The 56,593-nt window shown below is 68.6% G+C and carries 59 protein-coding genes (2 of these 59 only partly in view); 11 read left to right on the top strand and 48 right to left on the bottom strand.

Going from position 1 to position 56,593, the window contains the following annotated elements; translation table 11 throughout:
- The 4 genes from AC07AZ_RS07085 to AC07AZ_RS07070 all read left to right on the top strand — a co-directional run.
- On the top strand, positions 1-3,876 hold the 3' portion of the coding sequence (locus AC07AZ_RS07085) for an RICIN domain-containing protein (RefSeq protein ID WP_478844856.1). The gene continues 456 nt to the left of window position 1, outside the view; 3,876 of the gene's 4,332 nt are visible here — the last part of the coding sequence; its start codon lies beyond the left edge, outside the window; the stop codon is at positions 3,874-3,876.
- 161 nt (positions 3,877-4,037) lie between these two features.
- Entirely contained in the window at positions 4,038-4,490 is a 453-nt protein-coding gene (locus tag AC07AZ_RS07080; RefSeq protein WP_478844603.1) for a hypothetical protein, read from the top strand.
- Between the two features lie 181 nt (positions 4,491-4,671).
- Positions 4,672-5,640 (top strand): type I pantothenate kinase, encoded by a 969-nt coding sequence (coaA, locus tag AC07AZ_RS07075; protein WP_478844601.1) that lies wholly within the window; start codon positions 4,672-4,674, stop codon positions 5,638-5,640.
- A 46-nt stretch (positions 5,641-5,686) separates the two neighbouring features.
- Complete coding sequence (locus AC07AZ_RS07070) at positions 5,687-6,670, top strand: DUF389 domain-containing protein (RefSeq protein WP_478844599.1); 984 nt, start codon at positions 5,687-5,689, stop codon at positions 6,668-6,670.
- Positions 6,671-6,723: 53 nt separating this feature from the next.
- On the opposite strand, the gene glmM is transcribed toward AC07AZ_RS07070, so the two are convergent.
- The 3 genes from glmM to rplM form a co-directional block, all read right to left on the bottom strand.
- Positions 6,724-8,082 carry a phosphoglucosamine mutase gene (glmM, locus tag AC07AZ_RS07065; protein ID WP_478844597.1) on the bottom strand — a complete coding sequence of 453 codons (1,359 nt, stop codon included), beginning with the start codon at positions 8,080-8,082 and terminating at the stop codon, positions 6,724-6,726.
- A gap of 204 nt (positions 8,083-8,286) precedes the next feature.
- Entirely contained in the window at positions 8,287-8,817 is a 531-nt protein-coding gene (gene rpsI, locus AC07AZ_RS07060) for a 30S ribosomal protein S9 (protein WP_478844595.1), read from the bottom strand.
- Positions 8,818-8,859: 42 nt separating this feature from the next.
- Positions 8,860-9,303 carry a 50S ribosomal protein L13 gene (gene rplM / locus AC07AZ_RS07055; protein WP_055614906.1) on the bottom strand — a complete coding sequence of 148 codons (444 nt, stop codon included), beginning with the start codon at positions 9,301-9,303 and terminating at the stop codon, positions 8,860-8,862.
- A gap of 406 nt (positions 9,304-9,709) precedes the next feature.
- Between rplM and AC07AZ_RS07050 the strand changes: the two genes are divergently transcribed.
- On the top strand, positions 9,710-10,594 hold the full coding sequence (locus AC07AZ_RS07050) for a hypothetical protein (protein WP_478844592.1): 885 nt from the start codon (positions 9,710-9,712) through the stop codon (positions 10,592-10,594).
- Positions 10,595-10,619: 25 nt separating this feature from the next.
- Here the strand turns inward: AC07AZ_RS07050 and truA are convergent, their stop codons facing one another.
- The 36 genes from truA to rpsL form a co-directional block, all read right to left on the bottom strand.
- Positions 10,620-11,477 (bottom strand): tRNA pseudouridine(38-40) synthase TruA, encoded by an 858-nt coding sequence (truA, locus tag AC07AZ_RS07045; RefSeq protein WP_478844590.1) that lies wholly within the window; start codon positions 11,475-11,477, stop codon positions 10,620-10,622.
- 72 nt (positions 11,478-11,549) lie between these two features.
- Complete coding sequence (gene rplQ, locus AC07AZ_RS07040; protein WP_371669679.1) at positions 11,550-12,050, bottom strand: 50S ribosomal protein L17; 501 nt, start codon at positions 12,048-12,050, stop codon at positions 11,550-11,552.
- Between the two features lie 190 nt (positions 12,051-12,240).
- Positions 12,241-13,263: a DNA-directed RNA polymerase subunit alpha gene (locus tag AC07AZ_RS07035; protein WP_053661878.1), complete on the bottom strand. Its 1,023-nt coding sequence runs from the start codon at positions 13,261-13,263 to the stop codon at positions 12,241-12,243.
- 158 nt (positions 13,264-13,421) lie between these two features.
- A complete protein-coding gene (rpsK, locus tag AC07AZ_RS07030) occupies positions 13,422-13,826 on the bottom strand; it encodes a 30S ribosomal protein S11 (RefSeq protein WP_003956432.1) in 405 nt (134 codons plus the stop codon).
- 64 nt (positions 13,827-13,890) lie between these two features.
- Positions 13,891-14,271 (bottom strand): 30S ribosomal protein S13, encoded by a 381-nt coding sequence (gene rpsM, locus AC07AZ_RS07025; RefSeq protein ID WP_328749708.1) that lies wholly within the window; start codon positions 14,269-14,271, stop codon positions 13,891-13,893.
- A 193-nt stretch (positions 14,272-14,464) separates the two neighbouring features.
- On the bottom strand, positions 14,465-14,578 hold the full coding sequence (gene rpmJ, locus AC07AZ_RS07020; RefSeq protein ID WP_003998809.1) for a 50S ribosomal protein L36: 114 nt from the start codon (positions 14,576-14,578) through the stop codon (positions 14,465-14,467).
- Positions 14,579-14,639: 61 nt separating this feature from the next.
- A complete protein-coding gene (infA, locus tag AC07AZ_RS07015) occupies positions 14,640-14,861 on the bottom strand; it encodes a translation initiation factor IF-1 (protein WP_003948620.1) in 222 nt (73 codons plus the stop codon).
- A gap of 141 nt (positions 14,862-15,002) precedes the next feature.
- Positions 15,003-15,839 (bottom strand): type I methionyl aminopeptidase, encoded by an 837-nt coding sequence (gene map, locus AC07AZ_RS07010; protein WP_356033193.1) that lies wholly within the window; start codon positions 15,837-15,839, stop codon positions 15,003-15,005.
- Positions 15,840-15,983: 144 nt separating this feature from the next.
- Positions 15,984-16,646, bottom strand: coding sequence for an adenylate kinase (locus AC07AZ_RS07005; protein ID WP_478844587.1), 663 nt, complete (start codon positions 16,644-16,646; stop codon positions 15,984-15,986).
- A complete protein-coding gene (gene secY / locus AC07AZ_RS07000) occupies positions 16,646-17,959 on the bottom strand; it encodes a preprotein translocase subunit SecY (RefSeq protein WP_356033198.1) in 1,314 nt (437 codons plus the stop codon). The genes AC07AZ_RS07005 and secY overlap by 1 nt, the downstream gene beginning before the upstream one ends.
- A gap of 248 nt (positions 17,960-18,207) precedes the next feature.
- Positions 18,208-18,663, bottom strand: a complete 456-nt coding sequence (rplO, locus tag AC07AZ_RS06995) for a 50S ribosomal protein L15 (protein WP_053746341.1) — start codon at positions 18,661-18,663, stop codon at positions 18,208-18,210.
- Between the two features lie 2 nt (positions 18,664-18,665).
- A complete protein-coding gene (rpmD, locus tag AC07AZ_RS06990) occupies positions 18,666-18,848 on the bottom strand; it encodes a 50S ribosomal protein L30 (protein WP_046263519.1) in 183 nt (60 codons plus the stop codon).
- Positions 18,848-19,456: a 30S ribosomal protein S5 gene (gene rpsE / locus AC07AZ_RS06985; RefSeq protein ID WP_356033202.1), complete on the bottom strand. Its 609-nt coding sequence runs from the start codon at positions 19,454-19,456 to the stop codon at positions 18,848-18,850. Before rpsE ends, rpmD begins: the two co-directional genes overlap by 1 nt.
- 64 nt (positions 19,457-19,520) lie before the next feature.
- The gene (gene rplR, locus AC07AZ_RS06980; RefSeq protein WP_020132625.1) at positions 19,521-19,904 is read right to left on the bottom strand and encodes a 50S ribosomal protein L18; all 384 of its coding nucleotides are present in this window, start codon (positions 19,902-19,904) and stop codon (positions 19,521-19,523) included.
- 3 nt (positions 19,905-19,907) lie between these two features.
- Positions 19,908-20,447 (bottom strand): 50S ribosomal protein L6, encoded by a 540-nt coding sequence (rplF, locus tag AC07AZ_RS06975; protein WP_478844583.1) that lies wholly within the window; start codon positions 20,445-20,447, stop codon positions 19,908-19,910.
- Between the two features lie 24 nt (positions 20,448-20,471).
- Complete coding sequence (gene rpsH, locus AC07AZ_RS06970) at positions 20,472-20,870, bottom strand: 30S ribosomal protein S8 (protein ID WP_030380853.1); 399 nt, start codon at positions 20,868-20,870, stop codon at positions 20,472-20,474.
- Between the two features lie 214 nt (positions 20,871-21,084).
- Positions 21,085-21,270 (bottom strand): type Z 30S ribosomal protein S14, encoded by a 186-nt coding sequence (locus AC07AZ_RS06965; protein WP_003948630.1) that lies wholly within the window; start codon positions 21,268-21,270, stop codon positions 21,085-21,087.
- A gap of 5 nt (positions 21,271-21,275) precedes the next feature.
- Positions 21,276-21,833 (bottom strand): 50S ribosomal protein L5, encoded by a 558-nt coding sequence (gene rplE / locus AC07AZ_RS06960; RefSeq protein ID WP_003974255.1) that lies wholly within the window; start codon positions 21,831-21,833, stop codon positions 21,276-21,278.
- Positions 21,833-22,156, bottom strand: coding sequence for a 50S ribosomal protein L24 (rplX, locus tag AC07AZ_RS06955; RefSeq protein WP_266519679.1), 324 nt, complete (start codon positions 22,154-22,156; stop codon positions 21,833-21,835). The genes rplE and rplX overlap by 1 nt, the downstream gene beginning before the upstream one ends.
- A 2-nt stretch (positions 22,157-22,158) precedes the next feature.
- A complete protein-coding gene (rplN, locus tag AC07AZ_RS06950) occupies positions 22,159-22,527 on the bottom strand; it encodes a 50S ribosomal protein L14 (RefSeq protein WP_003998823.1) in 369 nt (122 codons plus the stop codon).
- Positions 22,528-22,628: 101 nt separating this feature from the next.
- Positions 22,629-22,916, bottom strand: a complete 288-nt coding sequence (gene rpsQ / locus AC07AZ_RS06945) for a 30S ribosomal protein S17 (protein ID WP_057602880.1) — start codon at positions 22,914-22,916, stop codon at positions 22,629-22,631.
- Positions 22,916-23,140: a 50S ribosomal protein L29 gene (gene rpmC / locus AC07AZ_RS06940; protein WP_003998824.1), complete on the bottom strand. Its 225-nt coding sequence runs from the start codon at positions 23,138-23,140 to the stop codon at positions 22,916-22,918. Before rpmC ends, rpsQ begins: the two co-directional genes overlap by 1 nt.
- Positions 23,140-23,559 carry a 50S ribosomal protein L16 gene (gene rplP / locus AC07AZ_RS06935; RefSeq protein WP_010986348.1) on the bottom strand — a complete coding sequence of 140 codons (420 nt, stop codon included), beginning with the start codon at positions 23,557-23,559 and terminating at the stop codon, positions 23,140-23,142. Before rplP ends, rpmC begins: the two co-directional genes overlap by 1 nt.
- Before the next feature lie 5 nt (positions 23,560-23,564).
- A complete protein-coding gene (rpsC, locus tag AC07AZ_RS06930) occupies positions 23,565-24,416 on the bottom strand; it encodes a 30S ribosomal protein S3 (RefSeq protein ID WP_478844579.1) in 852 nt (283 codons plus the stop codon).
- Positions 24,416-24,763 (bottom strand): 50S ribosomal protein L22, encoded by a 348-nt coding sequence (gene rplV / locus AC07AZ_RS06925; RefSeq protein WP_030619142.1) that lies wholly within the window; start codon positions 24,761-24,763, stop codon positions 24,416-24,418. The genes rpsC and rplV overlap by 1 nt, the downstream gene beginning before the upstream one ends.
- A gap of 42 nt (positions 24,764-24,805) precedes the next feature.
- Positions 24,806-25,087 (bottom strand): 30S ribosomal protein S19, encoded by a 282-nt coding sequence (gene rpsS / locus AC07AZ_RS06920; RefSeq protein ID WP_007384069.1) that lies wholly within the window; start codon positions 25,085-25,087, stop codon positions 24,806-24,808.
- Positions 25,088-25,099: 12 nt separating this feature from the next.
- The gene (rplB, locus tag AC07AZ_RS06915) at positions 25,100-25,936 is read right to left on the bottom strand and encodes a 50S ribosomal protein L2 (protein ID WP_097285858.1); all 837 of its coding nucleotides are present in this window, start codon (positions 25,934-25,936) and stop codon (positions 25,100-25,102) included.
- A 40-nt stretch (positions 25,937-25,976) separates the two neighbouring features.
- Entirely contained in the window at positions 25,977-26,396 is a 420-nt protein-coding gene (rplW, locus tag AC07AZ_RS06910; RefSeq protein WP_478844576.1) for a 50S ribosomal protein L23, read from the bottom strand.
- Complete coding sequence (gene rplD / locus AC07AZ_RS06905; protein ID WP_478844574.1) at positions 26,396-27,052, bottom strand: 50S ribosomal protein L4; 657 nt, start codon at positions 27,050-27,052, stop codon at positions 26,396-26,398. Before rplD ends, rplW begins: the two co-directional genes overlap by 1 nt.
- Positions 27,053-27,060: 8 nt before the next feature.
- On the bottom strand, positions 27,061-27,705 hold the full coding sequence (gene rplC / locus AC07AZ_RS06900; protein ID WP_356033220.1) for a 50S ribosomal protein L3: 645 nt from the start codon (positions 27,703-27,705) through the stop codon (positions 27,061-27,063).
- A gap of 17 nt (positions 27,706-27,722) precedes the next feature.
- Entirely contained in the window at positions 27,723-28,031 is a 309-nt protein-coding gene (gene rpsJ / locus AC07AZ_RS06895) for a 30S ribosomal protein S10 (RefSeq protein WP_003948644.1), read from the bottom strand.
- A 470-nt stretch (positions 28,032-28,501) separates the two neighbouring features.
- On the bottom strand, positions 28,502-29,635 hold the full coding sequence (locus tag AC07AZ_RS06890) for an acyltransferase family protein (RefSeq protein ID WP_478844854.1): 1,134 nt from the start codon (positions 29,633-29,635) through the stop codon (positions 28,502-28,504).
- Positions 29,636-30,044: 409 nt separating this feature from the next.
- Entirely contained in the window at positions 30,045-31,238 is a 1,194-nt protein-coding gene (tuf, locus tag AC07AZ_RS06885; RefSeq protein ID WP_147995149.1) for an elongation factor Tu, read from the bottom strand.
- Between the two features lie 155 nt (positions 31,239-31,393).
- Positions 31,394-33,523, bottom strand: a complete 2,130-nt coding sequence (gene fusA / locus AC07AZ_RS06880; RefSeq protein ID WP_478844571.1) for an elongation factor G — start codon at positions 33,521-33,523, stop codon at positions 31,394-31,396.
- 39 nt (positions 33,524-33,562) lie between these two features.
- Entirely contained in the window at positions 33,563-34,033 is a 471-nt protein-coding gene (gene rpsG, locus AC07AZ_RS06875; RefSeq protein ID WP_005481264.1) for a 30S ribosomal protein S7, read from the bottom strand.
- Positions 34,034-34,035: 2 nt separating this feature from the next.
- Positions 34,036-34,407, bottom strand: coding sequence for a 30S ribosomal protein S12 (rpsL, locus tag AC07AZ_RS06870; RefSeq protein ID WP_003948652.1), 372 nt, complete (start codon positions 34,405-34,407; stop codon positions 34,036-34,038).
- Positions 34,408-34,908: 501 nt separating this feature from the next.
- Between rpsL and AC07AZ_RS06865 the strand changes: the two genes are divergently transcribed.
- From AC07AZ_RS06865 to AC07AZ_RS06840, 6 genes are all read left to right on the top strand, one after another.
- A complete protein-coding gene (locus AC07AZ_RS06865) occupies positions 34,909-35,619 on the top strand; it encodes a Crp/Fnr family transcriptional regulator (protein WP_478844569.1) in 711 nt (236 codons plus the stop codon).
- Positions 35,620-35,764: 145 nt separating this feature from the next.
- Positions 35,765-36,706, top strand: coding sequence for an SPOR domain-containing protein (locus AC07AZ_RS06860; RefSeq protein WP_478844567.1), 942 nt, complete (start codon positions 35,765-35,767; stop codon positions 36,704-36,706).
- Positions 36,703-38,856, top strand: coding sequence for a hypothetical protein (locus tag AC07AZ_RS06855; protein ID WP_478844565.1), 2,154 nt, complete (start codon positions 36,703-36,705; stop codon positions 38,854-38,856). Before AC07AZ_RS06860 ends, AC07AZ_RS06855 begins: the two co-directional genes overlap by 4 nt.
- A gap of 38 nt (positions 38,857-38,894) precedes the next feature.
- Positions 38,895-40,265, top strand: coding sequence for a PE-PGRS family protein (locus tag AC07AZ_RS06850; protein ID WP_478844563.1), 1,371 nt, complete (start codon positions 38,895-38,897; stop codon positions 40,263-40,265).
- A complete protein-coding gene (locus tag AC07AZ_RS06845) occupies positions 40,262-40,789 on the top strand; it encodes a Pycsar system effector family protein (protein WP_478844561.1) in 528 nt (175 codons plus the stop codon). The genes AC07AZ_RS06850 and AC07AZ_RS06845 overlap by 4 nt, the downstream gene beginning before the upstream one ends.
- A gap of 1,455 nt (positions 40,790-42,244) precedes the next feature.
- Positions 42,245-43,087: a M48 family metalloprotease gene (locus AC07AZ_RS06840; RefSeq protein WP_478844558.1), complete on the top strand. Its 843-nt coding sequence runs from the start codon at positions 42,245-42,247 to the stop codon at positions 43,085-43,087.
- Between the two features lie 82 nt (positions 43,088-43,169).
- On the opposite strand, the gene AC07AZ_RS06835 is transcribed toward AC07AZ_RS06840, so the two are convergent.
- The 9 genes from AC07AZ_RS06835 to nusG form a co-directional block, all read right to left on the bottom strand.
- Positions 43,170-47,069 (bottom strand): DNA-directed RNA polymerase subunit beta', encoded by a 3,900-nt coding sequence (locus AC07AZ_RS06835; protein ID WP_478844556.1) that lies wholly within the window; start codon positions 47,067-47,069, stop codon positions 43,170-43,172.
- A 94-nt stretch (positions 47,070-47,163) separates the two neighbouring features.
- Complete coding sequence (gene rpoB / locus AC07AZ_RS06830) at positions 47,164-50,649, bottom strand: DNA-directed RNA polymerase subunit beta (RefSeq protein ID WP_478844554.1); 3,486 nt, start codon at positions 50,647-50,649, stop codon at positions 47,164-47,166.
- Positions 50,650-51,275: 626 nt separating this feature from the next.
- Positions 51,276-51,662, bottom strand: a complete 387-nt coding sequence (gene rplL / locus AC07AZ_RS06825; protein ID WP_478844552.1) for a 50S ribosomal protein L7/L12 — start codon at positions 51,660-51,662, stop codon at positions 51,276-51,278.
- A gap of 109 nt (positions 51,663-51,771) precedes the next feature.
- Complete coding sequence (gene rplJ / locus AC07AZ_RS06820; RefSeq protein WP_478844550.1) at positions 51,772-52,302, bottom strand: 50S ribosomal protein L10; 531 nt, start codon at positions 52,300-52,302, stop codon at positions 51,772-51,774.
- A gap of 283 nt (positions 52,303-52,585) precedes the next feature.
- Positions 52,586-53,443, bottom strand: coding sequence for an SCO4651 family lipoprotein (locus AC07AZ_RS06815; RefSeq protein ID WP_478844548.1), 858 nt, complete (start codon positions 53,441-53,443; stop codon positions 52,586-52,588).
- Between the two features lie 153 nt (positions 53,444-53,596).
- Positions 53,597-54,526: an SCO4651 family lipoprotein gene (locus AC07AZ_RS06810; RefSeq protein ID WP_478844546.1), complete on the bottom strand. Its 930-nt coding sequence runs from the start codon at positions 54,524-54,526 to the stop codon at positions 53,597-53,599.
- A gap of 132 nt (positions 54,527-54,658) precedes the next feature.
- Positions 54,659-55,384, bottom strand: coding sequence for a 50S ribosomal protein L1 (rplA, locus tag AC07AZ_RS06805; RefSeq protein WP_356033262.1), 726 nt, complete (start codon positions 55,382-55,384; stop codon positions 54,659-54,661).
- A gap of 85 nt (positions 55,385-55,469) precedes the next feature.
- On the bottom strand, positions 55,470-55,904 hold the full coding sequence (gene rplK / locus AC07AZ_RS06800; protein ID WP_019072313.1) for a 50S ribosomal protein L11: 435 nt from the start codon (positions 55,902-55,904) through the stop codon (positions 55,470-55,472).
- A 193-nt stretch (positions 55,905-56,097) separates the two neighbouring features.
- Positions 56,098-56,593, bottom strand: the 3' portion of a protein-coding gene (nusG, locus tag AC07AZ_RS06795; RefSeq protein WP_478844543.1) for a transcription termination/antitermination protein NusG. The gene runs 386 nt beyond the window's last position; the window shows 496 of its 882 coding nt (coding positions 387-882); the start codon falls outside the window, past its right edge — the gene reads right to left on this strand; it ends in the stop codon at positions 56,098-56,100.

Raw genomic sequence — 56,593 nt, 5'->3', positions numbered from 1 at the left:
GACGAATGGAACCGCGCCCTCGCTGAGCGGGACGCGTTCCGGTGGCTGAACGGGGAGTCGACCGACCCGGCTGGTGCCGACGACGCGCGAATTTTCCTGGCCTCCGGCGGCTTCCCCCGAAGCGCCCCGCAGCAGACCGGCCCCGAGTACCGCATCGCGGTCGAGGACTTGAAGTCCCGCTTCGCGGCCTGCGGCTGGCGTGACCCGCTCGACCCGGACAACGCCCTGACCGATGTCACGGCCACCGCCGCGGCCGAGTGGCAGCAGGAGATCAGCTCCCAGGCCGTCCAGCGCGACCAGATCCTCAACGCCAACAAGGACGCCACCAAGGCCCTCGCGACCGGCGCGAAGACCCTGGGCGATCTGCTCGGCCACTCCTGGGTCGCCGACCACCTGGCTCGTTGGCAGGACTACTGGTCGGCGGGCGGCGTCGGCTACATTGGTGACGCCCCGACGACCATTGAGGCCGCGGGCAAGAAGGGCCTGTGCCTCGACGCCGCGGGCGGCGGTACCGCCAACGGCACCGCGGTACAGATCTACACCTGCAACGGCTCCGCCGGGCAGCAGTGGCAGGTCGAGGGCGACGACAAGGGCCTGCACCTGCGGAACGTCAAGTCCCTCAAGTGCCTCGACGTCGCGAACAACAACGCGGCGAACGGCACGAAGATCCAGCTCTTGACGTGCGCCAGCTCACCGGCGCAGACCTGGGAGTACAACGTCCGGGCCGCCACGCCCCTGGAGAACATGGGCACCGGCAAGTGCCTGGATCTGAAGACGTACGACAACGGCCAGGACTCCAGGCTGTGGACGTGCTCCGGCGGCACCCCGCAGAAGCTCACCATCAAGCCGTCCGGCCACACCGGTACGGTTCCGCCGGCGGCCCAGTTCACCAAGGCCAAGGCCGGTGTCGCGAGCGCCCAGGCGGCGGCGAAGAGCCAGCTCACCGCCCTCAAGGCCCAGCTCACCGCCGCGCAGAAGGCCGCCACCGCGTCGGACACCGCCGAGCAGGCCGCGTACGGCATCGCGGACGCCAACGGCGCCCCCCGCGGCCGTGGCCTGCTGGTCGGCCAGCAGAAGGCACAGGTCACCAAGGGGTCGGTGGCGGCGCTGACGGCGATGGTGAAGGCCGGCGAGACCGCCGAGGCCGCCACCCGCGCCGCGGCCGCCGACAGCGAGACGATCTCGCAGCGCGCGCTCGCGCAGGCCGCACAGGCGAAGGCCGAGTTCCGCAAGAAGGCCGCCGAGACGGCCGAGTTGCAGGCCAAGGCAGCGGCCGACGCGGCTAAGGTCCACCGCGACAACGCGAAGAAGGACAAGGAGACCGCGGAGGCCAAGCTCGCCGTGGCGCTGAAGGCCGAGGGCGACGCGAAGTCGGCCGCCGCCGACGCACACGCCAAGCGGCTCGCGGCCGAGGCCGAGGAGGCAACAGCCAAGGCCGAGAAGGAGACCGCCGCGGCCAAGCAGGCCGAGGCCAACGAACACAAGCAGAACGCCCAGGCCGAAGCCGCCAAGGCGAAGGACGCCAAGGACAAGGCCGAAGCCTCCGAGAAGACCGCCGAGAGCAGGCGGGACGACGCGGTCACGGCACGCGACAACGCCAAGGACAAGCGGGACGACGCGTGGGACGCCGAGCAGAAGGCCGACGCCGCCCGCGCCAAGGCGGACGCCAAGGACGCCTACGCCGACTCCCTGGACTCCGGTGACGCGGCGGACGCCGCCCGCGCCGCCGCCAACGAGGCGGACCAGCACGCGGACGACGCCGAGGCGGCAGCCGACCGTGCCCGCGACGAGGCCGACGCGGCGACCGAGGCCGCGGCCGAGGCGGACGCGGCGGCCACCCGCGCCGAAGCCGCGGCGAAGCGGGCGCGCTCCGACGCGGACGCCGCCCAGGCCGCGAAGCTGAAGGCCGACGCCGCGGTGAAGACCGCGACCAGCGCCACCGCGGACGCCATCAAGGCCGCGGCACACGCCGCGGACGAGGCCAAGACGGCCGTCAAGCTCGCCGACGAGGCGGAGGCACTCGCCAAGACCGCCATGGCCGACGCGGACGCGGCGAACAAGGAGGCCGGCAACGCCCTGGCCGCCGCGGCGAAGGCCGCGGGCTTCGCCCACGTCACCGCGCAGGCGGCCGTGGACGCCGCCAACTCCGCCGAACAGGTCGCCAAGCCGGCCAACGACGCGATCCAGCTCGGCTCCCCCTACGTCGACACGGACTCGGCCGCCGGCCTGGTCGTGCTGACCGGGCAGGCGTCGAAGACGATCGCCGACCAGCAGAAGGCCGTCGCCGACGCGCACGCCAAGAACGCGCAGGAGGAGGCCGCCGCCGCCAAGGCCCTCGCCGACCAGGCGGTGGGCGACGCGAAGGAGGCGTACCAGCACGCGGCCAACGCCGCCGGCTACGCGGCCGACGCCCGCGGCTACGCCAAGGAGGCCCTCGGCTACGCGGCCGACGCGGCGGAGGCCGCCTCAAAGGCGTCCGCGTCACTGGCCCGCACGAAGGAGTACGACCGCCAGGCCACGGAGGACGCGGCAGCCGCCGACAAGGCGGCCGGCCGAGCCGAGGGCTACGCGGCGGACGCCCGCTCCTCGGCCGACCAGGCAGCCCTGGACGCCGACGCGGCCCGCGCGGCGGCGAGCGAGGCCGAACAGTCCGCGAAGGACGCCCGAGCGGCAGCCGACCGCGCGGACGCGGCGGCCACCGAGGCGGAGGAGGCGGCGAAGGACGCCGCCAAGTACGCGAAGGAGGCCCAGGAGGCGGCCGACCGCACCGAACGGGAGGAAGCCAACAAGGGGGCATCCGAAGGGGTCGGTACAGGCATTCCCGGTGTGTTCGCCGTTCCGGACGAGTCCACCGTCGAGATCGTCAGCAGCAAGCAGATCGGCACCTGCCCGGGAATGCCGGAAGCGGCCTTCCAGGGCTGCAACGCGAAGTACGACCTGGTCGTCACCTACGAGGCCGACTTCTACCTGTGCACCGACGAGCAGGCCCAGGCCACGGCCGACGGGTGCCCGAAGTCGGCGTGGGAGTTCCTCCAGCGGTCGACGCTGAAGAACGTCAAGATCGAAGGCTGGACGCACACGTTCTCCGGCAAGGACATCGTCCGCGCCGGATGGCAGAGCCTCTTCGGCGATGTGCCCGGATCGATCCTGTTCTCCTTCTTCGCCGAAGACCTGATGGACTGCTGGCACGGCGACAAGACGGCCTGCGCCTGGAGCCTGGCCACATACGTTCCACTCGAAGGCCTGCTCGCCCCGATCTCACGCGCCCTCAAGGCACTCGACGCCGCCGCCAGGACAGGCATCGGCTTCGAAGACGCCTTCAAGGCACTACGCAGCCTGGACGGTCTGTCTCCGCTGGCAAAAGAAGGAATCGGCGCCAAGGCCCTCCAGCAGCTGTACGAGACATGCACGAAGCGCAGCAAGGCTGCATTCGCGCTCTCGGCAGGCGGCGCGTGCGCGAACATGATTCCGTACGCTGGTTCGGAACTGGCCGCTGTTGCCTACAAGTTCCGGATAGCCAGCGGACTCAGGTACAAGTACGGACGGAACATCGCGGTCGCGAGGGTTCCGGGATGGGCTGCGGCCACCGGCGCGAAGGATGACTTCGTCGTCGCCGCGAATATCCCGCTGGGGCTTCACTCCGAGGAACTGATTGTGCAAAAACTGGAACAAAAGGGATTCACCAAGAACCAGATCTCGGAGCTCTACAGCGAACGCAGCCCCTGCCAGGACAAGTGCTCTCCCCTCGTGGAAGGCATACCGGTGACCTACTCCACTCCGGACGGACCTGGCGCATTCGATATGCTCGAATCCATGATCGAAATGTTCGAGCGTGGAAAGTTCGCACGTTCCACTGAATCGAGTCTGTCTGAGTGAAGCATGGAGGGGGGCGCCGGAGAACTGGACCTCTGGTAGCCCCCCTTATGCGCACGGACACGTCACTGTCGGCCGGGGAAAACCAACATCCCGACCACTCGGAGAAACTGCGGCTTCCGACACCCGTACCATCAGAGATGACTCACGTCAGGAGGTGCCCAGTGACGTACATAGACCCCCAGAGTCGAGCCACGGCTGAGGCACACGGTCACCCGTATGCGTCGGAGGAAATCATCGCCGCTGGGTACGATCTGGCACGCCGGGTCTGTGGAGAACTCCACCGCTCCGGTCTTCCCACCTATGTCAAGAGTCCGGGAACGCCGAGACAGCCCGGCGTCTCGGTGGAAGTCGACAGCCAGGGTGAGTACGCCGGAGGCCTCTACGTCCGCTGGATCGCCCCAGAACTGGGAGAGGCCGGTCTGCGGGCGATAGCGGAACGGCAGGACCCGGCGGCGCCGGAGTGGAAGCGCTACACCGAGGTTGTACTAGTCATGCAGACGGCATTGATCGGCATCCTGCGTCTGGCCGGCTTCCACGTCGTGCGGGCGGAGGAGGTCGATGACATCGCCAAGGGTGACGTGTACGTCCACGCCGATACGCCCTCGTCTTCGTGAGCACCCTCATGATCCAGGACACGCTCCCAGGGTCTTGGTCTGCGTTCCCAGGGCCCGGCGCTGTCGTGGACGGCTGTGAGCGATCGGGCCAGGGACGGGATCACGCCCCACGTGACCCACCCCACCCCCCACCCCGTTCAAACTCCGTTAACAATGGACTGTGATATCCCCGGTCTCCCCGATGCCCCGGAGCGCCCACCGGCACAGGCCGGAGGCGACTCCCTACCTCGACCTCACCCGAGCCGAGTGGAGCGCGCTGCGGGAGAAGACGCCGCTGCCGCTGACCGCCGAGGAGGTCGAGCGGCTGCGCGGGCTCGGTGACGTCATCGACCTGGACGAGGTGCGGGACATCTACCTCCCGCTGTCCCGGCTGCTCAACCTCTACGTCGGCGCCACCGACGGCCTCCGCGGCGCCCTGAACACCTTCCTCGGCGAGCAGGGCTCCCAGTCCGGCACGCCGTTCGTGATAGGCGTCGCCGGCTCCGTGGCCGTAGGAAAGTCCACCGTCGCGCGTCTCCTCCAGGCCCTGCTGTCGCGCTGGCCCGAGCACCCGCGCGTCGAGCTGGTGACGACGGACGGCTTCCTGCTGCCGACCCGCGAGCTGGAGGCCCGCGGCCTGATGTCCCGCAAGGGCTTCCCCGAGTCGTACGACCGCCGGGCCCTGACCCGGTTCGTCGCCGACATCAAGGCCGGCAAGGGCGAGGTGACGGCCCCCGTCTACTCGCACCTCATCTACGACATCGTCCCCGACCAGCGGCTCACGGTCCGCCGCCCCGACATCCTGATCGTCGAGGGCCTCAACGTGCTGCAGCCCGCCCTGCCCGGCCAGGACGGCCGTACCCGGGTCGGCCTCGCGGACTACTTCGACTTCAGCGTGTACGTCGACGCCCGCGTCGAGGACATCGAGCGCTGGTATCTCAACCGGTTCAAGAAACTGCGCGCGACCGCGTTCCAGGACCCGTCCTCGTACTTCCGCAAGTACACCCAGGTCTCCGAGGAGGAGGCCCTCGACTACGCCCGCACGACCTGGCGCACGATCAACCGCCAGAACCTGGTCGAGAACGTGGCCCCCACCCGCGGCCGCGCCACCCTCATCGTCCGCAAGGGCCCGGACCACAAGGTGCAGCGGCTCAGCCTGCGCAAGCTGTGACCGGACCCGCGGGCCGGCCCCCGGCGCGGGCCTGTAGAAATGACCCATGCTGCACCTGCGCCTGATCACCCCGTCCGACAGGACCGACGACGTGGTCCGCCTGATCGAGACGACGGTCGGCACCACCCATGTCGTCCTGCTGCCGGGGGTCGCCCGCAATCCCGCCGGAGACGTGGTGCTGTGCGACGTGGCACGCGAGGCCGGTGACGAACTCCTCACCGGTCTGCAGGAGTTGGGCATCGAGACCACCGGCTCCATCGCCGTGGAGAACATCGACCTGTCGCTGTCCAAGCGCGCCGAGAAGGCCGAGGCGGAAGCTCCCGGCGAGGGCGCGGACGCGGTGCTGTGGGAGCACCTGACGGAGGCCACGCACGAGGAGTCGACCCTCTCGGTCACCTACGTCGCCTTCATCACCATCGCCACGATGATCGCGGCCTGCGGTGTGGTGCTCGACAACGCCATCCTGATCGTCGGCGCGATGGCGGTCGGACCGGAGTTCGGCCCCCTCGCGGGCATCTGCACCGCGGTGGTGCGGCGGGCGCCCCGGCTGGCGCTGCGCTCGCTCGTCGCCCTGCTCGTCGGGTTCGCGGCGGCCATGCTGGTGACGGCGGGCTTCAGCCTGTTCATGGACGCCGTCGGCCTGTTCAGCAAGGCCCAGTTGGAGGCCGACCGCCCCAACACCGGTTTCGTCTACGCGCCCGACTGGTTCTCGTTCGTCGTGGCCATTCTCGCCGGGGCCGCCGGCACCCTCTCCCTGACGTCCTCCAAGTCGGGCGCCCTGGTCGGCGTCGCCATCTCGGTGACGACCGTCCCGGCCGCCGCCAACGCGGCCGTGGCCCTGACCTACGGCGACGCCAACCAGACCTGGCACTCGACGGAGCAGCTCCTGCTGAACCTGGTGGGCATCATCCTCGCGGGCACCCTCACCCTGCTGGCCCAGAAGTGGTTCTGGTCCCTCCACCGCTCCAACAGGCGCCCGGGAGACTTCCCTTCGGGGGCGAGGCGACCGACCGGCACGACAGGGCACTGACGGTCACCCGCCCCCCTGCACAGGCCGGCGACCGCGCCCCGCCCCCAACCCGTCTAGCCCAGCGCGGACTTCACCACGTCGGCCAGCCTCCCGGCCACCGACCGCGCCTGGTCGATGTCCGCGGCCTCGACCATGACCCGTACCAGCTGCTCGGTCCCCGAGGGCCGCAGCAGGACGCGTCCCGTCGCGCCCAGTTCCCGCTCCGCCTCGGCGACGGCGTTGGCGAGTTCGGCGGAGCTCCCGACCCGGGTGCGGTCCACGTCCGGCACGTTGATGAGGACCTGGGGCAGCCGCTCCATGACGGCGGCGAGGTCCCGCAGCGACCGGCCGGTCTCGGCGACCCGGGCGGCGAGGAGCAGGCCGGTCAGGGTGCCGTCGCCGGTCGTCGCGTGATCCAGGATGATCACGTGCCCGGACTGCTCGCCGCCGAGGGCGTAGCCGTGTTCCTTCATCTCCTCCAGCACGTACCGGTCGCCGACCGCGGTCTGGACGATCTTCAGTCCCTCCCGCTCCAGCGCCAGCTTGAAGCCCAGATTCGACATGACCGTCGCGACAACGGTGTCGGAGCGCAGTGCGGAACGCTCCCGCATCGCGAGCGCGAGTACGGCCATGATCTGGTCGCCGTCCACCTCCTCACCGGTGTGGTCGACGGCGAGGCAGCGGTCGGCGTCACCGTCGTGCGCGATGCCGAAGTCCGCTCCGTGCTCGATGACGGCGGCCTTCAGCGGCCCGAGGTGCGTGGAGCCGCAGCCGTCGTTGATGTTGAGCCCGTCGGGCTCGGCACCGATGGTGACGACCTCGGCCCCGGCCCGGGTGAAGATCTCCGGTGAGACCAGGGCGGCCGCGCCGTGCGCCTCGTCGAGGACGATCCGCAGACCGTCCAGACGGTTCGGCAGCACGCCGAGGAGATGCTCGACGTACCGCTCGGAGCCCTCGTCGTAGGACCGGACCCGGCCCACGCCCCCGCCGGTCGGCCGGTCCCAGGGGGCGCCGGTGCGGTGCTCCTCGTAGACGGCCTCGATCCGCTCCTCCAGCTCGTCGTCGAGCTTGTGCCCGCCGCGCGCGAGGAACTTGATGCCGTTGTCGGGCATCGCGTTGTGGCTGGCGGACAGCATCACGCCGAGGTCGGCGCCGAGCGCGCCCGTGAGATACGCCACCGCCGGTGTCGGCAGCACACCGACGCACCGCACGTCCACACCCGCGCTGGCGAGGCCGGCGACCACGGCGGCCTCCAGGAACTCCCCCGACGCACGTGGGTCGCGGCCGACCACGGCGGTCGGCCGGTGGCCGGCGAAGGTGCCCGCCTCGGCCAGTACGTGCGCCGCGGCGACGGAGAGGCCCAGTGCCATCTCGGCCGTCAGATCCGCGTTGGCGACACCGCGCACGCCGTCCGTGCCGAAGAGTCGTCCCACTTGTCCTCCTGAGGAAGCATCAGTTCCGGAAGTCCGGAAGCCGTCCGGTGACTTCCGCATCCCAGGCATTCCATGCCTGAACATCAGATCACACAAGACTTTGAAGGTCTTATGTCGTTATACGCCCAGGCCGTGATAAACGAACGCCCCGGCGGCACAGTGGCGTGCCGCCGGGGCGTTCGGACTACGTACAGGCAGCAGCGATTAACGCTTGCTGTACTGCGGAGCCTTACGGGCCTTCTTCAGACCGGCCTTCTTGCGCTCGACCGCACGGTCGTCGCGCTTGAGGAAGCCGGCCTTCTTGAGGGCGCCGCGGTTGTTGTCCACGTCGGCCTCGTTCAGGGCGCGGGCGACACCGAGACGGAGCGCACCGGCCTGACCGGAGACACCGCCACCCGAGATGCGGGCGACGACGTCGTAACGGCCTTCGAGCTCGAGCACCTTGAAGGGCTCGTTGACTTCCTGCTGGTGCACCTTGTTCGGGAAGTAGTCCTCAAGGGTGCGACCGTTGATCTTCCACTTGCCGGTGCCCGGGACGATCCGGACGCGGGCGATGGCGTTCTTGCGGCGGCCCAGGCCGGCGGCCGGCTGGGGGTCGCCGAAACGGCCGGCCAGCGACTCGGAGGTGTACTCGCCCTCGACGGGCACCTCGGACTCGGTGGTGTAGCTCTCGATGTCCACGTTCTCGACATCGGCGTTCTCGTCGAGGGGCTGCTCGACAGTGGTCTCGGCCACGATTCTCCTCAGGCTTCTCTACGTCTTAGGGGGTGGCCGGAACTACTGCGCGACCTGGGTGATCTCGAACGGCACCGGCTGCTGGGCAGCGTGCGGGTGCTGGTCGCCCGAGTAGACCTTCAGCTTCGAGAGCACCTGACGGCCCAGGGTGTTCTTGGGGATCATGCCCTTGATGGCCTTCTCCACGGCCTTCTCGGGGTTCTTCGCCAGCAGCTCGTCGTAGCGGACGGAGCGCAGACCACCCGGGTAGCCGGAGTGGCGGTACGCCAGCTTCTGGGTCTTCTTGTTGCCGGAGAGGTGCACCTTGTCGGCGTTGATGATGATGACGAAGTCACCAGCATCGACGTGAGGCGCGTAAATCGGCTTGTGCTTGCCCCGCAGGATGTTCGCGGCAGTGGTCGCCAGACGACCCAGGACGACATCCTGGGCGTCGATGACGTACCACTGGCGAGTGATGTCGCCGGGCTTGGGGCTGAACGTACGCACGGTCGTAGCCTTCGCTTCTTCAGTGAGTGGGTCCTGACATGGCCACCACGGACGATGTACGACAGCCCTGGCGGACCTCGGTGACGCAACCGAGTCCTGCCGCTGGTCATCGGCCCGGTGGACCGGTGTAAGGGCCCCTCACGTGAGAATGAGCAAGCCAATACACATAACGAACAAGCAGGATACCTTCGGGGACCCGGACGGGTCAAAACGCGGGATCGCTGCCGGTACTCATCGTACCGGGCTCCCGCCCCGACCACCGTGCCCCGTGCCGGCCGGACCCGCGGGAACCGCTGTGACCTGCGAAGACGAGGGGCAGGTGTGACGCAGGGGACGCGCAGAGTGACATGTTCCTTCACATTCACACAGCACAACGACACCCGTTCGCCCGTCTAAGATGCGGCCCATGAGCTTTGGGCAGGGGGGACCCCAGTCCCAGTGGGATCCCTGGAAACCGAATTCCCAGCAGCAGCCGTGGCACAGCGGCACCGACCAGACGCCGGACTGGGCCGCGCTGGCCGAGGCGTCCGAGACGCGCAACCGGCGCCGCCGACTGCTGTTCATAGGCGGCGGCGTCGTCGCCACCGTGGCGGTCGGCGTCGCCGTGGCGATGGGTGTGCTGGACGCGGGCGGCAACGACGAGGCGTCGGGCAACCCGACCTCCCAGCTGCCCTCGACGGGCGGCCTGCCGAGCGCGTCCGGCGGGACGGCCCCGTCGTTCGCCCCGACCAGCGCGCCGCCCCCGCTGGACCCGAAGGAGTTCATCGCCAGCAAGAACAAGGACACGGCGCCGGTCGGCCCCGACATCCTCTTCCCGGGCACCCAGCTGACCATGGGCGAGACCGTCTACAAGAAGGGCGCCGTCGCCGACACGAAGAACTGCGCGTCGGCCGCCCGCGGCACCCTCGTCAAGGTCCTCGCCGACAACAAGTGCACCCGCCTGATGCGCGTGACCTACTCCAGGGACGGCGTCGCCGTGACGGTCGGCGTGGCCCTCTTCGACACCGAGGCGCAGGCGACCGGCGCCAAGAGCCAGGCCGACAACAAGAGCATCGTCGGATCGCTGGCCGGCAACGGCGTGAAGGCCTTCTGCAACTCCGCGATCTGCCGCTCGACCACCAACTCCTACGGCCGCTACGCCTACTTCACGATCGCCGGGTTCACCGACGGCAAGGACGTGACGACGAAGGACACCAAGGTCTTCGCCACCGGCAACGACCTGGCGGAGTTCGCCTTCCGCCAGATCCGCCGCCGCGGCGAGGCCCAGGCGTCGGCCGCCGCCGCCGGCTAGGAGGGCCCGGGAGCCAGGGCCGGGGTCAGCAGCAGCCGGCCCCGGGCAGCGACCGCTTGTTGCGCGCCTCCCGGCTGCGCGCGGCCAGCAGTTCGTCGGCGGGGTAGCCGACCTCCTCCAGCGTCAGCCCGTGCGGCCGTACGACGTGCACGGCCGAGTCCCGTACGCCGGCCGCCAGCACCTTCCCGGGCCACTCGCTCCCCCGGTGGCCGTCGCCCACGAACAGCAGCGCCCCGATGAGCGAGCGCACCATGTTGTGGCAGAACGCGTCGGCGCGCACGGTCGCGGTGATGATCCCGTCCTCGCCCCGCTCCAGCGCCAGCTCCTGGAGCGTACGGATGGTGGTGGCCCCTTCGCGCCGCTTGCAGTAGGCGGCGAAGTCGTGCTCGCCGAGCAGCGCCCGGGCGGCCTCGTTCATGGCGTCCACGTCCAACGGCCAGTCGTGCCACAGGACATGGCCCCGCAGCAGCGGGTCGACCCCGCCCGGGCTGTCGGTGACCCGGTAGGCGTACCGCCGCCAGACGGCCGAGAAACGGGCGTTGAAGCCCGCGGGGGCCTCCGTGAGGGACCAGACCCGGACGTCCTTCGACAGGCGCCCGGCGAGCCGCTTGAGGAGCTTCTCGCGGTGCTCGGCCCACAGCTCGACGGGCAGGTCGACATGAGCCACCTGCCCGCGCGCGTGCACCCCGGCGTCCGTCCGCCCGGCCACGGTCAGCTCGTACGTCGTCTCCCCGGACCGCGTGACGGTCCGCAGGGCGTCCTCGATCTCCCCCTGCACGGTCCGGCGCCCGCCGGCCTGCTTCGCCCAGCCGGAGAACCCGCTCCCGTCGTACGAGAGGTCCATCCGCACCCGTACGAACCCGGGCTGTACTTCGTCACTCACCCCTAGATCCTCTCAGCAACGCAAGAGCGGGCCCGCCCCGAAGGGCGGACCCGCTCGACGCAGGGCGGAGCCTCAGGCGTCCTTGGACTCCTCGGCCGGAGCCGCGTCCTCGACGACCTCGTCGGCCTTGGTCTCCTCGACCTTGGCCTCCTCGGACTCCTTGACCGCACGCTTGGTGGCGGCCTCGGCCTCGCCAGTCGCCTGCTGCGCGACCGTCAGCGCCTCGACCAGCTCGATGACAGCCATGGGCGCGTTGTCGCCACGACGGTTACCGATCTTGGTGATGCGGGTGTAGCCACCGGGGCGGTTCTCGTAGCGCGGGCCGATCTCGGTGAAGAGCGTGTGGACGACGCTCTTGTCCGTGATCACCTGGAGCACCTGGCGACGGTTGTGCAGGTCGCCCTTCTTGCCCTTGGTGATCAGACGCTCGGCGTACGGGCGCAGCTTGCGCGCCTTCGCCTCGGTGGTGGTGATACGGCCGTGCTCGAACAGCGACTTCGCGAGGTTCGCGAGGAGCAGCTTCTCGTGCGCGGCGCTGCCGCCCAGACGGGCACCCTTGGTGGGCTTCGGCATTGTCTCTCCTAGGTGTCTGCCCCGGCCGTATCAGGTACCGGAGTCAGTGTCCGAGCGGGCGATCGCCCGTCGGAGATCCGGGCGCCTCTTGCGAAGCGCGCGGAGGGTCCGCGCCCCCGAAGGGGCGCGGGGAACTGCGCAACCAGCCACAACGGCCGCGCAGCCGGGATCCGGCCGACTCGCGGAGCGACTAGTACTGCTCGGTCTCCACGAAACCGGCGTCCGCGTCGTCGTCCGCCCCGAACGCGTCCGCCGCGGCGGTCGGGTCGAATCCGGGCGGGCTGTCCTTGAGGGCCAGGCCCATGCCGGCCAGCTTCGCCTTGACCTCGTCGATGGACTTCGCACCGAAGTTGCGGATGTCCAGCAGGTCGGCCTCGGAGCGGGCGACGAGTTCACCCACGGAGTGGATGCCCTCACGCTTGAGGCAGTTGTACGACCGGACGGTGAGCTCGAGCTCCTCGATCGGCAGCGCGAGATCGGCGGCGAGGGCGGCGTCCGTGGGGGACGGGCCCATGTCGATGCCCTCGGCGTCGATGTTGAGCTCACGCGCCAGACCGAACAGCTCGACCAGGGTCTTGCCGGCCGACGCCATGGCGTCACGCGGACGCATGGCCTGCTTGGTCTCGACGTCGACGATCAGCTTGTCGAAGTCGGTGCGCTGCTCGACACGGGTCGCCTCGACCTTGTAGGTGACCTTGAGAACCGGCGAGTAGATGGAGTCGACCGGGATCCGGCCGATCTCCTGGCCCACCTGCTTGTTCTGCACCGCGGAGACGTAGCCGCGACCGCGCTCGACGGTCAGCTCCATCTCCAGCTTGCCCTTGCCGTTGAGCGTGGCGAGGACCAGGTCGGGGTTGTGCACCTCGACACCGGCCGGGGGCGCGATGTCGGCGGCGGTGACCAGACCCGGGCCCTGCTTGCGCAGGTACATCACGACCGGCTCGTCGTGCTCCGAGGAGACGACCAGCTGCTTGATGTTGAGGATCAGGTCGGTGACGTCCTCCTTGACACCCGGCACGGTGGTGAACTCGTGCAGGACGCCGTCGACGCGGATGCTGGTGACAGCGGCGCCGGGGATCGAGGACAGCAGGGTACGGCGGAGGGAGTTGCCGAGGGTGTAGCCGAAGCCCGGCTCCAGCGGCTCGATCACGAACCGGGAGCGGAACTCGTCGACGACCTCTTCGGTCAACGAGGGACGCTGAGCGATCAGCATGGGTGGATCATCCTTCTTTCGTGGACGCCCGCTATTTGACGTCCGACAAAACCGCGCCGCTCACAACACACAGCACGGGGTACTGCAAGGGTACGGGCGATACGGCCCCTTTACGGGGTCGTACCGCCCGAAAACCTCGGACCGCAGGCGGCCGTGCGTCAGACGCGACGACGCTTGGGCGGACGGCAGCCGTTGTGCGGGGTGGGGGTGACGTCCTGGATCGAACCGACCTCGAGGCCGGTGGCCTGGAGGGAGCGGATCGCGGTCTCACGGCCGGAGCCGGGACCCTTGACGAAGACGTCCACCTTGCGCATGCCGTGCTCCTGCGCGCGGCGGGCGGCCGACTCGGCGGCCATCTGCGCGGCGAAGGGGGTCGACTTGCGCGAGCCCTTGAAGCCGACGTGGCCGGCGGAGGCCCAGGAGATCACGTTGCCCGAGGGGTCCGTGATCGAGACGATGGTGTTGTTGAACGTGCTCTTGATGTGGGCGTGCCCGTGAGCGACGTTCTTCTTTTCCTTGCGGCGCACCTTCTTGGCAGCGCCCTGACGACCCTTGGGGGGCATCTATAACTCCTACGGGAGGTGGTCGGTCCTACAGCGAAGACCGCTGGTGAGCGTCCGCTGAGGACTACTTCTTGCCCGGCTTCTTCTTGCCGGCGATGGCGCGACGCGGGCCCTTGCGGGTACGAGCGTTCGTGCTGGTGCGCTGACCGCGGACAGGCAGGCCGCGGCGGTGGCGCAGACCCTGGTAGCAGCCGATCTCGACCTTGCGGCGGATGTCGGCCTGGACCTCGCGGCGGAGGTCACCCTCGGTCTTGATGTTGCTGTCGACGTACTCACGAATCGCGACGAGCTGCTCCTCGGAGAGGTCGCGAACGCGGGTGTTCGGGTCGATGCCGGTCTCGGCCAGCGTCAGCTGGGACAGGGTCCGGCCGATGCCGAACACGTAGGTCAGGGCGACCTCCACACGCTTTTCGCGCGGGATGTCAACACCGGAAACGCGTGCCATTCAATGGCTCCAGTTGATCTTCGGAGGTCTTCCACAGAACCGGCTCCCAGCCCGCCGTACGAGGTACGAACCGGGTCCCCGGCCTCCGAACCGGGGGTGTCGGACACCGTGGTGTCCGGGTCCTGCGTATGAACGTGTGTTGCTCGCGTCGCGCGAATTTCTGCGGAGGTGCAGAGGGTGCGCGGTCCCTGCGTCAGCCCTGGCGCTGCTTGTGGCGCGGGTTCTCGCAGATGACCATGACCCGACCATGACGGCGGATCACCCTGCACTTGTCGCAGATCTTCTTGACGCTCGGCTTGACCTTCATGGGGTGAGGTTCTCCGGGTCAGTTGCCGGCAGTCCCGCCTGCTGCGGGACCTGGGCAAGGTCTACTTGTAGCGGTAGACGATCCGGCCACGCGTCAGGTCGTACGGAGACAGCTCCACCACGACCCGGTCGTCAGGGAGGATACGGATGTAGTGCATACGCATCTTGCCGCTGATGTGTGCCAGGACCTGGTGGCCGTTCTGGAGCTCGACCTTGAACATGGCGTTCGGAAGAGACTCGACGACAGTGCCCTCGATCTCGATGGCACCTTGCTTCTTGGCCACGCTTCGCCCTTCGAATCGACTACCTTGATCGACTCCGTGCGAGCGCATGCAGACATGCGGGTGCACCAGAGCCGACGAGTCAGTCTACGTCAGGGCATCCGGAAAGACGAATCGAGGAAGTCTGCCCCGGGCCGGAGATCGTTAAGCAAGGGGATCCGGCGCGGCCGTGATGCCGAGCTCCGCGAGCTTGGCCCTGCCGCCGTCGGGAGCGGTCAGGACCAGCGGGCCCTGCTCGGTCAGGGCGACGGAGTGCTCCCAGTGCGAGGACCAGGTGCCGTCGGTGGTGATGACCGTCCAGTCGTCTTCCAGGACCTTGGTCCTCGGGGTGCCCAGGGACACCATCGGCTCGATCGCCAGGCAGAAACCGGGGACCAGCTTCGGGCCCTTGCCGCGCCGCTTCTCCACGTAGTTCAGCAGGTGCGGGTCCATGTGCATCTCGGTGCCGATGCCGTGGCCGCCGTAGTCCTCGATGATCCCGTACTTGCCGCCGCCGGGCTTCGGCTGGCGGCGGATGTACGTCTCGACGGCCCGGGAGATGTCGACGAGCCGGTTGCCCGGCTTCATCGCCGCGATGCCGGCCCACATCGACTCCTCGGTGACCCGGGACAGCTCGATCAGCTCCGGGGAGTGACCGGAGCCGACGAACGCCGTGTAGGCGGCGTCGCCGTGCCAGCCGTCGATGATCGCGCCGCAGTCGACGGAGATGACGTCCCCGTCCTTCAGGACGACCTCGTCGGACGGGATGCCGTGGACGACGACCTCGTTGACCGAGGTGCAGATCGTCGCGGGGAAACCGCCGTACCCGAGGAAGTTCGGCTTGGCGTCGTGCTCGGCCAGCACCTTGCGCGCGACCTGGTCCAGATCCCTCGTCGACGCACCGGGCACGGCGGCCTCTCGGGTCGCCGCGTGAATCGCGGCAACGACCAGCCCCGCCGCACGCATCTTGGCGATCTGCTCGGGGGACTTGATCTGCACCATGTCGGCGGAAGCCTTTCGTGGACCGGGAAAGAGTACGAACGCCTTCAACGATAAGGCTTCACGGCCGGCCGCCGGCCGGCCCGCCCCACACGCAGCAGCCGCGGCCCCCTTCGACAGGGAACCGCGGCCGAGGTTCTGCGACGACTACTTGTCGTCCTCGCCCCGCTTCAGCGCCTCCATGGCGCGAGCGGTCACATCCTCCACCTTGCCGAGCGCCGAGATCGTCACCACGAGACCCTGGGCCTTGTAGTAGTCGATGATCGGCTCGGTCTGCGTGTGGTAGACCTCCAGCCGGGTGCGGACGGTCTCCTCGGAGTCGTCGTCCCGCTGGTAGAGCTCCCCGCCGCAGACGTCGCAGACGCCGTCCTTCTTCGGTGCCTTGTACGACACGTGGAAGACGTGCGCCGAGTCGTTGCGGCAGATGCGCCGGCCGGCGATCCGCTTGACGACCTCTTCCTCGGGGACCTCCAGGTCCAGCACCGCGTCCAGCTTCATGCCCTCGGACGTCAGCATCTCGTCCAGCGCCTCGGCCTGCGAGACGTTGCGCGGGAACCCGTCCAGCAGGAAGCCGTTCTCGGCGTCGGGAGCCTCCATGCGGTCCTTGGCCATCGCGATGGTGACCTCGTCCGGCACCAGCTCGCCCTTGTCCATGTAGGACTTCGCCAGCTTGCCGAGCTCCGTCTGCTTGCTGATGTTGGCCCGGAACAGGTCGCCCGTGGAGATGTGCGGGATCGACAGGTTCTTGGCGAGGAACGCGGCCTGCGTTCCCTTACCGGCGCCCGGCGGCCCGACGAGGACGATACGCATCAGCGGAGGAACCCTTCGTAATTGCGCTGCTGGAGCTGGCTCTCGATTTGCTTCACCGTCTCGAGACCGACACCCACGATGATCAGGATGCTTGTCCCACCGAACGGGAAGTTCTGGCTTGCCCCGAAGCCAACCAACGCCATCGTCGGTACGAGAGCGATCAGACCCAGATACAGCGAACCCGGCCAGGTGATCCGGTTGAGCACGTACGAAAGGTACTCAGCGGTCGGTCGGCCAGCCCGGATGCCCGGGATGAAGCCACCATACTTCTTCATGTTGTCGGCGACTTCCTCGGGGTTGAAGGAGATCGCCACGTAGAAGAACGCGAAGAAAACGATCAGCAAGAAGTACATGCTGATGTAAATGGGGTGGTCGCCCTTGGTCAGGTTCTGCTCGATCCAGGTCTTCCAGCCGGAGTTGCTGCCGGAGAACTGGGCGACCAGTGCCGGGATGTACAGCAGCGAGGACGCGAAGATGACCGGGATCACACCGGCCTGGTTGACCTTCAGCGGAATGTAGGTCGAGGTGCCGCCGTAGGAACGGCGGCCGATCATGCGCTTCGCGTACTGCACGGGGATACGGCGCTGAGCCTGCTCCACGAAGACCACCAGGCCGACCATGACCAGGCCCACGAGGATGACGGTGCCGAACTCGATCCAGCCGCCGGCCAGCGTGCCCTGCTTCTTGATCGCCCACAGCGCGGACGGGAACGTCGCGGCGATCGAGATGAACATGAGGATCGACATGCCGTTGCCGATACCGCGGTCGGTGATGAGCTCGCCGAGCCACATGACGACGGCCGTACCCGCGGTCATGCAGATGACCATGGTGATGGTCGTGAAGATCGCCTGGTCCGGGACGATGCTGGAGGCGACCGTGCAACCGGAGAACAGCGCGCCGCTGCGGGCGGTGGCCACCAGGCCGGTGCCCTGCAGGATGGCGAGCGCCACCGTGAGGTAACGGGTGTACTGCGTGATCTTCGACGTGCCGGCCTGGCCCTCCTTCTTGAGGGCCTCCAGACGCGGGATCACCACGGTCAGCAGCTGCAGGATGATGCTCGCCGTGATGTACGGCATGATGCCGAGGGCGAAGATCGTGATCTGCAGCAGCGCGCCGCCGCTGAACATGTTGACCAGGCCGAACAGGCCCTGGTTGCCGGAGGCCTCGTCCACACACTGCTGGACGGACGTGTAGTTGACGCCCGGGATCGGAACGTGGGTACCGACGCGGTACACCACGATGATGGCGAGCGTGAAGAGGAGCTTCTTGCGCAGGTCGGGCGTCCTGAACGCCCGGGCGAACGCGGTGAGCACGGTGCCTCCTGCGACCCCCGCGCAACTGCGTCAAGGGTGACGGTCTTGAGAGTCCGATAGAAACGACGACGTCATACGTAACGGTTGACTGCCGCCCAGGGTGCCCCAAGTGACGCACCCTGTGAAAGTAGGCAGTGCAGGTCACCTTACCGGCGAGACTGCCACCCTAGGAACGACCAACCGGGGATACCCCATTTGTGGGGCATCCCCGGTCGGGATCGCTCAAGTCATCGAGACGCCTGTGGTGTTCAGACGAGCTCGGTGACGGTACCGCCGGCGGCGGTGATCTTCTCCTTGGCGGAGCCGGAGACGGCGTCGACCGTCACCTGCAGCGCCACGGAGATCTCGCCCTGGCCGAGCACCTTGACGAGGCTGTTCTTGCGAACGGCACCCTTGGCGACGAGCCCCTCGACGGTGACCTCGCCACCCTCCGGGTACAGCGCGCCCAGCTTGTCGAGGTTCACGACCTGGAACTCGGTCTTGAACGGGTTCTTGAAGCCCTTGAGCTTCGGGAGACGCATGTGGAGGGGCATCTGGCCACCCTCGAAGCGCTCCGGAACCTGGTAACGGGCCTTCGTGCCCTTGGTACCACGTCCAGCCGTCTTACCCTTCGACGCCTCACCACGACCCACACGGGTCTTGGCGGTCTTGGCGCCCGGGGCGGGACGGAGGTTGTGGATCTTGAGCGGGTTGTTCTCCGCCATGATCAGTCGACCTCCTCGACCGACACGAGGTGGCGGACGGTGTGCACCATTCCGCGGAACTCGGGGCGGTCCTCCTTGACGACCTGCGAGTTGATCCCCTTGAGACCAAGGGAACGCAGGGTGTCACGGTGGTTCTGCTTGCTACCGATGTACGACTTCGTCTGCGTGATCTTGAGCTGAGCCATTACGCAGCACCAGCCCCGGCACGCGCACGCAGCAGAGCCGCGGGAGCGACGTCCTCGAGGGGCAGGCCACGGCGGGCCGCGACCTCCTCGGGACGCTGCAGGCCCTTGAGAGCCGCCACGGTCGCGTGCACGATGTTGATCGCGTTCGACGAGCCGAGCGACTTCGACAGGATGTCGTGGATACCGGCGCACTCGAGCACGGCACGCACCGGGCCACCGGCGATGACGCCGGTACCGGGGGACGCGGGCTTGAGCAGAACGACGCCGGCAGCCTTCTCACCCGTGATCGGGTGCGGGATGGTGCCCTGGATACGGGGGACCTTGAAGAAGTGCTTCTTGGCCTCCTCAACACCCTTGGCGATGGCGGCCGGCACCTCCTTGGCCTTGCCGTAACCGACACCCACGGTGCCGTCACCGTCACCCACCACGACCAGCGCGGTGAAGCTGAAGCGACGACCACCCTTCACAACCTTGGCGACGCGGTTGATCGCGACAACGCGCTCAACGTACGCGGTCTTCTCGGCGGCGGCGTTGCCACCGTCACGGCCCTTCCGGTCCCGCCGCTCGCCGCCACCGGCACCGCTTCCGCGGCGCTGGGGTCCAGCCATTGGATTACCTCTCTCTTTTTCCGCTAGCTACGCAGCGACCTAGGTCGCTAGCGCGACGGGCGACTCAGAACTTGAGTCCGGCTTCGCGGGCGGCGTCCGCCAGGGCGGCGATGCGCCCGGCGTACTGGTTGCCACCACGGTCGAACACGACAGCCTCGACACCGGCGGCCTTGGCGCGCTCGGCGACCAGGGCGCCGACCGACTTGGCCTGCGCGGACTTGTCGCCCTCGCCGCCGCGGATCGTCGTGTCCAGGGTCGACGCCGACGCCAGGGTGTGACCCTTGATGTCGTCGATGACCTGGGCCACGATGTGGCGGTTGGAGCGCGTCACGACCAGGCGCGGACGCTCGGCCGTACCCGAGATGTGCTTACGGATCCGGATGTGGCGACGCTTGATCGCAGCGCGCTTGTAAGCGTCGCCCTTGAGGATCTTCTGTCCGTATGCCATGGCTTACTTACCCGCCTTTCCGACCTTGCGGCGGATGACTTCGCCCTCGTACTTGACGCCCTTGGCCTTGTACGGGTCGGGCTTGCGCAGCTTGCGGATGTTGGCCGCAACCTCGCCGACCTTCTGCTTGTCGATGCCCTCGACCGAGAACCGGGTGGGGGCCTCCACCTTGAAGGTGATGCCCTCGGGCGCCTCGACGGTGATCGGGTGGCTGTAGCCGAGCGCGAACTCGAGGTTCGAGCCCTTGGCCGTCACGCGGTAACCGACACCGCTGATTTCGAGCTTCTTCACGTAACCCTCGGTCACGCCGGTGATCATGTTCGCCACCAGCGTGCGGGACAGGCCGTGCAGGGCCTTGTTCTGACGCTCGTCGTTGGGGCGGGTGACGTTGAGAACGCCGTCCTCACCCTTGGCGATGTCGATCGGCGCGGCAACGGTGTGGGTCAGCGAGCCCTTGGGGCCCTTGACCGCGACCGTACGGCCGTCGATGGTGACGTCCACGCCGGCGGGAACCGTGATGGGGAGCTTGCCAATACGCGACATAGCTGTTTCCTCCGTTCCCTTCCGCTACCAGACGTAGGCGAGAACTTCTCCGCCTACGCCCTTCTTGCCGGCCTGCTTGTCGGTGAGGAGCCCGTGGGACGTGGAGATGATCGCCACGCCGAGGCCGCCCAGCACCTTGGGCAGGTTGGTGGACTTCGCGTACACCCGGAGACCGGGCTTGGAGATCCGCTTGATGCCCGCGATGGAGCGCTCACGGTTCGGGCCGAACTTCAGCTCGAGGACGAGGTTCTTGCCGACCTCGGCGTCCTCGACCTTCCAGCCCGTGATGAAGCCCTCCTGCTGGAGGATCTCCGCGATGTGAGACTTGATCTTCGATGCCGGCATAGCCACGGAGTCGTGGTACGCCGAGTTCGCGTTGCGCAGACGCGTAAGCATGTCTGCGATCGGATCAGTCATGGTCATGAGTTGGCCTTCGGCCTCTCTCGCCGGGGTTTCCTGGTGCGCCATCCCTCTCCCCGATCCGAGACGGGACGGGTGCGGCGCGGTGGACCTACGGCGTAGTAAGTCGTACGGGCGGCAATCAGGCGCCCAACCCTCCAAGCCTAAGCCATGAAGAGGTGGGCACCTGACACGCCCAGTGCTTACCGAGAGCCCTGCAATCCCCTGTTTAGGGGGATTACCAGGAGCTCTTGGTCACGCCCGGCAGCTCGCCACGGTGAGCCATCTCACGAAGGCACACGCGGCACAGGCCGAACTTGCGGTACACGGAGTGGGGACGGCCGCAGCGCTGGCAGCGCGTGTAGCCACGCACGCCGAACTTGGGCTTGCGAGCAGCCTTCGCGATCAGAGCCTTCTTCGCCATCTCGTTCACGCCTCCTTGAAGGGGAAGCCGAGGTGACGAAGGAGCGCGCGGCCCTCAGCGTCGTTGGTCGCCGTGGTCACCACGGTGATGTCCATACCCCGGGTGCGGTCGATCTTGTCCTGGTCGATCTCGTGGAACATGACCTGCTCCGTGAGACCGAAGGTGTAGTTGCCACGGCCGTCGAACTGCTTGGGGGACAGACCACGGAAGTCGCGGATGCGCGGAAGCGCGAGCGACAGGGTGCGGTCCAGGAACTCCCACATGCGGTCGCCACGGAGGGTGACGTGGGCGCCGATCGGCTGGCCCTCACGCAGCTTGAACTGCGCGATGGACTTGCGGGCCTTGGTGACGGCCGGCTTCTGCCCGGTGATCGTGGTGAGGTCGCGGATGGCGCCCTCGATCAGCTTGGAGTCGCGGGCGGCGTCGCCCACACCCATGTTGACCACGATCTTGACGAGGCCCGGGATCTGCATGACGTTCTCGTAGGAGAACTCCTCACGCAGCTTGCCCGCGATCTCCTCGCGGTACTTCGTCTTGAGACGCGGAGTGGTGGTGGTAGCCATCAGATGTCCTCACCCGTCCGCTTGGCAACGCGAACCTTGTTGCCCTCGTCGTCGAAGCGGTAACCGACACGCGTGACGACCTTGTTGCCGTCCTTCTCCACGACGAGCTGAACGTTGCTCACGTGGATCGGGGCCTCGGTCGTCACGATGCCGCCGGCCTGCGAACCGCTGGCGGTCGGGCCGGCCTTGGTGTGCTTCTTGACCCGGTTGACACCCTCGACCAGGACGCGGTCCTCACGGGGGAAGGCCGCGATGACCTTGCCCTGCTTGCCCTTGTCCTTACCGGTGATGACCTGAACCAGGTCGCCCTTCTTGATCTTCATGCTTACAGCACCTCCGGCGCGAGCGAGATGATCTTCATGAACTTCTTCTCGCGCAGCTCACGGCCGACGGGGCCGAAGATACGGGTGCCGCGAGGGTCGCCGTCGTTCTTCAGAATGACGGCGGCGTTCTCGTCGAAGCGGATGTACGAGCCGTCCGGACGGCGGCGCTCCTTGACGGTGCGAACGATGACCGCCTTGACGACGTCACCCTTCTTCACGTTGCCGCCGGGGATCGCGTCCTTGACGGTGGCGACGATGACGTCGCCGATGCCCGCGTAGCGGCGACCGGAGCCACCGAGCACACGGATGCAAAGGATCTCCTTCGCACCAGTGTTGTCGGCGACACGCAGTCGCGACTCCTGCTGGATCACGTCTATCTCCTGTTTGTCTGCCGGTTCCCGGCAGGGGCCTCAGTGAAGAGGACCCCTGCCGAGCCTGGCGGAACTGTCCTGCCGGGTCGACCCCGCAGGAATTACTTGGCCTTCTCGAGGATCTCGACGACGCGCCAGCGCTTCGTCGCGGACAGCGGCCGGGTCTCCGCGAGGAGGACACGGTCGCCGACACCCGCGGCGTTCTGCTCGTCGTGCGCCTTGAGCTTGTTCGTACGGCGGATGACCTTGCCGTACAGCGCGTGCTTCACGCGGTCCTCGACGGCGACGACGACGGTCTTGTCCATCTTGTCGCTGACGACGAGACCCTCACGGGTCTTGCGGAATCCGCGCGCCTCAGTGGTGTTCTCGGTCACGTTGCTCTCGCTCATCAGGCGCTCTCCACCGTCTCGATGCCCAGCTCGCGCTCACGCATCAGGGTGTAGATCCGCGCGATGTCCTTGCGGACCGCCTTCAGACGGCCGTGGTTCTCGAGCTGTCCGGTCGCCGCCTGGAAGCGGAGGTTGAACAGCTCTTCCTTGGCTTCGCGGAGCTTCGCGAGAAGCTCCTCGTCACCCAGCTCGCGCAGCTCTGACGCCTTCGTACCGGCCGACATCACGCTTCACCTGCCTCGCGCTTGACGATCCGGCACTTCATCGGCAGCTTGTGGGCTGCACGAGTGAGGGCCTCACGCGCGATCTTCTCGTTCGGGTAGGACAGTTCGAACATGACCCGGCCCGGGTGAACGTTCGCGATCCACCACTCCGGCGAACCCTTACCGGAACCCATGCGGGTCTCGGCAGGCTTCTTGGTCAGCGGGCGGTCCGGGTAGATGTTGATCCAGACCTTGCCGCCACGCTTGATGTGGCGGGTCATCGCGATACGAGCGGCCTCGATCTGGCGGTTCGTCACGTACGCCGGCGTGAGGGCCTGAATGCCGTACTCGCCGAACGAAACCTGCGTACCGCCCTTGGCCTGACCACGGCGCTTCGGGTGGTGCTGCTTGCGGTGCTTGACCCTACGGGGGATCAGCATTTCGGTCAGGCCTCCGTTCCGGTGCTCTCAGCCGGAGCGGCAGCCGCGGCGGGAGCGTCGGCCTTGGGGGCCTCGGCAGCCGGCGCGGACTGCTGCTGCGGCTTGCGGCCGCGGCCGCCACGCTCGCCGCCACCGCCACCGCGGCCACCACGGCCGGCCGGGCGGTCGTTGCCACCACGGGCCGGGCGGTTGCCGGCACGGGCGGCGGCGTTCTCGGCGCGGACCTCGGCGATGTTCTTGACGTCGCCCTTGTAGATCCAGACCTTCACGCCGATACGGCCGAAGGTCGTCTTGGCCTCGAAGAAGCCGTAGTCCACGTTCGCGCGGAGCGTGTGCAGGGGCACACGGCCCTCGCGGTAGAACTCCGAGCGGGACATCTCGGCACCGCCGAGACGGCCACCACACTGGATCTTGATGCCCTTGGCGCCGGCCTTCATCGTGCCCTGCATGCTCTTACGCATGGCGCGACGGAAGGAGACGCGGGAGGACAGCTGCTCGGCGACGGCCTGGGCGACCAGCTGAGCGTCGGTCTCGGGGCTCTTGACCTCGAGGATGTTCAGCTGGACCTGCTTGCCCGTGAGCTTCTCGAGGTCACCGCGGATGCGGTCGGCCTCGGCGCCACGGCGGCCGATGACGATGCCCGGACGGGCCGTGTGGATGTCCACACGGACGCGGTCACGGGTGCGCTCGATCTCCACCTTCGAGATGCCGGCGCGCTCCATGCCGGACGTCATCATCCGACGGATGGCGACGTCTTCCTTGACGTAGTCCTTGTACAGCTTGTCGGCGTACCAGCGGGACTTGAAGTCCGTGGTGATGCCGAGCCGGAACCCATGCGGGTTAACCTTCTGGCCCATTACCGGGTTCCTTCCTTGCTGCTGACGACCACGGTGATGTGGCTGGTCCGCTTGCGGATCCGGTAGGCGCGGCCCTGGGCACGCGGACGGAACCGCTTCAGGGTCGGACCCTCGTCGACGTACGCCTCGGAGATGACGAGGCTGTCGGCGTCGGTGTGGTCGTAGTTGTGTGCGGCGTTGGCAATGGCGCTGTCAAGCACCTTGCCGACCGGCACGCTCGCGGCCTGCGGGGCGAAACGCAGGACCGCCTGAGCCTCCGTGGCGTCCATGCCACGGATAAGGTCCACCACTCGGCGGGCCTTCATGGGCGTGACGCGGATGTACCGCGCCTGGGCCCTGGCTTCCATGGTTGTCCTTCCAGTGTCTGTCATGGTCATTCCACCCCGCTACTAGCGGCGCTTCGACTTCCGGTCGTCCTTGACGTGACCCCGGAAGGTGCGCGTCGGCGAGAACTCGCCGAGCTTGTGGCCGACCATCGACTCGGTGACAAACACCGGAATGTGGGTCTTGCCGTTGTGCACCGCGATCGTGTGGCCCAGCATGGCCGGGACGATCATCGAGCGACGGGACCAGGTCTTGATGACGTTCTTGGAACCTGCTTCGTTCTGGGCGTCCACCTTCTTGATCAGGTGGTCGTCGACGAAGGGCCCCTTCTTGAGACTGCGCGGCATCTAAACCCGCTCCTAGCGCTTCTTGTTCGTCTTGCGGCGGCGGACGATGTACTTGTTCGAAGCCTTCTTCGGCGAACGAGTACGACCCTCCTTCTGACCCCACGGGGAGACCGGGTGGCGACCACCGGAGGTCTTGCCCTCACCACCACCGTGCGGGTGGTCAACCGGGTTCATCGCCACACCGCGAACGGTCGGACGGACGCCGAGCCAGCGCTTGCGTCCGGCCTTGCCCCAGTTGATGTTGCTCTGCTCGGCGTTGCCGACCTCGCCGACCGTGGCGCGGCAGCGCTGGTCGACCAGGCGGATCTCACCGGAGGGCATACGAAGGTGGGCCATGGTGCCCTCCTTCGCCAGCAGCTGCACCGAGGCGCCGGCGGAGCGGGCGAACTTGGCGCCGCCACCGGGACGGATCTCGATCGCGTGGATCGTGGTACCGACCGGGATGTTGCGGAGCGCCAGGTTGTTGCCCGGCTTGATGTCGGCCCCGGGACCGTTCTCGACGCGGTCACCCTGCTGCAGGTTGCGCGGGGCGAGGATGTAGCGCTTCTCGCCGTCCGCGTAGTGCAGCAGCGCGATGCGCGCGGTGCGGTTGGGGTCGTACTCGATGTGCGCGACCTTCGCCGGCACGCCGTCCTTGTCATGACGACGGAAGTCGATGACGCGGTAGGCGCGCTTGTGGCCACCACCCTGGTGGCGGACGGTCACACGACCGGAATTGTTACGGCCGCCCTTGCTGTGCAGCGGGCGAACCAGCGACTTCTCCGGCGTGGACCGCGTGACCTCGACGAAGTCGGCGACGCTGGAGCCACGACGGCCCGGCGTAGTCGGCTTGTACTTGCGGATTCCCATTTCTCAGTCCTCGTCCGATATCGGACGATCCGGACCGCCGTCAGGCGGTCGGACCGCCGAAGATGTCGATACGGTCGCCCTCAGCGAGGGTCACGATCGCGCGCTTGGTGGAGGCACGCTGACCGAAACCGGTCTTCGTGCGCTTGCGCTTGCCGATGCGGTTGATCGTGTTGACCCCGGTGACCTTGACCGAGAAGACCGCCTGGACGGCCTGCTTGATCTGGGTCTTGTTGGCGCCCGGGGCGACGATGAACGTGTACTTGTTGTCGTCGAGAAGGGCGTAGCTCTTCTCGGAGACGACCGGCTTCAGCAGGACGTCACGGTGGTCCGTGTACGACTTGCTGATCGGCGTCGCGACGGTGTTCTTGCCCTCGGCCTCGTGGCGACGCGCCTTGGCGACGCGCGCGGCCTTGGCGGCCTTGGCGGCCTTGGAGGCAATGCTCGGGTGACGCGTAGCCATCAGGCTTCGCTCCCTTCGGTGTCAGCGGCCTTGGGGCCAGACACGAAGGACTCGAAAGCGGCCTGGGTGAAGACCACGTCGTCCGAGACGAGAACGTCGTACGTGTTCAGCTGGCCCGGCTCCAGGATGTGGATCTGGGGCAGGTTGCGGGCGGACAGCCACGCGGCCTCGTCGGCGCGGTCGATGACCAGGAGCAGGTTCTTGCGCTCCGAGATCTTGCCGAACAGCGTCTTGGCGGCCTTCGTGGACGGGGTCTCGCCCTCGATCACGCCGGAGACGACGTGGATGCGAGCGTTACGGGCCCGGTCGGTGAGGGCGTGGCGCAGGGCCGCGGCCTTCATCTTCTTCGGGGTCCGCTGCGAGTAGTCACGCGGCGTGGGGCCGTGAACGACGCCACCGCCGGCGAACTGCGGCGCACGGGTCGAACCCTGGCGGGCGCGGCCGGTGCCCTTCTGACGGTAGGGCTTCCTACCGCCACCACGGACCTCGGCACGGGTCTTGGTCTTGTGCGTGCCCTGGCGGGCAGCGGCCAGCTGGGCGACGACGACCTGGTGAAGCAGCGGGATGCTGATCTTCTCGACGTCGAAGATCTCCGCGGGGAGCTCGACCGTCCCGGTCTTGTCGCCTGCCGGCGAAAGGATGTCAACAGTGCTCATCAGTTACCTCAGGCCCCCTTGGCCGCGGTGCGGACCAGGACGAGGCCGCCGTTCGGACCAGGAATCGCGCCCTTGATGAGCAGCAGACCCTTCTCCGCGTCAACGGCGTGGACGGTCAGGTTCTGGGTGGTGACCCGCTCGTTGCCCATGCGGCCCGCCATGCGGACGCCCTTGAACACACGGCCCGGGGTGGCGCAGCCACCGATGGAGCCGGGAGAGCGGTGCTTGCGCTGGACACCGTGGCCGGCGCCGAGGCCCTTGAAGTTGTGACGCTTCATGACACCGGCGAAGCCCTTGCCCTTGCTCTTGCCGGTCACGTCCACCTTGACGCCGGCCTCGAAGGTCTCGGCGGTGATCTCCTGGCCGAGGGTGTACTCGCTGGCGTCAGCGGTACGGATCTCGACGAGGTGACGGCGGGGGGTGACGTCGGCCTTGGCGAAGTGGCCCTTGAGGGGCTTGTTCACCTTGCGCGGGTCGATCTCGCCGAAGGCGATCTGGACCGACTCGTAGCCGTCGACATCGTTCGTGCGGACCTGGGTGACGACGTTGGGGCCGGCCTTGACGACGGTGACCGGAACAACACGGTTGTTCTCGTCCCACACCTGCGTCATGCCGAGCTTCTCGCCCAGGATGCCCTTGATCTGCTTAGCCATTCTCAGATCACCGGCCTTCAGAGCTTGATCTCGATGTCGACACCGGCCGGGAGGTCGAGTCGCATCAGAGAGTCAACGGTCTTGGGAGTCGGGTCGAGAATGTCGATCAGGCGCTTGTGCGTGCGCATCTCGAAGTGCTCGCGCGAGTCCTTGTACTTGTGCGGCGACTTGATGACGCAGTACACGTTCTTCTCAGTGGGCAGCGGCACCGGGCCCGCGACCGACGCACCAGTGCGCGTCACCGTCTCGACGATCTTCTTCGCCGAGGAGTCGATGACCTCGTGGTCGTAGGCCTTGAGCCGGATGCGGATCTTCTGTCCCGCCATGGCTACTCAGTAGTCCTGTCTCTCGTAACGCTCTGGAACCCGGTGTTCCGTACCTCTTTGTCCGACCCACGCGGTCGGGTGTGTCGCGCTCTCACCGACATGGATGTCCCATACGAGTCATCCCCTGCTGGGAAGCACGGCCCTTCCGGAACCGCAAGCCGGGGGCGCAGCACTTGACATGCTTACGCGTGGCCCACCGGGTGCCTGGCCGGCGCTGCACTGACACTTCCCGAAAGATTCCCGTACGTCCGTCCCAGCGCTGCCTGAGGGCAGTTGGGACGACGAGTACTGTGGGACTCGCTTCCGGTCCTCCCGGCGGGAGGCGCGCAGCATCAACACTCGACCGAGCAACTCGGACAGTCTGCCATACGGGGCAGGTGCCTGGCCAATCGAGCCGGAGACAATACCCCGAAGGTGACGAAGGTCAAACCAACGGGCTCGTGCACCCGCCCGCGCACCGGCCGGACGCGCTACCCTGCGGCGCGCAGCCGCGCGAACGACGTGTCCAGGCCCCGCTTCAGCAGCCCGGCCACCGGCCGTTCCACGAAACGGTGGACCAGCCAGCCCAGCACCAGGAAGCCGGCAATCACCACCGCCACCAGCAGCCGGGCGTCCATCGTGTCACGCAGGCGGTTGATCACCGCCGTACCGGCCGCGTAGTGGATCAGGTAGAGCGGATAGGTCAGGCTGCCGGCCGTGACGAGCCACTTCCAGCGCACGCGGTCCGTCGCGCCCAGCGCGACGGCGACCATGACGAGCAGGAACACGGTGAAGATCAGCACGCTGCCGCGCCAGCCGGAGACGTGTTCGACCTCGTCGATCCGCCGCCCCAGCTCCCGCTGGCCCATCAGCCACGCCATGGCCAGGACACCCCACAGCAGCAGGTCCTGGCCGAACCGGTGCATGAGGTGGAGGGCGAGGCCGGCGATGAAGTACCAGGCGCCGTCCGGGTTGGCGACCAGCTCCAGCAGGGGGAACCCGGACACCGGGGCGAGCATGGCGGCGGCGCCCCAGACGCAGCAGAAGACCACGACCTTGCGATACGTGAGACCGGTGGCGACGACGACCAGGAACAGCAGGTAGAAACGCAGCTCGGCCCAGAGGGTCCAGTAGACGCCGTCGACGTTCCGCACGCCCGAGCCGGTCTGCAGCATCGTGAGGTTGAGCAGGACGTCCCGCGTCCGCAGCCGCTCCCACACGCCCGGCAGGGCCATCAGGACGGCGGTGGTGAAGGCTATGGCGAACCAGTAGGCGGGGTAGAGCCGGATCACCCGGGAGACGAAGAACTGGCGCGGGCCGCGGCCCCAGCAGGACATGCAGATCACGAAGCCGCTGATCACGAAGAAGATCTCGACGCCGATCCAGCCGTAGGTGGCCACGCGGTACACCGACGGCATGATGTCGGACACCGGCCGGCCCCAGACCAGGTTGTGCGGCTGGTCGACACGGCGGGTGCCGGCGTAGTGGTGCAGGGCCACCATCAGGGCGGCCAGCAGCCGGATGCCGTCGATGGCGTAGAGCCGGGGCCGGCGGCGGGGAGCCGCGGGGGCCTCCGGGGTCGCGGGGGCTGCGGGGGCGGGCCGGCCGGGCCGGACCGTGCGCAGCTGCCGCGTCGGCTGGTCGGCGAGCGCCGGAAGCGGCTGCCGGTACCTGCCCTCGACCGGCACGAACGTCGGCGATTCGCCGGGCGAGCCACGCGTCACGGCCAAGCCATCCTCACGACTGGGTTCGGGCCGCATCGCGACCGGAGGACTCACGGTACGACGGTCACAACCACCACACAGCGAACAGACAAGAACATTCGGTACGCGGGTGGAGCGGAGTTGCGGGAACGCTCGCCCGCGCGTCCCGCAGAGTTCCCCGACCCTTCTCTTGACCGGTAACGGCTGACCGGTAACGGGCAGCCGGCTCACGGCATTCGGGGGAACGGCGAAGGGGCCCGTACGACCGAAGTCGTACGGGCCCCTTCAGAAGCTCAGCCGAGGCTGGAGCTACCAGGTCGGATCGACAGAACTACTTGTTGATCTTGGTGACCTGGCCGGCGCCCACGGTCCGGCCACCCTCACGGATGGCGAACTTCAGGCCCTCTTCCATGGCGACGGGCTGGATGAGCTCGACGGTCATCTCGGTGTTGTCGCCCGGCATGACCATCTCGGTGCCCTCGGGGAGGGTCACGACGCCGGTCACGTCCGTGGTGCGGAAGTAGAACTGCGGACGGTAGTTGTTGAAGAACGGCGTGTGACGGCCGCCCTCGTCCTTGGACAGGATGTACGCCTGCGCCTCGAACGAGGTGTGCGGGGTGACCGAGCCGGGCTTGATGATGACCTGGCCGCGCTCGACGTCCTCGCGCTTGATGCCACGAAGCAGCAGACCGACGTTCTCACCGGCCTGACCCTCGTCGAGCAGCTTGCGGAACATCTCGATGCCGGTGACCGTGGTGGTGGTCTTCTCGGTCTTGATGCCGACGATGTCGACGGTCTCGTTGACCTTGAGGACACCACGCTCGATACGGCCGGTGACGACGGTGCCACGACCGGTGATCGTGAAGACGTCCTCGATCGGCATGAGGAACGGCTTGTCGACGTCACGCTCGGGCTGCGGGATGTTCTCGTCGACGGCCTTCATCAGGTCGAGGACGGTCTTGCCCCACTCGGCGTCACCCTCGAGCGCCTTGAGCGCCGAGACCTTGACGACCGGCAGGTCGTCGCCCGGGAACTCGTACTCGGAGAGCAGCTCACGGACCTCGAGCTCGACGAGCTCCAGGATCTCCTCGTCGTCCACCATGTCGGCCTTGTTGAGGGCGACGACGATGTACGGAACGCCGACCTGGCGGGCCAGGAGCACGTGCTCCTTGGTCTGCGGCATCGGGCCGTCCGTGGCGGCGACAACGAGGATGGCGCCGTCCATCTGCGCCGCACCCGTGATCATGTTCTTGATGTAGTCCGCGTGACCGGGGCAGTCGACGTGGGCGTAGTGACGCGTCTCGGTCTGGTACTCGACGTGCGCGATCGAGATGGTGATACCGCGCTGGCGCTCTTCAGGAGCCTTGTCGATCTGGTCGAAGGCCGAGGCCTCGTTCAGGTCCGGGTACGCGTCATGCAGCACCTTGGTAATGGCGGCCGTGAGGGTCGTCTTACCGTGGTCGATGTGACCGATGGTGCCGATGTTGACGTGCGGCTTAGTCCGCTCGAACTTCGCCTTCGCCACTGGGGTCCTCCTGGGAGTGGTTCTGGTACGCCTTACTTCGACGGCGCCAGGTGATCTTTGCTGGAAAGCCCGGGCCCCCGGGCATCCCACCGCGATTGCGGCGGAATGCCCCCTGAGGCTCCGGAGTCAAGCCTAAAGCGTGTGAACGGAGTGCGTTACTCGCCCTTGGCCTTCGCGATGATCTCCTCGGCGACGTTCCGCGGAACCTCGGCGTAGGAGTCGAACTGCATCGAGTAGCTTGCGCGACCCGAGGTCTTGCTGCGGAGGTCTCCGACGTAGCCGAACATCTCCGAGAGGGGCACGAGGCCCTTCACGACGCGGGCACCGGCCCGCTCCTCCATGGCCTGGATCTGACCACGGCGGGAGTTGATGTCGCCGATGACCTCACCCATGTAGTCCTCGGGCGTGGTGACCTCGACGGCCATCATCGGCTCGAGCAGCACGGGGCTGGCCTTGCGCGCGGCCTCCTTGAAGGCCTGCGAGCCGGCGATCTTGAACGCGAGCTCGGAGGAGTCGACCTCGTGGTAGGCACCATCGAGAAGCGTGACGCGGACGCCCGTCATCTCGTAGCCGGCGAGGATGCCGAACTGCATGGCCTCCTGCGCACCGGCGTCCACCGACGGGATGTACTCCCGCGGGATACGGCCACCGGTGACCTTGTTCACGAACTCGTACGCCGGGCCGTCGGCCTCGGTGATCGGCTCGATCGCGATCTGCACCTTGGCGAACTGACCGGTACCACCGGTCTGCTTCTTGTGGGTGTAGTCCACGCGGTCGACGGCCTTGCGGATCGTCTCACGGTACGCGACCTGCGGCTTACCGACGTTGGCCTCGACCCGGAACTCACGCTTCATACGGTCGACCAGCACCTCGAGGTGCAGCTCGCCCATACCGCCGAGGATGGTCTGGCCCGTCTCCTCGTCCGAGTGAACGTGGAAGGAGGGATCCTCCTCCGCGAGACGCTGGATGGCGACACCCAGCTTCTCCTGGTCACCCTTGGACTTGGGCTCGATGGCGACCTGGATGACCGGCGCCGGGAAGTCCATGGACTCCAGGATCACCGGGTTCTTGTCGTCCGACAGCGTCTCACCGGTGGTGGTCTGCTTCAGGCCCATCACGGCGACGATGTCGCCGGCGCCCACCGCGTCGATCTCCTCACGCTTGTTCGCGTGCATGCGGTAGATCTTGCCGATGCGCTCCTTCTTGCCCTTGACGGAGTTCAGCACCGCAGTGCCGGCCTCCAGGCGGCCCGAGTAGACCCGGACGAAGGTGAGCTTGCCCAGGTGCGGGTCGCTCATGATCTTGAACGCGAGCGCGGACAGCGGCTCGTCCACGGACGGCTTGCGCTTGACGACCAGCTCGGGGTCCTTCACGTCGTGGCCCTCGATGGCCTCGACGTCGAGCGGGGTCGGCAGGTAGCGCACGACCGCGTCGAGCAGGGGCTGGACGCCCTTGTTCTTGAACGCGGTGCCACAGAACACCGGGGTGACCGTGACGCCCTTGGACTTGCCGGACGCGATGGTGATGCGACGGATCGCGGCGTACAGCTGCTCCTCGGTGGGCTCCTGGCCCTCCAGGAACAGCTCCATGATCTCGTCGTCGTTCTCCGCGACGGCCTCGACCAGCTTGCCGCGGTACTCCTCGGCAGCCTCGGTGTGCGTGGCCGGGATGTCGACGACGTCGTACATCTCGCCCTTCGCCGCCTCGGCGGACCACACGAGCGCCTTCATGCGGACCAGGTCCACAACGCCCTTGAAGTCCATCTCGGCACCGATCGGAAGCTGCATGATCAGCGGCACCGCACCGAGGCGGTCCTTGATCATGTCGACGCAGCGGTGGAACTCGGCGCCGGTACGGTCCAGCTTGTTCACGAAGCAGATGCGCGGCACGCCGTAACGGTCGGCCTGACGCCACACCGTCTCGGACTGCGGCTCGACACCGGCGACACCGTCGAACACCGTGACGGCACCGTCGAGGACGCGCAGCGAGCGCTCCACCTCGACCGTGAAGTCGACGTGCCCGGGGGTGTCGATGATGTTGATGGTGTAGTCGTCGTCGTCGAGCGGCCAGTGACAGGTGGTGGCAGCGGAGGTGATCGTGATGCCACGCTCCTGCTCCTGCTCCATCCAGTCCATGGTGGCAGCGCCGTCGTGGACCTCACCGATCTTGTAGCTGACGCCGGTGTAGAAGAGGATCCGCTCGGTGGTGGTCGTCTTGCCCGCGTCGATATGGGCCATGATCCCGATGTTGCGGACCCTGGCCAGGTCAAGTGAAGTGGTAGCCATAAGGCTTCAGTCTTCTCTCGGTCTCGATGTGGGTAGCGACTACCAGCGGTAGTGCGCGAAGGCCTTGTTGGACTCGGCCATCTTGTGGGTGTCCTCGCGCTTCTTCACAGCGGCACCGAGGCCGTTGGAGGCGTCGAGAAGTTCGTTGAGCAGACGCTCGGTCATGGTCTTCTCGCGACGGGCGCGGGAGTAACCGACGAGCCAGCGCAGCGCGAGCGTGTTGGCGCGACCGGGCTTGACCTCGATCGGGACCTGGTACGTCGCACCACCGACACGGCGGGACTTGACCTCGAGGGTCGGCTTGATGTTCTCCAGCGCGCGCTTCAGCGTGATGACCGGGTCGTTGCTGGTCTTCTCGCGCAGGCCCTCCATGGCGCCGTACACGATGCGCTCGGCGGTGGAGCGCTTGCCGTTCAGCAGCACCTTGTTGATCAGCGACGTGACAAGAGGAGAACCGTAGACCGGGTCGATGATGACCGGGCGCTTCGGGGCGGGGCCCTTACGAGGCATTCTTACTTCTCCTTCTTGGCGCCGTAGCGGCTGCGGGCCTGCTTGCGGTTCTTGACACCCTGGGTGTCAAGCGAACCGCGGATGATCTTGTAACGAACACCGGGCAGGTCCTTCACACGACCGCCACGCACGAGCACGATGGAGTGCTCCTGCAGGTTGTGTCCCTCACCCGGAATGTAAGCAGTGACCTCGATCCCGCTGGTCAGACGCACACGCGCGACCTTACGCAGGGCCGAGTTCGGCTTCTTCGGGGTGGTCGTGAACACACGCGTGCAGACGCCGCGACGCTGGGGCGAACCCTCGAGTGCGGGCGTCTTGTTCTTCTCGACCTTGTCCTGCCGGCCCTTCCGGACCAGCTGCTGGATCGTAGGCACTACTTCTCCGGTTTCTGTGTGCCGAATGGTGAAGCTAACCTGGAACATCGCCGACCCACGCGGTCGGGTGTGTCGAATCCAGCGGACCCCCGCCGCGAAGCGGGAAGAGCGCAGATTACGGCTGCCGGTGATGACTCCCCTTATGCGGTTGAAGGCACGCACGGGAGCCAGGGCACACCCCAGGCACAAGGTCTGAGCGTACCTACCTCAACGACTTCGGTCAAAACAAATGCCGTCCACCCCGACACGCCGGGCTTGTTCTGGTTCCCCGTCTCTGGTAATCGGCACGTCCGTGTGAATCCCCGCCGTTCGGGTCTCGCCCCCTCCTCTCCTTCAGTACGTTGAGCCGTCGCTGACGCTTGGGGGGCGGGAACGATGACAGCCGAACGCTGGGCCGACACACCGGGGCCCGGGAACATACCGGGCGAATTACCGTCCGGCCCGCCCGGCACCCGGCCGGACGGCCCGGCCGGGAGCCCGACACGCGGGCCGTCCGGCGGGGTGACCGGTGGTCTGCCGGGGGACGACGGTCTCGACGACCGGGTGCCGTTCCTCGCCCGGCTGGAGCAGGCGGACCGGGCCGCGCTCCTCGCCCTCGGCCGCGAGCTGTCCTTCGCGCCCCGGGTGGTCCTCCTCCACCAGAGCGAGCCCTCCTCGCACGTCCTGTTCATCGTGGCCGGCTGGACCAAGGTGACCGCGGCCGCCGCCAACGGCTACGAGGCGCTGCTGGCCCTGCGCGGCCCCGGTGACGTGGTCGGCGAGTCCGCCGCGCTGACCGGCCGGACCCGCTCGGCGACCGTGACCGCGCTGGAGGCCGTACGGACCGTCGCCGTCCAGTGTGAACGCTTCACGGACTTCCTGAACGGCTCCCCCGCCACCTCCTTCGCCCTGCTCGGCCTCACCTCGGACCGCACCCGCGCCGCCGACCGGCGCCGGCTGGAGTTCGCCTCGATGAGCGTCAGGGAACGGTTCGCGGCCCTGCTCCTCGACCTCGCCCGCACCCACGGCCGCCGTACCGCCGAGGGCGTCGAACTGTCCGTGCCGCTGAGCAAACAGGAGCTGGCCGGTTCGGTGGGGGCCTCGCGCGAGGCGGTGCAGCGGCTGCTCAAGGAACTGCGCGAGCGCGGGGTGGTGACCACCGGACGACGGGCCCTGGTCATCGTCCGGCCCGGCGTGCTCCGCAGGATCGCGCGGGCCGAGACAGCCGAGTGAGTCCTGGGCCCGGCGGGCCGTGTGTGCACACCGTCACAGTTCCAGTGCGTCATCCGTCCTCACGGCCGCACCACAAGCCGCGCCACCCTTCCCGTCCCGGGGGCGCGCCGCCCCCGCGCACCTCGCCCGCGACCGAAAGGCGACCATGCCCGATCCCGTGAGCCGCACGATCCTTCTGCTCGACATCGAGAGGTACAGCGACCGCGACGACGTCGAGCAGCTCTACCTGCGCCGTGTCCTCTACGACATCGCCGACCGCGCCCTGGAACACGCCGGCATCGACGAGACGCTGCGCCTGCGGGCCGACCGCGGGGACTCGGTGATGGAGCTGATCGACGCCAACGCCTCCGTGACGGCACTGCTGCGGTCCCTGCTCACCGAGGTCCCGGCGCAGCTGCACGGCTACAACCGGATCGCCGCCAGTTCGGCCCGTATCCGGCTGCGGGGCGTGGTGGCCACCGGGTACGTGGCCGTCGACGAGCACGGCGGCTGGGTCGGCTCCGACCTCAACCGCGCCTGCCGTCTGCTCGACGCCGAGCTGCTGCGGGCGGCGCTGCGGGAGCGCGCGTCCGGATTCGCGCTGTGCGTGTCGGAGGCGGTGCACGCCGGCATCGTCCGCCACGGCCACCACGGCATCCCGGCCGCGGAGTTCCACCGGGTGACGCCGGGCAGCAAGAACGGCACGCTGCCGGCCTGGCTGCACGGCCCGGTACCGGAGGGGTTCGAGACGCCGGCGGCCGTCGGGGAGCCCGCGCGCCCGGCGGCTCGGGAGTCAGCCGCGCCGGGTCCGGTCGAGTCTGCCTCGACCGCGCCGGCCTCGACCGCGCCGGCTGTCGAGGAGCCGGCTGTCCCGGAGCCTGTCGTGGCCCGGCCTCAGGGGGCCCCGGCCGGCCGGCCGCCCGCGGCGTCGGCCCCGGCCCCGGCCCCGGCCCCCGTGCAGGTGCCCGCTCCCGGCCCCGTCTTCAACTTCGGCAGCGGCTCGCCCCGGTTCGGGGGTGCTCTCGTGGCCGGGGACCAGCACGGGGTGTCCGGCGGGCAGGTCACCGGAGACGTCCACCTGGGCGGCACGGTGGGTGAGGAGTCGTGACGGTGCCCGAGGCCGGGGACACCGGCCCCGGCGACCCGGCGCCGGACCCGGCGCAGCAGCCCCCGCCGTACCGCGAACCGCAGGGCGACAGCGGGACCGAACCGGACGAGGAGCGGACCCAGGAGGCGCGGGCCGCCCAGCGGGAACTGTTCGCCCACACCCCCGACTTCATCCTCGGCGACGGGACCGGCTTCGGCGGCAGCCTGGTCGGCGGCTCCCAGCACGGCGTGTCCGGCGGGCAGGTCCGCGGTGACGTCTACCTGGGCGGCAGGACCGAGGTCCACCACCACGGCCCGGCCGCCACCGCCCAGGACGCCTCCGGTGAGATACCCCGGCAGCGTCTGGAGGCGCTGGCCGCGGTGTTCGCCGCCGGACCCGCCTTCGACGCCGCCCTGGAACGGCTGCGCGAGGAACGCGTCCTGGTCCTCCGCGGCGCCCACGCCACCGGCCGCAACGCCGCGGCCCTGATGCTGCTGCACCGGCTGGGCGTCAGCGCCGTCCACGCGCTGAGCCCCGAGACCGCGCCGGCCGCGCTGAGCGGGCGGCTCACCCGGCCCGGCGGGCACGTCCTGCGGGACCTGCCGCTGAGCCGCAACCGTCCGCTGCGTGACACCCACCTGTTCGCGGCCCGCGACCAGTTGAGGAAGTCCGGCGGCTACCTCGTGGTCACCGTCGAGAACTCGCCGCACCTGCCGGGCGTCACCCCGTGCGCCTGGGTTCCGCCGGGCGCCCGGGACGTCGTACGGGCGCTGCTGGCCCGGCACCGGCCGGACGACGTCGAGGCGCTGCTGGCCCTGGAACCGGTGACCGGCTTCCTCGCCGCCCCGGACCGGCGGCCCGCCGAGGCGGCCGCGTTCGCCGAGTCGCTGGCCGCCTACGACGGCAGCGCGCAGGCGCTGGCCGGGCTCGCCGACTTCGGGCAGGCCACGGTGGAGAAACAGTGCCGCGACTGGCTCAGCGACCCGGCGACCGGCCTGCGGGACAAGGCGTTCCTGCTCTCCCTCGCCGTCTTCGACCAGGCTCCCTACGTCCTCGCCGCCGAACTCGCCGACACGCTGTTCGTCCACTTCCAGCGGCTCCAGCACCCCGGACAACCGTCGGAGATCCCGGTGTTCGGGCCCGCCGCCGAGGACCGGCTCGCGCTCGCCCGGGCCGAGGGCGAACTCCGCGACGAGCAGACGGAATGGGGCGCGGTGCCCCAGTTCGTGTGCCGCTTCCGCGACGAGCGCACCCCGCGGGTCCTGCTCACCGAGGTGTGGACGGACCACCCCTCGGCCCGCCCGGCCCTCGTCGAGTGGCTGCGGCAACTCGCCCGCGACGGACGCCCGTTGGTGCGCACCCGGGCCGCCGCGGCCACCGCGCTGCTCGCCGTGGCGGACCTGCCCTCGACGATGGCGCTCCTGGTCGACGGCTGGGCCAGGTCCCGCGCCTTCGGCCCCCGCGTCACCGCCGCGAACACGCTGACGCTCGCGCTGCGCCTGGACCTGCCCGTCGTCCTGCGCCTGCTCACCCAGTGGTGCTCCGACACCCACCCGGGCCGCCGCTGGACGGCCATCCGCGCCCTGGGCCTGCTCGCCCCGCTCCGCCCCGACCTCGCCGGGCCCGCGCTCGGCGCGCTCGCCGCCCGCGCCCGGGTCGACGCCAGCAGCCCCGCCGAGTACGCCAACCTCACCGAGTCCGCCGCCCTGCTGCTGTCCGGCGGCCCGGGGCGGCGCCGCGCGGAGGTCCTCGCCGAGTTCGTACGGCTGCTGTACCTGGACACCCCCGCGGTCCGCGACCTCGCGCTCGCCGCCTTCGTGCGCGCCTGCGACAACGACGAGGACGGCGGGCTCGTCGGCTGGTACGCCGAGACCGGCATGTACGAGGCCGACGCGGCCCGCGACCTCGCCACCCTGTGGCGCACCGCCCTCAACGACCGCACCCACACCCGCCCGGCCCTCGCCGCGCTGCGCACCTGGGTGTACGTCGCCGTCCGCCGCGCGGACACCGCCATGGCGCTGGAGCTGCTGCTGCCCGCGCTGGTCGTCACCGCCGACGACCGCAAACGGCTCGACCACACGCTGCGCACGCTGCGCGCCGAGGACGGCGGCCCGCGCCCCGCGCCGGCCGACCGGCTGCTCGCCGTACTGCACCCGGCGTCCGCCCACTGAACCGCCCCACGCACCGAACCATCCCCGAGGAGTGACCCATGACGGACTTCCGCCGGCCGCCGGAGTGGCAGCAACAGGCCGACCGGCACACGGCGCTGATCGACCCGGTGCTGACCGTGCGCCCCATCTCACGGTTCGACTACACGGCCCGCAGACAGGTCGGCGCGATCGACCACGCCCTGGTGTTCGTCACTGCGGGCGGCTCCTACGACGTCTTCATGCCGCCGCACCGGCCGAGCCGCGCGGAGGCGGCGACCCGCCGCTACACCTCCGTCCACGAGGTGGACATGGGCAGCCACCCCGTGCAGCTGGAACTCGAACTCCCCAGTGACGACGACGCGTTCGCGTTCGGCGTCACCGCCGACCTGACCTGGCGGGTCGCGGACCCGATCGCGTACGTGGTGAGCGGCGAGCGGGACGTGCCGACCCGCCTGGCCCGCGAACTCCAGCAGGCGGCCCGGCCGGTCACCCGGCGCTTCCCCATCGACGACAGCTCCGCCGCCGAGCGGGCCGTCCAGCGGGCGGTGGAGGAGGCGGGCGACTTCGCCGCGGGCACCGGCCTCACGGTGTCGTGCGTGGTGCGGCTGCGGCTGGACGACGACGCGATCGCCCACCGCCGGCGCCGGCGGACCCTCCGCTACGAGTCGGAGATGCTCGACCCCGAGCACGAGTACCGGCTGCGGCAGGCCCGCCTGGAACACGAGCTGGAGGTGCTGCGCGAACACCAGTCGCAGGAGCTGATCGCCCAGAAGATCGCCTTCTACCAGCACCACCTCCAGCACGGCGGGGTCGGCGCCTGGGCCTTCCACCTCGCCGCGCACCCCAGGGACACCCGGATGGTGATCCAGACCCTGCAGAAGGACCAGCTGGGCGTGATCCGCAAGGAGTTGCAGGTGATCGCCGGGGACAGTCTGGAGGACTTCCAGAAGGCGGAGTCGGCGAAATCCGTCCTGCGGTCCGTGGACGACCTGCTGCGCGAACAGACACCACCCCCGGCCCTGCCCCCGGCCGAACCCCCGCAGCAGCCCTACGGCGGGACACCGCACCCCCCTTACCCGGGAGCGCCGGCGCCGCAGCAGCCGTACGACCCGTCACAGCCGTACACCCCCTCCCAGCCGTACACGCCCGGCCAGCAGCCGTACACGCCCGGCCGGCAGCCGTACGCCCCCGGCCCGCGGTCCCACGCCCCCGGCGGGCCGGTGGCGCCGCACGGCGCGCCCCAGGCCCCCGCGCAGGTCCCGTACGACCCGGCGGCACAGGGGTCCGCCGGGTCGTACGAGCAGACGCTGTACGCCGCTGCGACGCCTCCCCCGCCGACCGTGTCCCCCGTCGCCGACGGGCCGGCCCCCGCCGTGCCGCCCGCCCCGGGGGCGTACCCGGCGCGGGCGCCCGAGGCGGGGTCCGCGTGACCGTTCCCGGCACGGCGGCCCCCGTCTCCGCCACGGCGGCGCACCGGACCGCGGAGCGGCTGCTCGGCGAGGTGCGGGGCGAGATCGCGCGCGCCGACACCAAGGCGTCCGTGCTGGTGGGGGCCCTCGGCATGACGGCTGGCGTGTTCACCGCGCTGCTGGCGGGCCGGGACTGGTCACCCGGGCGGCTGTCCGCTCCGGCCGCCGCGCTCTGGTGGACCGGGACGGCCGCCCTGGCCCTGTCCCTGGTCTCCCTGCTGCTGGCCGTGCTGCCTCGCTACCGCGCCCGCACCTGGGCCGCCGGACGGCCGCTCTGCTACTTCGGCGACATCCAGCAGGCCGTGCGCGAGGGGCGGCTCGCCGAGGCGCTCGCCGACACCGACCGCGACCCGGCCGCCGGTCTGCTGGCCTCCCTCGCGGAGAACAGCGGGATCGCCCTGTCCAAGCACCGCTGGATCCGGGCCGGCCTGATCGCCTTCTGCGTCGGCACCCTGCTGCTGCCCACCGCCCCGCTCATCGGCTGACATCCCCGCCCCGAAGGAGTCCCCATCAGCAGCCAGGGCGCCCCGAAGAGCCAGCCGGCCACTCCTTCACAGCCACGACCGACAAGCCGTCATCAACCACATCCGGCCCTCCTGGGCCGCCTGACACCTCACGGAGCCGCCATGTCCCAGCCCCCCGGCCCGTCCGAACCCACCCACCCGGAACACCCGCACCTCGACGCCGCCGCCGTCCCGGGTCCCGCGTACCCCGAAGCCATCGCGCCGGGCCCCGCCCACCCGCGACCGCCGTACCCGCACCTCGCCACGCCGAGCCCCACGTCCGGTCCGGGATCGCGAGCCCCGCGGCGGCCACAGCCGGAAGCGACCGCGGGCACCGGACCGGCCTACCCGGCACCGGGTCCCACCTACCCGAACCCGGCTGCTGCCCACCGGGGACCGGGCGAGGCTTACCCGGATCCGGGCGCGGCCCATCCGGGATCGGGCCCCGCCGCTCCGGCACCGGTTCCCACCTACCCGAACCCGGCTGCTGCGTACCCGAGTTCGGGGCCGGCCCATCCGGGAACGGGTCCGCGTACGACGGGGTCGGGCCCGGCCTACCCAGGGGGCGGTCCCGCCTACCCGAGCTCGGGCCCGGCCTACCCAGACGGCGGTCCCGGCGTCCCGAACTCAGAACCGGCCCGTCCCGGAGCGGGCCCGGGCACCACGGGGTCGGGCCCGGCGTACCCCGGAGCGGGCCCGGCCTCCCCAGACGGCGGTCCCGGCGTCCCGAACTCAGAACCGGCCCGTCCCGGAGCGGGCCCGGGCACCACGGGGTCGGGCCCGGCGTACCCAGGGGGCGCGCCCGCCTACCCGAGCTCAGAACCGGCCTACCCCGGAGCGGGCCCCGGCACCACGCGATCGGTCCCGGCCTACCCCGGAGCGGGCCCGGCCTCCCCAGGGTCGGTCCCGGCCTACCCGGGGGGCGAACCCGCGTATCCCGGAGTCGGCCCGGCCGCCCCAGGCCCAGGCCCCACTTGTCCCGGAGCAGGACCCGCCCATCCCGGAACGGACTCCGCGTTCCCCGGTACGGCCCACCTCCGTACGGGCGCTCCCGCCCACCCGGTCCCGGGGCCGGCCCACCCCGCCTCCGGTCAGACCGGGGGCGGATCGACCTCGACGTACCCGGGCACGGGCCCCACCCCGAACTATCCCCCGCCGGGCCCGGCGTACCCCGGCCCCGGCCCCGCCTCCGCCGGCGCAGGCCCGGCGTACGCGTACCCGACCACAGCCCCCTCCCCGCCCGGCACGGGCCCGTCGTACCCCGATCCGGCCGGGACCGTTGCTCCGCCCGCGCCCGCGCCCGACCTCGGCCCCGCGCCCGCCCCCGACGACCTCGACTACCGTCACCGTGGCGCCCGGCTGCACGTCGCCGAGCACCAGCGGGGGGCCGACGCCACCGCTGTCGGGCGGCTCGCGGTGCGGTTGCCGGGGGCGCTGGTGAGCCTGGCGCTGGTGAGTTCGCTGGCCCTGGGGCTGCTCGGGAGCGTCGTGGGGACGTTCGTGATCGTGGCCTGGGTCGCCTCCGGACTGCTCGTCTTCCACCGGCCCACCGAGCTGGCGTTCGCCCGGCACGTGCTCAAGCTCCGGCAGCCGGCGCCCGACGAACGGGCCCGGCTGGAACCCGTCTGGCGCGAGGTCACCGCCCGCGCCGGCATCGAACCGGGCAGCTACGAGCTGATGGTGGAGAACAGCGAGGAACTGAACGCCTCGGCGGTCGCGGGCCATGTCGTCAGCGTCACGACGTACGCCCTGAACCGGATCCCGAGCAGCAACCTCGCCGCCGTACTCGCCCATGAACTCGGTCACCACACCGGCGGTCACGCCTGGGCCGGGCTGCTCGGCTACTGGTACTCGCTGCCCGGCCGGATCGCCTGGGCGGCGACCAGGGGACTGGCACGGTTCGCGATCGCCGTGGCCGGGGTGTTCTCCATGGCGGCGACCGGCTTCCTGATCCTGTTCATGGGCATGATGGTGGTGGCCGCGTTCTTCGCTGCCTGGTACGTCACCGTTCCGCTGGTCGCCGCCCCCTACCTGCTCGCCTACGCGGGCCGGCGCGGCGAACTGCGTGCCGACCGGCAGGCCGCCGAACTCGGCTTCGCCCGTCAACTCGCCGAAGTGCTGTACCACTTCCAGACCGAGGAGACGGCGGCCAGGGCGGCCCTCGTCGCCCAGGGGCAGAAGCTCAGCGAGCCCGGCACCCTGGCCAGGCTGCTGTCCACGCACCCCGACAACCAGACCCGGATGGCCGAACTGGAGCCGTACCTGCGGCTGACCCGCTGAGCCACGGACAGGAGACGGACACGCCGAAGGGCGCCCACCCCGTACGAGACGGGGTGGGCGCCCTTCGGATCAAGCTGCCCGCTTACTGGTTGTACGGACCGTAGTCGTAGTCCTCCAGCGGAACGGCCTGGCCGGAGCCGGTGCCGAACGGCGAGTAGTCGATGTCGTCGTAGCCGACGGCCGAGTACATCGCGGCCTTGGCCTCCTCGGTCGGCTCGACCCGGATGTTGCGGTAGCGGGACAGACCCGTACCGGCCGGGATGAGCTTACCGATGATGACGTTCTCCTTGAGGCCGATCAGGGAGTCGGACTTGGCGTTGATCGCCGCGTCCGTCAGGACCCTGGTCGTCTCCTGGAAGGAGGCCGCCGACAGCCACGACTCGGTCGCCAGCGAGGCCTTGGTGATACCCATCAGCTGCGGACGGCCGGAGGCCGGGTGGCCGCCTTCCTGGACCACACGACGGTTCTCGGTCTCGAACTTCGAACGCTCGACCAGCTCGCCGGGCAGCAGCTCCGCGTCGCCCGACTCGATGATCGTCACCCGGCGCAGCATCTGCCGGATGATGATCTCGATGTGCTTGTCGTGGATCGACACACCCTGCGAGTTGTAGACCTTCTGGACCTCGCCGACCAGGTGGACCTGGACGGCACGCTGACCCAGGATGCGCAGCACGTCATGCGGGTTGGTGGCACCCACGGTGAGCTTCTGGCCCACCTCGACGTGCTCGCCCTCGCTGACCAGGAGTCGGGCGCGCTTGGAGATCGGGAACGCCGTCTCCTCGCTGCCGTCGTCCGGCGTGATGACGATCTTCTTGGTCTTCTCGGTCTCCTCGATCCGCACGCGGCCGGAGGCCTCGGAGATCGGGGCGACACCCTTCGGGGTACGGGCCTCGAAGAGCTCGACGACACGCGGCAGACCCTGGGTGATGTCGTCACCGGCCACACCACCGGTGTGGAAGGTACGCATCGTCAGCTGGGTACCGGGCTCACCGATGGACTGGGCGGCGATGATGCCGACCGCCTCACCGATGTCGACCAGCTTGCCGGTGGCCAGGGAGCGGCCGTAGCACATGGCACAGGTGCCGACGTGCGACTCGCAGGTCAGGATCGAACGCGTCTTGACCTCCTCGACACCGTGGTGCACGAGCTGGTCGATGAGCACGTCGCCCAGGTCCACGTTGGCCGGCGCGATCACCTTGCCGTCGATGACGACGTCCTCGGCGAGCATCCGGGCGTAGACGCTGGTCTCCACGTCCTCCGCCTTGCGCAGCACGCCCTCGGCGTCGCGCGAGGCGATCCGCAGCTTCAGGCCGCGCTCGGTGCCGCAGTCCTCCTCGCGGATGATGACGTCCTGCGAGACGTCCACCAGACGACGGGTCAGGTAACCCGAGTCGGCGGTACGCAGGGCGGTGTCCGCGAGACCCTTACGGGCACCGTGGGTGGAGATGAAGTACTCCAGGACGGACAGACCCTCACGGAAGGACGCCTTGATCGGACGCGGGATCGTCTCGTTCTTCGCGTTCGACACCAGACCACGCATACCCGCGATCTGACGCATCTGCATCATGTTTCCTCGGGCACCCGAGTCGACCATCATGAAGATGGGGTTCGTCTTCGGGAAGTTCGCGTTCATCGCCTCGGCGACCTCGTTGGTCGCCTTGGTCCAGATCGCGATGAGTTCCTGCGTGCGCTCGTCCTTGGTGATCAGACCGCGCTCGTACTGCTTCTGGACCTTCTCGTCCTGTGCCTCGTAGCCCTTGACGATCTCCTTCTTCGCCTCGGGAACGACGACGTCGGAGATGGCCACGGTGACACCGGAACGGGTCGCCCAGAAGAAGCCGGCCGCCTTCAGGTTGTCGAGCGTCGCCGCCACGATGACCTTGGGGTAGCGCTCGGCCAGGTCGTTGACGATCTCGGAGAGCTGCTTCTTGCCCACCGAGTAGTCGACGAACGGGTAGTCCTCGGGCAGCAGCTCGTTGAAGAGCGCGCGGCCCAGGGTCGTCCGCAGGCGGAAGGAGTCACCCTGCTGCCACTCCGGCTCACCCTCCTCCTGCGCCGGCGGGGTCCAGCCGCGCGGCGGGATGGTGCCCACCGGGAAGCGGATGTCGATCGCCGACTGGAGCGCGAGCTCGCCGTTGTCGAACGCCATGGTCGCCTCGGCGGAGGAGCCGAACGCACGGCCCTCACCCTTGACGTCACGCAGTTCACCGTCGGTGGTGAGGAAGAACAGACCGAGGACCATGTCCTGGGTCGGCATCGTCACCGGACGGCCGTCGGCGGGCTTGAGGATGTTGTTGGAGGACAGCATCAGGATGCGGGCCTCGGCCTGCGCCTCCGCGGAGAGCGGCAGGTGGACGGCCATCTGGTCACCGTCGAAGTCCGCGTTGAACGCGGTGCAGACGAGCGGGTGGATCTGGATGGCCTTGCCCTCGACCAGCTGCGGCTCGAAGGCCTGGATGCCGAGGCGGTGCAGGGTGGGCGCACGGTTCAGCAGAACCGGGTGCTCCGCGATGACCTCTTCGAGGACGTCGTACACGACCGTGCGGCCGCGCTCGACCATCCGCTTGGCGCTCTTGATGTTCTGCGCGTGGTTCAGGTCGACCAGGCGCTTCATCACGAACGGCTTGAAGAGCTCCAGCGCCATGGCCTTCGGCAGACCGCACTGGTGCAGCTTCAGCTGCGGACCGACGACGATCACGGAACGCGCGGAGTAGTCCACGCGCTTGCCGAGCAGGTTCTGACGGAAGCGGCCCTGCTTGCCCTTGAGCATGTCGGACAGCGACTTCAGCGGACGGTTGCCGGGGCCCGTCACCGGGCGGCCACGACGGCCGTTGTCGAAGAGCGCGTCGACGGCCTCCTGGAGCATGCGCTTCTCGTTGTTCACGATGATCTCGGGCGCGCCGAGGTCGAGAAGCCGCTTCAGGCGGTTGTTGCGGTTGATCACTCGGCGGTACAGGTCGTTCAGGTCGGAGGTCGCGAAGCGGCCACCGTCCAGCTGCACCATCGGGCGAAGGTCCGGCGGGATGACCGGCACGCAGTCGAGCACCATGCCCTTGGGGCTGTTGCTGGTCTGCAGGAACGCGGAGACGACCTTGAGGCGCTTGAGCGCACGGGTCTTCTTCTGGCCCTTGCCGGTACGGATGATCTCGCGGAGGCGCTCGGCCTCCTCGTCGAGGTCGAAGGACTCCAGGCGCTTCTGCAGCGCCGCGGCACCCATCGAACCGTCGAAGTACGTGCCGAAGCGGTCACGCAGCTCGCGGTAGAGGAGCTCGTCGCCCTCGAGGTCCTGGACCTTGAGGTTCTTGAACCGGGTCCACACCTCGTCCAGGCGGTCGATCTCGCGCTGCGCGCGGTCGCGCAGCTGCTTCATCTCCCGCTCGGCACCTTCGCGCACCTTGCGGCGCACGTCGGCCTTGGCACCCTCGGCCTCGAGCTCGGCCAGGTCGGTCTCGAGCTTCTTGGCGCGGGCCTCCAGGTCGGAGTCGCGACGGTTCTCGACCTGCTGACGCTCGACGGAGACGTGCGCCTCCAGCGAGGGCAGGTCACGCGTACGGCGCTCGTCGTCGACGTACGTGATCATGTACGCCGCGAAGTAGATGACCTTTTCGAGGTCCTTCGGGGCGAGGTCGAGCAGGTAGCCCAGCCGCGACGGGACACCCTTGAAGTACCAGATGTGCGTGACGGGGGCGGCCAGCTCGATGTGGCCCATCCGCTCACGACGCACCTTGGCGCGAGTGACCTCGACGCCGCAGCGCTCGCAGATGATGCCCTTGAACCGGACACGCTTGTACTTGCCGCAGTAGCACTCCCAGTCCCGGGTCGGACCGAAGATCTTCTCGCAGAAGAGTCCGTCCTTCTCGGGCTTGAGCGTGCGGTAGTTGATCGTCTCGGGCTTCTTGACCTCGCCGTGGCTCCACTGACGGATGTCGTCAGCGGTGGCCAGACCGATCCGGAGCTCGTCGAAGAAGTTGACGTCGAGCACTATGCGTCAATCCCTCTCAGGGTTGTAAGTCATGGGGTCTGATACGGGGGTCCTGGGGCCGGAGGCCTTCATGGCGAAGGCCTCCGAACTCCCGTCAGACCTCTTCGACGCTGCTCGGCTCACGCCGGGACAGGTCGATGCCAAGCTCCTCCGCCGCGCGGAAGACGTCCTCGTCGGTGTCGCGCATCTCGATGGACATGCCGTCCGAGGACAGCACCTCCACGTTGAGGCACAGGGACTGCATCTCCTTGATGAGCACCTTGAAGGACTCGGGGATGCCGGGCTCGGGGATGTTCTCGCCCTTGACGATGGCCTCGTAGACCTTCACGCGGCCGGTCACGTCGTCGGACTTGATGGTCAGCAGCTCCTGGAGGGCGTAGGCGGCGCCGTATGCCTCCAGCGCCCACACCTCCATCTCACCGAAGCGCTGGCCACCGAACTGGGCCTTACCACCCAGCGGCTGCTGGGTGATCATCGAGTACGGACCGGTCGAGCGGGCGTGCAGCTTGTCGTCGACCAGGTGGTGCAGTTTGAGGATGTACATGTAACCGACCGAGATCGGCTCCGGGAACGGCTCGCCGGAGCGGCCGTCGAACATCCTCGCCTTGCCGGACGGGAGGACCATGCGGTCGCCGTCGCGGTTCGGGATGGTGTGGTTCAGCAGACCCGCGAGCTCGTCCTCACGCGCACCGTCGAAGACGGGGGTGGCGACGTTGGTACCCGGGTCGACCTGGTCGGCGCCGATGACCTGCAGACGCTTCGCCCAGTCCTCGCCGAGGCCGGAGACGTCCCAGCCGCGGCTGGCGAGCCAGCCGAGGTGGATCTCCAGGACCTGTCCCGGGTTCATTCGGGACGGCACACCCAGGGGGTTCAGGATGATGTCGACCGGCGTCCCGTCCTCGAGGAACGGCATGTCCTCGATGGGCAGGATCTTGGAGATGACACCCTTGTTGCCGTGACGGCCGGCCAGCTTGTCACCGTCCGTGATCTTGCGCTTCTGCGCCACGTAGACACGAACCAGCTGGTTCACGCCCGGCGGCAGCTCGTCGCCCTCTTCACGGTCGAAGACGCGGACGCCGATGACCTTGCCGATCTCGCCGTGCGGCACCTTCAGCGAGGTGTCACGGACCTCACGGGCCTTCTCACCGAAGATCGCGCGCAGCAGGCGCTCCTCCGGCGTCAGCTCGGTCTCGCCCTTGGGCGTGACCTTGCCGACGAGGATGTCGCCGGCGACGACCTCGGCGCCGATCCGGATGATGCCGCGCTCGTCGAGGTCGGCGAGGACCTCCTCGGAGACGTTCGGGATGTCCCGGGTGATCTCCTCGGGGCCGAGCTTGGTGTCACGGGCGTCGACCTCGTGCTCCTCGATGTGGATCGAGGAGAGGACGTCGTCCTGCACGAGGCGCTGCGACAGGATGATCGCGTCCTCGTAGTTGTGACCCTCCCAGGGCATGAACGCCACGAGCAGGTTCTTGCCCAGCGCCATCTCGCCGTTCTCGGTGGCCGGACCGTCGGCGAGGACCTGGCCGGTGATGATCCGGTCGCCCTCGTTGACGATGACCTTCTGGTTCACCGAGGTGCCCTGGTTGGAGCGGGAGAACTTGGCGAGGCGGTACGTGATGTACGTGCCGTCGTCGTTGGCGGTGGTGATGTAGTCCGCGGAGACCTCCTGGACCACACCGTCCTTCTCGGCCTTGACCACGTCGCCGGCGTCGACGGCGGAGCGGTACTCCATGCCGGTGCCGACGAGCGGGGCCTCGCTCTTGATGAGCGGCACGGCCTGGCGCATCATGTTCGCGCCCATGAGGGCACGGTTGGCGTCGTCGTGCTCGAGGAACGGGATCATGGCGGTCGCGACCGACACCATCTGGCGCGGCGAGACGTCCATGTAGTCCACGTCGTCACCGGCGACGTAGTCGACCTCGCCGCCACGGCGGCGGACCAGGACGCGGTTCTCGGTGAAGCGCATGTCGTCGTTGAGCGTGGCGTTGGCCTGCGCGATGACGAAGCGGTCCTCCTCGTCGGCCGTGAGGTAGTCGACCTCGTCGGTGACGATGCCGTCGGTGACCCGGCGGTACGGCGTCTCGACGAAGCCGAACGCGTTGACCCGGCCGTAGGAGGCGAGCGAGCCGATCAGACCGATGTTCGGGCCTTCGGGCGTCTCGATCGGGCACATGCGGCCGTAGTGCGAGGGGTGCACGTCACGGACCTCGAAGCCGGCCCGCTCACGGGAGAGACCACCCGGGCCGAGCGCCGACAGACGGCGCTTGTGGGTGAGACCCGACAGCGGGTTGTTCTGGTCCATGAACTGCGACAGCTGGCTGGTGCCGAAGAACTCCTTGATGGAGGCGACGACCGGCCGGATGTTGATCAGGGTCTGCGGCGTGATCGCCTCGACGTCCTGGGTCGTCATGCGCTCGCGGACGACACGCTCCATCCGCGCCAGGCCCGTACGGACCTGGTTCTGGATGAGCTCGCCGACACTGCGCAGACGACGGTTGCCGAAGTGGTCGATGTCGTCGGTCTCGACGACGATCGTCTGGCCGCTGTCGGAGGTCGTCTCGGTCTCGCCAGCGTGCAGCTTCACCAGGTACTTGATCGTCGAGATGATGTCCTCGACGGTCAGGACGCCCGCGTCCAGCGGCGCGTCCGCACCCAGCTTCTTGTTGACCTTGTAGCGGCCGACCTTGGCGAGGTCGTAGCGCTTGGGGTTGAAGTAGAGGTTCTCGAGCAGCGTCTGCGCGGCCTCACGGGTGGGGGGCTCGCCCGGACGCAGCTTGCGGTAGATGTCGAGCAGCGCGTCGTCCTGGCCCTGGGTGTGGTCCTTCTCCAGGGTGGCGCGCATGGACTCGTACTCGCCGAACTCCTCGATGATCTGCTCGGTCGTCCAGCCGAGCGCCTTGAGGAGGACGGTGACGGACTGCTTGCGCTTGCGGTCGATGCGGACACCGACCATGTCGCGCTTGTCGATCTCCATCTCCAGCCAGGCACCCCGGGACGGGATGATCTTGGAGGAGAAGATGTCCTTGTCGGACGTCTTGTCGATCGAGGAGTCGAAGTAGACGCCCGGCGAGCGGACCAGCTGCGACACCACGACACGCTCGGTGCCGTTGATGACGAAGGTGCCCTTGTTGGTCATGAGCGGGAAGTCGCCCATGAAGACCGTCTGGGACTTGATCTCGCCGGTCTCGTTGTTGGTGAACTCGGCGGTGACGAAGAGCGGGGCGGCGAACGTGAAGTCGCGCTCCTTGCACTCGTCGATGGAGTTCTTCGGAGGCTCGAAGCGGTGGTCTCGGAACGTCAGGGACATCGACCCGGAGAAGTCCTCGATCGGGGAGATCTCCTCGAAGATCTCCTCCAGGCCGGACTTCCTGGGGACGTCCTGTCCACTGTCCAGAGCCGCCTCGACACGAGCCTTCCACGCGTCGTTGCCGAGCAGCCAGTCGAAGCTTTCGGTCTGCAGCGCAAGAAGGTTCGGAACCTCGAGGGGCTCCTTGATCTTTGCAAAGGAGATGCGCAGCGGGGCGGTGCTGGCGCCGTTGTTCATATTCGCGGTCGAGGCAGTGCGCGAGGCGGCCAAGAGGGGGTCCTTCCGAGGGCTCGGACTCACTACGCGCGTACCGGTCCCTCTCCCGTGCACAGGGACAGACGTTTCCTTCACGGTCCGGATAGGGCCAGGTCGGAACGGTCTGGTCGTCTGTGCTCAGGTGAGGGCATGCCCCTGGTGACGGGCAGGGAGCAGCTAACAGGCAGCGCAAAGGGTCAGTGTAGCCACTTGGCACACTGATGTCCAGTGCGGGTTTTTTGAGACCCTCGTCGTTCTCGACACCTACGCAAGCCCACGCCCTCAATGCACGTTGATACTGCCCTCTTCGCCGTCGATCCATGCCTCGGATCCGGATCCTTGTGACGACGCGTCCTGAGAATTGCGCGCTGCGTGCAGTTCGTCAAGGCCCTACTGCCTGAACCTGGTGCTGCGACCGTCACGCGCCGCCGCCACCACGGACGCTCGGAGGCACGATGAAGATCACCATACTCCGCGCATCCCGCCGTGCAAGGCAGCCGCAACCGGCCTCCCCTGAACGCCGAAGAGCGACCACCCGGATGGATGATCGCTCTTCGGTGCGTCAGCGTTACAGACCCCTTTCGGGGCCTGTCGCCCGCGGCCGCAGCGGCCCGCGCGGGGCCGTGCGGTCGCGTGAGGTGTTACTTGACCTCGACGGAGGCGCCGGCGGCCTTGAGGGACTCGGCGGCCTTCTCGGCGGCGTCCTTGGCGACCTTCTCGAGGACGGGCTTCGGGGCGCCGTCCACGAGGTCCTTGGCCTCCTTGAGACCCAGGGAGGTCAGCTCACGCACGACCTTGATGACCTGGATCTTCTTCTCGCCGGCGCCGGTGAGGACGACGTCGAACTCGTCCTGCTCCTCGACGGCCTCGGCCGGGGCGCCCGGGGCACCCGGAGCGGCAACGGCGACCGCGGCGGCGGCGGTGACGTCGAACTTCTCCTCGAACGCCTTCACGAACTCGGAGAGCTCGATGAGGGTGAGGGACTCGAACTGCTCGAGCAGCTCTTCCTGGGACAGCTTCGTCGCCATGTGGGCGATCCTTCCACTAATTCGGCTGGTGCCGATGTACATGTGAGGCGGGCGTACGTTCGGCCCGCTACGACCGTCGCCTCAGGCGGCGGTCACTGCGCGAGCCGAGTTACTCGGCACCGCCCTGCTCGGCCAGCTTGACCCGAAGCGCCTCCGCGGTGCGGACGAACTTCGAGGGCAGCGCCTGGAAGAGCGAGGCAGCCTGGGACTGCTTGCCCTTGAAGGCACCCGCCAGCTTGGCGAGCAGAACCTCGCGGGACTCGAGGTCCGCGAGCTTCTTGATCTCGTCGGCGGAGAGCGCCTTGCCGTCAAGGACACCGCCCTTGATGACGAGGTTCGGGTTGTCCTTGGCAAAGTCACGAAGACCCTTCGCCGACGTCACCGGGTCACCGGTGATGAAGGCGACCGCCGTCGGACCGTTGAACAGGTCGTCGAGCGTCGAGATCCCGGCCTCGTTGGCCGCAATCTTGGTCAGCGTGTTCTTCACCACGGCGTACTGGGCGTCTTCACCGAGCGAACGGCGCAGCGTCTTGAGCTGCGCCACGGTGAGACCCCGGTACTCGGTCAGCACGGCGGCGTTCGAGCTGCGGAACTGGTCCGCGAGCTCGGCTACCGCGGCAGCCTTGTCGGGCCTTGCCATAGAGCGTCGGCCTCCTTCCGGGTGATGAGGACCGCTCGCAAGGGGCCGGAGAAAACGAAACGCCCCGGCGCAGGCGCACGGGGCGTGACTCGACCGGTGTTCGCAGCGTGAGCGGCGATTCCCGGGAGTTCATCCACAGTCACCTGCGCGGGTCGTCCGCAGTTCAGCGGATCCTTCGGCCACCGCACCCTCTTGCGAGCACACGGCGACGACCAGCGGTCTTTGGCTTCTTCAGGAGAGTACGTGACCGGCTCACCGCGAGGCAAATCCGGTCGTGGGGGCCTCAGCCCTCGGTGCCCTTCATCATCTCCGCGAGGTCGACCGTGTCCTTGGCGGGCGGGGCGACGACCGTCACCGGCTTGTTGATGTCGAGGAAGGTGATGGCCATGTCGAGGGGACCCTTGTCGGCGTCGCCGCGCATGCGGAACTTCTTGGTGTGGTCGTCCCCGTCGATCCACATGTCCATCGCGAGCGAGTCGACGCCCATCTTCTTGTACTGCTGAAGGCTCTTCTCGCGGGCCTCCCGGGTGGCCTTGGCCTTGCCCTTGAGGGAGGCCTCGATCTCGGCGACGGTGACGGTGCCCTTGTAGTGGGTGGTCTTCACCCCGTCGACGGTCTCGGTGCCGACCTTCTTCACGTTCTTGGAGCCGGTGAGGAAGGTGGACTCGGTCGCCGGGTTCTGGTCGGCCTGGCCGGCCCCGAGCTGGGCGGGGTTGAGCTGCTTGTCGCCGCCGAGCGCGGACATGTCGAGCTTGATCCAGCTCTTGCCGTCCATCTCCTTGGCGGCCTCGGCGCCCCCGCCGATGTACATGGCCTTGCCGACGAGCCGGATCTCCACCTTGCCGGCGGTGGCGGCCTTGTCCTTCGCCGTCATCTTCATGCTCATGGCCAGCGGCTTGACGCTCATCGCCGCCTCGCCGCTCACCCGGCCCGCGTCCGGCACCCGGCCGGTCATCGTGTAGCGGAAGGACGTGATGGTCTCGGCGTTCTTCGCGGCCTTGGCGACGGCCGCGGCCGGCTCCATCGCGGGCGCGTCGCCGTCGCCCTTGGCACACCCCGCCACACCGCCTGCGAGGACCAGGGCGGCGAGGCCGGCGCCGGTGGTCCGACGGCGTGCGGAACCGCGTACGGAAGTCTTCAAGATTCCCCCAGAGAATGCATGGCTGATCCACAGCAAGGCCGAGAGCCTATCCCAGGTGGCTCGAATGGTCTTCCGAATTCCCCCCGGCCGCAGGCGACTTCGGGTGGCCCGGCCGACCCGCGTCTCCCGGGCGCCGCGGCTCGTCGGGGCGGTTCAGGAGGTCGCGCCCGTACCGCCCCGCTGCTTCAGCAGCGCGGTGAAGTCCTCGGTGTCGTCGGCCGGCGGCCGTTCGGCCGAGACCCGCACGCCGTAGTGGCTGTAGTAGGCGGTCTGGGTCAGCTCACCGGTCGCCGTCCGCCCCTTCTCGACCTTCTTGACCAGCAGGTCCCGGTCGTCGACCCAGATGTCCACGGTCTGCGTGGTGACCCCGGCCTGCTCCAGCCGCCTCTTCAGGTCGGCCAGCCGGCGCTCGCCCAGGCCGGAACCGGCGGCGGTGAGGCCGGCGACGTCGACCGTGCCCGAGTAGTGCGTGGTGTCCTGCCCACGCACCTTCTCCGCGCCGGCCCTGCGCACGTCCCCCGACGCCAGCAGAAGCTGCACGGACTGGTCGGGGGTGGTGCTGCGCAGCTGGTCCCGCAGGTAGGCGCCGGAGCTGCCGCCGAGCGCCTCCAGGTCGTCGTACGGGTAGCGGATCCAGTGCCTGCCGCCCGTCCGCTCGGCGAACTTCTCGCCCATCCGGGCGTAGTAGGCGTCGGGCAGGTAGCGCGCCTGCATCGACGTGCTGCCGAGCCGGCGCATGGTGTCCGCGACCGTGCCGCCGGTGTAGGTGATGGTCAGCGTGCCGGAGAGGCCGTCGTGCCAGCCGAGGGTGCCGCCGGCCGTCATCGACATCAACGAGCCCATCGTGGTGGTCGACTCGACCCGGGCGGAGTCGGCCGCGTCGGTGGACCGCTCGGCCGCGCGCAGGGCGCTCAGGTGACGCGTCCGCGCGGAGTCCCCGCCGGACGTCCCGTCGTCCGCGCCGGCGCTGCCCGATCGCGCGGAGGGAGCCGGGGAGTGGGAGACACTGCAGCCGGCCGCCCCGGACAGCGCGGCCAGCGCCGCCATGGACAGGGTCACGCGGCGCGCGGTCGTGCTCTTCATTGGTCCCACCCCTATGCGAATCCTGTCTCCGCACGCTAGCGCAGGGCACCGACACCCGTACCGGGAAAGGGAACGGGCCCCGCAACCTGGAAGGTTGCGGGGCCCGTGACCGGATGCGGTGAGCCGTCAGGCTCAGACCGACGCCGGGTCCTCCTCGACGAGGAGGTTGCGGGTGCGGTTGGAGTCAAGAGGAATGCCGGGGCCGATCGTGGTGCTGATCGCGGCCTTCTTGATGTAGCGACCCTTGGCGGCGGACGGCTTCAGACGGAGGATCTCCTCCAGCGCCGCGCCGTAGTTCTCCACCAGCTTGGTGTCGTCGAACGACGTCTTGCCGATGATGAAGTGCAGGTTCGAGTGCTTGTCGACGCGGAACTCGATCTTGCCGCCCTTGATGTCGTTGACGGCCTTGACGACGTCCGGGGTGACGGTGCCGGTCTTCGGGTTCGGCATGAGACCACGGGGACCGAGCACGCGGCCGAGACGGCCGACCTTGCCCATGAGGTCCGGGGTGGCGACGACGGCGTCGAAGTCCAGACGCCCCTTCGCCACCTCGTCGATGAGCTCGTCGGAGCCGACGATGTCGGCGCCCGCGGCACGCGCGGCCTCGGCACGGTCGCCGGTCGCGAAGACCAGGACCCGGGCGGTCTTACCGGTGCCGTGCGGGAGGTTCACGGTGCCACGGACCATCTGGTCGGCCTTACGCGGGTCGACACCCAGACGGAAGGCGACCTCGACGGTGCCGTCGAACTTGGACGTGGAGGTCTCCTTGGCGAGACGGACGGCCTCGAGCGGGGCGTAGAGCTTCTCCCGGTCGATCTTGGCGTCCGCAGCGCGGAGGGACTTGCTGCGCTTGCTCACTACTGCTCCTGTGTGTCTTGAGGAGTCGTGGTTGGGGCCGAGCAGGCCCTGCCACGGTGCTACGAAGGTGCTACGGGGCTGGGGATCAGCCCTCGACCGTGATGCCCATGGAACGGGCGGTGCCAGCGATGATCTTGGACGCGGCGTCCAGGTCGTTGGCGTTCAGGTCGGGGAGCTTGGTCGTGGCGATCTCACGGACCTGCGCCTGGGTGATCTTGGCGACCTTGGTCTTGTGCGGCTCGCCGGAGCCCTTCTCGACACCCGCGGCCTTGAGGATCATCTTCGCGGCCGGCGGAGTCTTGGTCACGAAGGTGAAGGAGCGGTCCTCGTAGACCGTGATCTCCACCGGGATGACCCAGCCACGCTGCGACTCGGTCGCGGCGTTGTAGGCCTTGCAGAACTCCATGATGTTGACGCCGTGCTGACCGAGCGCGGGGCCGACCGGCGGGGCCGGGTTCGCCGCACCGGCGTTGATCTGGAGCTTGATGAGCCCCGTGACCTTCTTCTTCTTGGGAGGCATTCCGGGTCCTCTTTCGTTTTCGCCTACCTACGTCCGAGTTGCCCCGGACGGCTGCCTTCCTCCGAGGTGAAGATCCGGATGGAGGCATACCGCACAACGATAACGGGTATCTGTGCGCGGCCAAAAACCGAGCAGGTCAGACCAGCTGCGAGAGCCTGTCTGACCTGCTCGGAAGTTGTACGTCCAGAAGGTGCTAGTTCTTCTGGATCTGGTCGAAGGACAGCTCGACGGGCGTCTCGCGGCCGAAGATCTCGACCAGGCCCTTGACCTTCTTGGAGTCGGGGTTGATCTCGTTGATGGTCGCCTGCAGCGTGGCGAACGGGCCGTCGGTGACGGTGACCGAGTCGCCCACCTCGAAGTCCAGCACCTGGACCTCGACCTTGCGCTGCGGGACCGGCTTGCCCTCGGCCTCGGCGGCCTCGCGGGCGGCCTTCTCCTCGGCCTCCGGGGCGAGCATCTTCACGATCTCGTCGAGCGTCAGCGGGTAGGGGTCGTAGGCGTTGCCCACGAAGCCGGTGACGCCGGGGGTGTTGCGGACGACGCCCCAGGACTCGTTCGTCAGGTCCATGCGCACCAGCACGTAGCCGGGGAGCTTGTTCTGACGGATGGTCTTGCGCTCGCCGTTCTTGATCTGCGCGACCTCTTCCTGGGGCACCTCGGCCTGGAAGATGAAGTCCTCGACGTTCAGC

Source organism: Streptomyces sp. NPDC043878 (genome assembly GCF_056435735.1).
The sequence above is the reverse complement of the archived record's forward strand: the minus strand, read 5'-3'. Positions and strand labels throughout refer to the sequence as shown.

Bases quoted from the DNA above. Each gene is read 5' to 3' on its own strand.
- rplV (WP_030619142.1), bottom strand. From the start codon at position 24,763: ATGGAAGCCAGGGCCCAGGCGCGGTACATCCGCGTCACGCCCATGAAG.
- AC07AZ_RS07005 (WP_478844587.1), bottom strand. From the start codon at position 16,646: ATGCGTATCGTCCTCGTCGGGCCGCCGGGCGCCGGTAAGGGAACGCAG.
- rplJ (WP_478844550.1), bottom strand. From the start codon at position 52,302: ATGGCAAGGCCCGACAAGGCTGCCGCGGTAGCCGAGCTCGCGGACCAG.
- rpmJ (WP_003998809.1), bottom strand. From the start codon at position 14,578: ATGAAGGTCAAGCCGAGCGTCAAGAAGATCTGCGACAAGTGCAGGGTG.
- fusA (WP_478844571.1), bottom strand. From the start codon at position 33,523: ATGGCTACCACTTCACTTGACCTGGCCAGGGTCCGCAACATCGGGATC.
- rpsS (WP_007384069.1), bottom strand. From the start codon at position 25,087: ATGCCGCGCAGTCTCAAGAAGGGGCCCTTCGTCGACGACCACCTGATC.
- AC07AZ_RS06965 (WP_003948630.1), bottom strand. From the start codon at position 21,270: ATGGCGAAGAAGGCTCTGATCGCGAAGGCTGCTCGCAAGCCCAAGTTC.
- rplR (WP_020132625.1), bottom strand. From the start codon at position 19,904: ATGGCATACGGACAGAAGATCCTCAAGGGCGACGCTTACAAGCGCGCT.
- AC07AZ_RS07070 (WP_478844599.1), top strand. From the start codon at position 5,687: ATGCTGCACCTGCGCCTGATCACCCCGTCCGACAGGACCGACGACGTG.
- rpsE (WP_356033202.1), bottom strand. From the start codon at position 19,456: ATGGCTGGACCCCAGCGCCGCGGAAGCGGTGCCGGTGGCGGCGAGCGG.
- AC07AZ_RS06810 (WP_478844546.1), bottom strand. From the start codon at position 54,526: ATGAAGAGCACGACCGCGCGCCGCGTGACCCTGTCCATGGCGGCGCTG.
- rplL (WP_478844552.1), bottom strand. From the start codon at position 51,662: ATGGCGACGAAGCTGTCCCAGGAAGAGCTGCTCGAGCAGTTCGAGTCC.
- rpsQ (WP_057602880.1), bottom strand. From the start codon at position 22,916: ATGAGCGAGAGCAACGTGACCGAGAACACCACTGAGGCGCGCGGATTC.
- AC07AZ_RS06850 (WP_478844563.1), top strand. From the start codon at position 38,895: ATGACGGACTTCCGCCGGCCGCCGGAGTGGCAGCAACAGGCCGACCGG.
- rplF (WP_478844583.1), bottom strand. From the start codon at position 20,447: ATGTCGCGTATTGGCAAGCTCCCCATCACGGTTCCCGCCGGCGTGGAC.
- rpmC (WP_003998824.1), bottom strand. From the start codon at position 23,140: ATGTCGGCCGGTACGAAGGCGTCAGAGCTGCGCGAGCTGGGTGACGAG.
- rpsG (WP_005481264.1), bottom strand. From the start codon at position 34,033: ATGCCTCGTAAGGGCCCCGCCCCGAAGCGCCCGGTCATCATCGACCCG.
- rplC (WP_356033220.1), bottom strand. From the start codon at position 27,705: ATGGCTAAGCAGATCAAGGGCATCCTGGGCGAGAAGCTCGGCATGACG.
- rplE (WP_003974255.1), bottom strand. From the start codon at position 21,833: ATGGCTACCACCACCACTCCGCGTCTCAAGACGAAGTACCGCGAGGAG.
- rpsK (WP_003956432.1), bottom strand. From the start codon at position 13,826: ATGCCCCCCAAGGGTCGTCAGGGCGCTGCCAAGAAGGTGCGCCGCAAG.
- rplX (WP_266519679.1), bottom strand. From the start codon at position 22,156: ATGAAGATCAAGAAGGGCGACCTGGTTCAGGTCATCACCGGTAAGGAC.
- coaA (WP_478844601.1), top strand. From the start codon at position 4,672: ATGCCCCGGAGCGCCCACCGGCACAGGCCGGAGGCGACTCCCTACCTC.
- rplQ (WP_371669679.1), bottom strand. From the start codon at position 12,050: ATGCCGAAGCCCACCAAGGGTGCCCGTCTGGGCGGCAGCGCCGCGCAC.
- AC07AZ_RS07050 (WP_478844592.1), top strand. From the start codon at position 9,710: ATGAGCTTTGGGCAGGGGGGACCCCAGTCCCAGTGGGATCCCTGGAAA.
- rplW (WP_478844576.1), bottom strand. From the start codon at position 26,396: ATGGCTACGCGTCACCCGAGCATTGCCTCCAAGGCCGCCAAGGCCGCC.
- rplB (WP_097285858.1), bottom strand. From the start codon at position 25,936: ATGGGAATCCGCAAGTACAAGCCGACTACGCCGGGCCGTCGTGGCTCC.
- rpsM (WP_328749708.1), bottom strand. From the start codon at position 14,271: ATGGCACGCGTTTCCGGTGTTGACATCCCGCGCGAAAAGCGTGTGGAG.
- rpsH (WP_030380853.1), bottom strand. From the start codon at position 20,870: ATGACCATGACTGATCCGATCGCAGACATGCTTACGCGTCTGCGCAAC.
- AC07AZ_RS07035 (WP_053661878.1), bottom strand. From the start codon at position 13,263: ATGCTGATCGCTCAGCGTCCCTCGTTGACCGAAGAGGTCGTCGACGAG.
- map (WP_356033193.1), bottom strand. From the start codon at position 15,839: ATGGTGCAGATCAAGTCCCCCGAGCAGATCGCCAAGATGCGTGCGGCG.
- AC07AZ_RS06860 (WP_478844567.1), top strand. From the start codon at position 35,765: ATGCCCGATCCCGTGAGCCGCACGATCCTTCTGCTCGACATCGAGAGG.
- rplP (WP_010986348.1), bottom strand. From the start codon at position 23,559: ATGCTGATCCCCCGTAGGGTCAAGCACCGCAAGCAGCACCACCCGAAG.
- rplD (WP_478844574.1), bottom strand. From the start codon at position 27,052: ATGAGCACTGTTGACATCCTTTCGCCGGCAGGCGACAAGACCGGGACG.
- rpsC (WP_478844579.1), bottom strand. From the start codon at position 24,416: ATGGGCCAGAAGGTTAACCCGCATGGGTTCCGGCTCGGCATCACCACG.
- rplO (WP_053746341.1), bottom strand. From the start codon at position 18,663: ATGGCGGAGAACAACCCGCTCAAGATCCACAACCTCCGTCCCGCCCCG.
- rpsJ (WP_003948644.1), bottom strand. From the start codon at position 28,031: ATGGCGGGACAGAAGATCCGCATCCGGCTCAAGGCCTACGACCACGAG.
- rplK (WP_019072313.1), bottom strand. From the start codon at position 55,904: ATGCCTCCCAAGAAGAAGAAGGTCACGGGGCTCATCAAGCTCCAGATC.
- rpmD (WP_046263519.1), bottom strand. From the start codon at position 18,848: ATGGCTCAGCTCAAGATCACGCAGACGAAGTCGTACATCGGTAGCAAG.